This is a genomic window from Xaviernesmea oryzae (assembly GCF_900109605.1).
Lineage (GTDB): Bacteria > Pseudomonadota > Alphaproteobacteria > Rhizobiales > Rhizobiaceae > Xaviernesmea > Xaviernesmea oryzae.
On sequence record NZ_FOAM01000013.1, the window covers coordinates 1 to 57,671 of the forward strand.

Here is a 57,671-nt window from a genome sequence, read left to right on the forward strand (position 1 = left end):
GGCGCCAAGACCATGGTCGGCTCGTTCACCCGTACCGCATCGGGCGTCTCGATCGGCACGATCAGCTATGACACGTCGAACTCGGTTCTGATCGACACCAACAACGCCACTAGGGGTGCCCTGACCAAAAGCGTCAACGGGTATACCTACAATGCCAACGGTACGGCAGCCTCCACGGGTACCTACTTCCTGATCAATGCCAGCAGCACCACCTCCGCAACGGGCAGTGTTGTTGAACTGACCTCGGCCACCACAAACGAGCAGGTCGAACAGATGGTCAGCGCCGTCGACACGATGCTGAAGGGCCTGACCGACTCGGCCGCCAACCTTGGCGCCGCCGGCTCGCGCATCGACCTGCAGAATGACTTCGTCAAGGATCTGCGCGACACCATTACCAAGGGTGTCGGTCGCCTCGTCGATGCCGACATGAACGAAGAGTCCACACGCCTGAAGGCTCTGCAGACGCAGCAGCAGCTAGGCATCCAGGCCCTGTCGATCGCCAATTCGAGCTCCGACAGCGTTCTCTCGCTCTTCCGCTAAGCGGATCGGCTTCGACCTGCAAGGTCCCATTCCGCCGCGCTCCGAATCGGGGCGCGGCACCCCCTGGAACGCATCGTGCAGGCTGCGCAGAACCGCATAAGAGGGCCGTATCGAGGCTGAGTTTTGGCCAGGATTCAGGCGTCCTTTCTGATAGAGTTAACATCGCACCAAAGGATATGATCGACAAAGACTTAATGAATTTTTTAAATCATTGATTTTGATATAGAATTTTCTTAGACGCTCCCAGCGATGCTGACGGGGCGCGTTTGCGCTGTTAAAGATTTCCGTAAGCTTCAGCTGTCAACTTCATCGGGCAGGACGGATTTGGTTTCGTCTCCACCCGGAGATGTTGCTGACTGGCATGAGGCCGCCCGTCTTCACCGGTGAGTAATAGAGTCCGGTATGTCCCCCAACCCTGTATCTTGTATCTGAGGGACAATCTCTTATGACCAGCATTATCACGAACGCTTCTGCCATCTCCGCGCTGTCGACCCTGCGGTCGATCAGCTCCAGCATGGAAAGCACCCAGGCTCACATTTCTTCGGGCCTGAAGGTCGGTTCGGCCAAGGACAATGCCGCTTACTGGTCGATCGCCACGACCATGAAGTCCGACGACAAGGCGCTGTCGGCCGTTCAGGACGCGCTCGGCCTCGCTGCCGCCAAGACCGACACGGCCTATAACGGCCTCGATACCACCATCGACATCGTTTCCACGATCAAGGCCAAGCTGACGACGGCGCGCGAGCCGGGCGCTGACAAGGACAAGATCAACAAGGAAATCACCGAACTCAAGAACCAGATCATCTCGACGGCCCAGTCCTCGTCCTTCTCCGGCGAAAACTGGCTTTACAACACCTCGTCGACGGCTCCGACCACCAAGACAATGGTCGGCTCGTTCACTCGCTCGTCCACGGGTTCTGTTTCGGTCGGCACGATCAGCTACGACACGTCGAACTCGGTTCTGATCGACACCAACGATGCCACCAGGGGCGCGCTGACCAAGGCCGTCACCGGCTACGGCACCTACACCAACGGCACGGCCGGCTCGACGGGCACCTACTTCCTGATCAATGCCAGCAGCACGACCTCGGCCGCCGGCTCGGTCGTTTCGATCTCCTCGACCACCACAGACGCGCAGGTCGAGCAGATGCTGAGCGCTGTTGACACCATGCTGAAGGGCCTGACAGACGCAGCCTCCACGCTCGGTGCCGCCAACAACCGCATCGACACGCAGAACAGCTTCGTCAAGGATCTGCGCGACACGATCACCAAGGGTGTTGGCCGCCTTGTGGATGCCGACATGAACGAAGAGTCCACCAAGCTGAAGGCGCTGCAGACGCAGCAGCAGCTCGGCATCCAGGCCCTGTCGATCGCCAATTCCAGCGCCGACAGCGTCCTCTCGCTCTTCCGCTAAGCGCTCGTTAGAGCGCCATATCGGCCGAAGCAAAACAGACCGCGTCTCCCCACGGAGGCGCGGTTTTTTATGTTTTCGTTTTTTATCATGAGCTTTAGTATTCATTAACCATAATGGTGTTTTCTATAAGCATCGAAACGGCGGGTTAACCAACAATCCGAAGACGTTAGCAGGCATGACGCTGGCCGCCGCTTTCCCGGTAATATCCGGAATGTCCCTTTCCATTCTCTGTTCACAAGGGGCAGTTCTCCAATGACAAGCATCATCACCAACATCGCCGCTCTTAACGCTCTCTCGACGCTGCGGACACTCGCCGGAAACATGGAAACGGTGCAGAGTAATGTTTCCTCCGGCCTTCGCGTCCAGACGGCTGCCGACAATGCCGCTTACTGGTCGATCGCCACGACCATGAAGTCCGACAACAAGGCGCTGTCGGCCGTTGCCGACGCGCTGGGTCTGGGAGCAGCCAAGGCCGATGTTGCCTATACCGGCCTCGACAATGCCGTCGAGATCGTCAAGCAGATCAAGGCTAAGCTGGTGACCGCCCGCGAACCGGGCGTAGACAAGGGCAAGATCGATAAGGAACTGACGGAGCTGAAGAACCAGCTCGTCTCGACATCGCAATCTGCGTCGTTCTCCGGCGAAAACTGGCTCTACAACACCTCGTCGACGGCGCTCGGCACCAAGCAGATGGTCGGCTCCTTCACGCGGTCGCCGTCTGGTACGATTGCCATCAACACGGTCAACTTCGATGCCTCGACCTCGTGCCTGATCGATACCAATACCTACTCGAACGGCGCATTGACCAAGACCGTTACGGGCTATGGCTCTTACGTCAATGGCGTCGCCGGCTCGACGGGCACTTACTTCCTGATCAGCACCAGCAATGCTGCGCAAAACTCGGCCGGTTCCGCGATTTCGATCTCAACGCAGACCACCGATGCTCAGGTCGAGCAGATGCTGAGTTCTGTGGAAGTCATCCTGCAGAACCTGACAAATGCCGCCGCCACGCTCGGCGCCACAAAGAGCCGCCTCGATCTCCAAACAAGTTTCACATCCAGCCTGATGGACACGATCACCAAGGGTGTCGGCCGCTTGATCGATGCGGACATGAACGAGGCATCCACCCGCCTGAAGGCTCTGCAGACACAGCAACAGCTGGGCATCCAGGCTCTGTCGATCGCCAACTCCAGCGCCGACAGCATCCTGTCGCTGTTCCGCTCGTAAGGCCGTATTGTCGGTTGACCGACATGCAAATTCGAAAGGCAGTCGCGCCCTACAAAGGGCGCGGCTTACATATTTTGCGTCTGCCTCAACTATTTCAGCATTCATTAACCATAATGGTGTTTTCTAACGTCATCGAAACGGCGGGTTAACCAACAATCCGAAGACGTTAGCAGGCATGACGCTGGCCGCTGTTTCCCCGGTACCGTCCGGAATGTCCCTTTCCATTCTCTGTTCACAAGGGGCAGTTCTCCAATGACAAGCATCATCACCAACACCGCCGCACTTTCCGCTCTCTCCACGCTGCGCAGCATCGCCAGCAACATGGAAAACGTACAGAGCAACGTTTCCACGGGACTGCGCGTGCAGACTGCGGCAGACAACGCCGCTTACTGGTCGATCGCCACGACCATGAAGTCCGACAACAAGGCCCTGTCCGCCGTCTCCGACGCGCTGGGCCTGGCTGCCGCCAAGACGGACACGGCCTATACCGGTCTTAATAACGCCGTTGAAATCGTCACCCAGATCAAGGCCAAGCTGGTGGCTGCTCGCGAGCCGGGCGTCGACAAGAGCAAGATCGACAAGGAACTGACCGAGCTGAAGAACCAGCTGGTTTCCACGGCACAGTCCGCCTCGTTCTCCGGCGAAAACTGGCTCTACAACACCTCGTCGACCGCGACGGGCACCAAGCAGATGGTCGGCTCCTTCACCCGGTCGCCGTCCGGTGCAGTTTCCATCAACACCATCAACTTCGACGCATCCACCTCGGTCCTGGTCGACACCAACACCGCCAGCCGCGGGCTCCTGACCCAGGCCGTCACCGGTTACGGCAGCTACACCAACGGCACGGCCGGCTCCACCGGCACCTACTTCCTGATCAATGCCAGCAGCACGACCTCGGCCGCAGGCTCGGTCATCTCGATTTCCTCGGCGACCACGGATGCCCAGGTCGAACAGATGGTCAGCGCGGTGGAAGCGATCCTTCAGAACCTCACCAACGCCGCTGCCACGCTCGGCGCTACCAAGAGCCGCGTGGATCTGCAGGACAGCTTCATGTCCAACCTGATGGACACGATCACCAAGGGCGTCGGTCGCCTTGTCGATGCCGACATGAACGAAGAGTCCACCCGCTTGAAGGCGCTGCAGACGCAACAGCAGCTCGGTATCCAGGCGCTTTCGATCGCCAATTCGAGCTCCGATAGCATCCTGTCGCTGTTCCGCTCGTAAGTGCCCGGCGCCTTCGCGCGCAGGTCGATCGTTTCACCAAAGGCCGTCCTTCCCGAAAGGGGAGGGCGGTCTTTTTCGTTGTCCTCAATCTAGGACATCATGCTTGCCTGGCGCTGGCGAGGAGCAGGCGCCCTAGCTGTTTTACGCCCGCAAGCTTCGCACAGTGTCTGCCCCTTATTTCCCTTCTTTACGTCGTTGGGCGCCGTTTCAAAGACGGCTGCGCGGTCATGATGGCCGCGAAAACTTGGTATGAAAGATTGACGATTTCTTCATCTTTCTTACCGCGAAGGATCTCCTATTAAGGTTTTCTTAACCAACCGGCCATTAAGTTTTCATTAATCGCAGGAGGCTGCCGGCAACGGCAAGCGCATGAGGCTCTCCCCCTGCCACCGGAGCACGCCCCGGATGCTTCATCGGGCACGCCTTGCGACGTCATGTCGGGGCCGCCCGCTCGATTTTCCTTCCCGCCAGCCGGAATGACCGAAACCGCGACGGGACATTTTTAAAAACAGGGCACGAACAATGACCAGCATTCTGACCAATACCGCCGCGCTGGCCGCACTGCAGACGCTTCGCGGCATCAACAGGAACATGGACGAGGTGCAAAACCGCGTCTCCTCCGGCTATCGCGTGGAAACAGCGGCCGACAACGCTGCTTACTGGTCGATCGCCACGACGATGCGCTCCGACAATTCGGCGCTCTCAACCGTCGAAGATGCGCTGGGCCTCGGCGCGGCCAAGGTTGATACCTCCTATTCGGCGCTTAATTCGGTCGTCGACATCATGACCACCATCAAGCAAAAGCTGGTCGCCGCCCGCGAGCCGGGTGTCGACAAGAGCAAGATCGACAAGGAACTCTCCGAACTCAAGAAGCAGATCGAATCGGCAGCGCAGTCGGCCTCCTTCTCGGGTGAAAACTGGCTCTACAACACCAGCGCGAATCCCATCGGCACCAAGTCAATCGTCAGCTCCTTCACGCGCTCGGCTTCGGGTTCGGTTGCCGTCACGACGCTCGATTACGACACCACCAACTCTGTTCTGATCGACACCAAAAATGCCTCACGCGGCTTGCTGACTAACACCTATGGAGTCGAGCAGGGCAATTCTCCTGCGACAGGCACGGCCAACGCCACCTATTATCTCATTCAGCCTTCCGGTGGCACTGCATGGGGGGGCACCGCGTCCTCGATCACTCTCACCGCCACGACCACAAACGCGGACGTGGACGGCATGCTGTCCGCCGTGGAAAACATGTTGAAGACGCTGACCAACTCGGCCGCGACGCTCGGCGCGATCACCAAGCGCATCGACCTTCAGTCAAGTTTCGTCGCCAACCTGCGTTCGGTGATCGACAAGGGCGTAGGCCGTCTGGTCGATGCGGATATGAATGAGGAATCCACGCGCCTGAAGGCGCTGCAGACCCAGCAGCAGCTGGGCATCCAGGCGCTTTCCATCGCCAACACCAATTCCGAAAACATCCTGAAGCTGTTCCAGTCCTAACAGCAACCCGGCGTGTGCCGTTTCCGGCTGGACAATGCCAGCGGGAGAGGGCCTCGCCCACGATGCGGCTGGTCGATCGACCCTCTCGCCGCATCCGCACGAGTTTCGTCCCGCCGCGGTCATCGGCGTGGCGATCGCGTTGGATCGCGTTTTGCCCAGGCGCGGTCCAACCCTCTTCAGCTTGTCCCCGCCACCATCGGCCGGAACGCAGCACCTCCGCCCTAAGACGGAGCCTATGGGCCACCTTCGCGCAAGTTTGACCTTCTAGGACATGATCTACAGTCATGTGAGAAAGATCCGTTTGTCAGGCGCCGGGAAAGGCGTCGCGGCGCTTTCCGGCTGTCGGCTTGGCCTTGCCGCCCTGCCGCCGCTCGTGTCCGGCGCCGATCCGGCCAGGCCAATCGCCTTCGCATCATCGAAGGCGCGTGCCGGCTGGCGGAGCGTCGATGCGGATTGAAGATGTCGGTCGAGACGGCGCTCTGTGCTGTCCTGGCCCAAGGAGGCGTTCTCCCCGTGTCATCGCAGGTCGTATCTCCCGTGTCGAAAGAAGGCAGCCGCTCATGAGCGCCTCCTCGCTTTCGCGCTATCTCAAGGATTTCAGCGCGCCCGCCATCGACATTCAGATGGGCGGCTCGTCCAGCTTTTTTGGCGATCTGGATGTCGCGGATGCGCCGATCATGCCCGCCGTGCCGGCTCTCCCCAAGATCGACATCGATGCCGAGCGCCTTCAGGCCCGGCAGGATGGGCGCGCGGAAGCCGAGGCCGAGCTGAATGAGCGTCATGCAGCTGTGATCGCGGCACTGGAGGCGCGTCATCGGGAAGAGCTCGATGCGCAGCGTGCCGCACTCGGTGCCGAAGCCGCCGAGCGGATCGCCTCTCGTTTCAAGGAGCTGTCCACGGCGATCGTCGAGCATCTCGGCAACGAGGCCGCGCGCGCCTTGGCACCCGTGCTGCAGGATGCACTGGCCCGCAAGGCGGTCAGCGATCTCTCGCGCACGCTGAAGCGCAGCCTCGCCGAGGGGGAGGCTTGTCGCATCGTCGTCACGGGTCCCCTGATCCTGTTTGAGGCGCTTCGCGCCGAACTGGGCGATATCGCCGAAGCGAGTTTCCGCCATGTGGAGGCAGAGGACATCGATCTCTCGGTTGATCTTGGCGGGCCGATCCTGGTGACGCGCATGTCCGCCTTCGCCAAAGCCGTTGGAAAGGTCCTGGCATGAGCGACGACAATCATCACGGCAAGAACGAAATCATCATCATCAAGAAGCATGGCGGCGGACATGGCGGCGCGCATGGCGGCGCCTGGAAGATCGCCTATGCCGACTTCATGACCGCCATGATGGCCTTCTTCCTCGTGATGTGGCTGATCAATGCCTCCAACGAGAAGACGAAGAAGGCGATCGCTTCCTATTTCAATCCCGTGCAGCTGACCGAGTCGAAGCCTGCTGAGAAAGGCATCAAGCAGCCGGCCAAGGACGCCAAGGGCGAAGAGACGCAGAGCAAGTCTAAGGTCGACGGCGACCAGCCAAAAACCGGCGGCACGGCGCGCGATGGTACGGATCAGTCCGCGACATCGGGCGAGGAAACCCAATATTCGGATGCGGACTTCTTCGAGAACCCTTATGCCGTGCTGTCCGAGATCGCCCGCGAATCCGGAAAGGAAGCCAATATCAGCAGCAAGGGCGATGGCGGCGCGCAGACGGCGGGCCCGGCCACGGGCGCCAGCGGCGGCGAGGCCTATCGCGATCCCTTCGATCCCGACTTCTGGAGCAAGCAGGTCGCGATCCAGAATGCCGGCAATGCCAAGCAGGGCGCCGAGGTCACCAAGGACAGCAAGCAGCTGCCGCCCGGCACGGGCCTGGCCCAGGCCGCTGCCGTCGACATCGCCATGGCCCAGCCGACAGATGGCAAGGCGAAACCTGCCGCCACGGCTGAGGCGGGCAAGGATGCACAGGCGGCGCAGGCCGATGCCGCCAAGTCGCCCGAGCAGAAATCCGCCGATGCACTTAAAGGTGAGCTGCAGCAGGCGCTTTCGGGCGGCGCGGCAGGCAAGCTTGCCGAAGGGCTGATCGTTACGCCGACAGAGGGCGGGTTGCTCGTCTCGATCAGCGAGCAGAGCGATGTTCCCATGTTCCAGCTCGGTTCGGCCGTGCCGGAAAAGGTCATGGTCGAGGCCATGGAGAAGATCGGCAAGGTGCTCGGCGAGCGCAAGGGGGCGGTGGCCATTCGCGGCCATACCGATGCAAGACCCTTCAAGAAGGGCTACGACAACTGGCGCCTGTCTTCGGATCGCGCCCAGAGCGCCTTCTATATGCTGGTGCGCGGCGGGCTGGATGAAAAGCGCATCACCCAGGTGAGCGGCTTTGCGGCCACGCGTCCGCAGGTGCCCGACGATCCGATGGCGCCGGCCAATCGCCGCATCGAAATTCTCCTCCAGACCGATCAGGGCTGACCGTGATGGCGCGCATCCTGCCTTCTTTGCTTCGCACCGCCGCGCTGGCTGTCGCGCTGGCCGCCGGTCATGCCGGCGCAAGCGAGCCGGATGCCGCCTTGCCGCCCTATCAGATGCTGCGTTCCTTGCAGTTCATCCAGGATTCTGTTGTCCATGGCGATCATGCCGCCGGCGACATGCAGCGCTATCTTCTGGCCGATATCGACAAACGCTTACGCAGCGCCCCTCCCGAAACCTTCGACGATCCGCGCAATGTCGATGCGGCGCTGATCTACGCGATGAGCGGCGGCAACCCGCAGACGCTCCAGGCGCTGGCCGACCGCGACACGCGCGGGCGGTTCGACAACCGCATTGTCGATGCGCTGACACATTATCTGAACGGCAAGGGCGCGTTGATCGTCGATCTTCTGACCAAGACGCTGACGGAATATCACAACGCGCCGACCGAGCCCTATCTGGCGCTGGTGCTGGCCAATGCGCTGTCCAATCAGAAGCCGGCCGATGCGATCGCCTATTACGACCGCGCCCGGCTTTATGCGCCCGGCAGCAATATCGAAGAAGCTGCCCTGCGCCGCTCGCTTTTTCTATCCGTGCAGAAGAAGGATACGGAACGCGCCTATGCCTATGCGTTGCGTTATGCCCGGCGCTTCGTCACCTCGCCCTATGCCGGCCAGTTCGCCGATAGCTTCGTCGATCTCGCGATGGCGACCTACAAGGACGAGAACAAGGAAAAGGTCGAAGCCATTCTCAGCTTCATGGACCGGCCGCGTCAGCGCGAGGTCTATCTGCGCATCGCCCGGCGCGCGGCCATCGGCGGCATGACCGATCTCGCGCGTCTGGCATCCGAGCAGGCTCAGGCGCTTGCCGATCCCGGCGATAGCGCGCCGAAGGCCCTGGCTTCTCTTTATGCCGGTCTTGTCGACGTGCCCTCGAGCGGCATTGTCGATGCCTTGAAATCGCTCGAGGCGATCCCCGAGAACCAGCTGACCGATCGTGACCGCGCCTTGCGTGACGCCGCCCGCCACGTGGCCGACGAGGTCTTGCGCGCACCGAGCGAGCCGGAAAGCGGCCCGGTCGTCGAGCAGGTCGCAGAGGGCCACGCCGGATCGCCCTTGCCGGAGGAAACCGGCAGCGGCGCCAGCCCCTTTGCAGCGGCGCCCCCAACGCCGGATGCATCCGCTGAAGCCGCACAGGCCGAGGTGCAGAAGACCGAGCCGCCGGCAGGCGCTCCGGATCCTGCGCTCGATCCTGTCCTCACCTCCTTTGTCGAAGACGGAAAATCCAAATTGAAGTCGATCGACGACCTCTTGAAGTCGGAGAAGAACCCATGACCGACACTGCTCTTCCTCTCGCCAATGTTTTGTCCCCGCCAGCACGCCCCGCTCCGGGGCGCAAGGGCAGTGGGGACGGCGAGGCGGGCGACTTCGCCGGCACGGTGGCGGGCTTTGCGGACAAGGATGCCGCAAAGCAGAAGGCCGCATCGGGCGGCGATGCCGCCTCCGCAAAGACAGCGGCGGAGGCTGGCGGTAAAGCTTCCCAGCGCCCCACCTCCGGCGACGCGCAGGATGCGAGCGCAAATGCCACGGCGCAGCCCGCCCGGACCAAGGCGGAGATCGCCGCTGCCGGCATCAAGCGCCCCGCTGGCGGCAAGGCATCGGCTCAGACCTTCGTGCCGGATGAGGTGGCAACACCGACGGAAACCGTGACGAAGGACGCGACAGCGGCCGAGACTTTGGCCGAGCGCAAGGCAGCCGAGGCGACGCAAGGCAAGGCGACTGCGCGCAGCGCGGCGGCGACGCTGTCAGCCCAGGCCCTTCAAGCGCTCCAGGCCAAGGGGCTGAAAGCGAGCGGGAACGAGGACGCAGGTAAGACCGCCAAGGAGAGCGAGGCTGCCGCTGATGAGCCGCTACAGACCGGATCGGCACAGGCCGGCAATGCCCAGCCTGCCTCGGCGCAAGGCGGCGCGGTCACCCTGCTCGCGATGCTCGCCGGCGCGCAGGCGCAGGCCGGCAAGCAACAGACTGGGACGGGAAGCGACGACGAGGCCTTGCCCTCGAAGGGGCTTGCAAAGGCTGGCGCACCGAATGCCAAGGTCGGCAAGCAGGATGGGACCGAGGACAAGGCCGCAGATGCGCCCGCTGGCCTCGGCGACCAGACGTTCCGTTTTGCGCGGGCCGACGGAAAAGGCCCGGCCGTGACCGTGAAACTGTCCGAGGACGGGTCCGTCTCCGGCAAGACGGACCAGCCGGCGCCGGTCAAGCTGGAGCAGGTGACCGTTCTGGAAACGCGCCGCTATCTCGGCGTCGCCATGACGTCCGTTAACGCGCCGATCGTGGCCGAGGCGGTCTCCAAATCGGCACGCGCCGGCACATCGACCCTGGAGGCGGCCGCGCTGCTGCAGGGGACACCGGAGGCAAGCGGGGCGGGCAAGGTGCTTGATACGCTGAAGATCCAGATGCACCCCAACGATATCGGTCCTGTCACCGCCACGCTGAAGCTCAAGGAAGACCAGTTGCAAGTCGAGCTGCGCGTCAACACCGGCGAAGCCTATCGCCAGCTGCGCGGCGATCAGGATGCGATGGTCGCGGCTCTGAGAAGCCAGGGCTTCTCCGTCGATCAGGTCAACATCGTCTACAGCCCGTCTGCCAGCGATGGCAGCACGGGCCAGAACGGCTCGGACTCGCCCTATAGCGGCCAAGGAAACGCCAGCCAGGCCGGCACGGGCGGCGGTGGCCAGCAGGCGTCGGAAGGGCGTGGCCAGGCGGGCGAGGGCAGCCCGCAGAGACAGCCGTCGAGGGATTGGAATGGCAAGGACATCTCGGTTGAAGCTGCTTTCCGCGCCGATCCTGGCCAGTCTGGCGATCTGTACATCTGAGGCGTTCTGCGCGCGCCCAGCCATGGCCAATGTCTGCGAGCAGGAGATTTCCGCCGCAGCGGCCCGCTATGGCATTCCAGAGGGCATTCTCTATTCCGTTGGGCTGACGGAAACCGGGCGCAAGGGCTCGCTGCAGCCCTATGCGATGAACATCGAGGGCAAGGCGGTCTTTGCCGGCTCGGCTGACGAGGTCCTGAGGCTGTTCCGCTCGGCAAGGGCGCAGGGCGCAAGCCTGATCGATCTCGGCTGCATGCAGATCAACTATCGCTTCCATGGCGAGCAATTCGCGTCGGTCGAGGCCATGCTCGATCCACGTCTCAATGTCGACTATGCAGCGCGCTTCCTGGCGGCGCTGCACGCGCGTCATGACACGTGGACGATGGCGGTGGCGCGCTATCATGCAGGGCCGAATAATGACCCGGCACAGAAGAAATATGTGTGCCGCGTGATCGCCAATCTCGTCGCCACCGGCTACGGCCAATGGACCCCCAACGCGTCCGCCTTCTGCCGATAAGCCTTTTTCCTCCTTGTCATGACACAATCCACCTGCAAATTCGCCGGCGGAACGTCCCCGCTTGGCGCAGCCAAAACGGCCGCGCCAAGCCTTGAGGGATCTTGCGTCACTGCAACCTTATGTAGAATTGAGAGCGGGATATGCGCGATGTCTCAATTTGAGGCGCAAATTGGGCGTCGGGCGCTTGCAAGCGAAGTCTCAAGAAAGCGTTAACGTTTCCACAAATTTTTTAGTGGCTGAATGCGGATTGTGCCACTAAATCTAGTTCAAATCGCATTCTGACCCCTCTGCTAGTACAAATTCCTCCCAGTGAGTTCCTCTAGTTGTTCCAAAACGACCCTGTTCGTACCTCTAGATCACACAATTGATCCACTGATTCGGAGGCGGACGAATGATCGTAGTGGTTGATGAACGCGAGCTTGTAAAAGACGGCTACATGTCCCTGTTTGGGCGTGAAGGTATTCCGTCCACCGGTTTCGATCCGAAGGAATTCGGCGACTGGGTGATGACGGCGGCCGACAGCGATATCGAGGCTGTCGAGGCCTTCCTTCTCGGCCAGGGCGAGCGCGCCATGGCCTTGCCGCGCGCCATCCGCGAGCGGACCATGGCCCCGGTGATCGCCATCAGCGATGCACCCTCGCTGGAAAATACGCTGGCCCTGTTCGATTGCGGCGTCGATGACGTCGTGCGCAAGCCGGTCCATCCGCGCGAGATCCTGGCCCGCGCCGGCGCCATCCGCCGCCGCCTGAAGGCGCTGACCAATTTCACCGATATCGGCCCGATCCGCATTTTCGCCGATGGCCGCGATCCCGAAATCAGCGGCGACGTCTTCCCGCTGCCGCGCCGTGAGCGCCGCATCCTCGAATATTTGGTCTCCAACCGCGGCCGCCGCGTTTCCAAGACCCAGATCTTCAACGCGATCTATGGCATTTTCGACGAGGACGTCGAAGAGAACGTGGTCGAAAGCCATATCTCCAAGCTGCGCAAGAAGCTGCGCAAGAAGCTCGGCTTCGACCCGATCGATTCCAAGCGTTTCCTCGGTTATTGCATCGACTGGAACTGAGAAATTCTGCAGAGGCTGAGGCACCCATCTCCGTGGTGCCGGCATGTAGGATATCAAAGACTTAGAGCGCGTAAACAGATCCTGGCGATCATGACGCGCTTCAACTGCCCGCCGGTTTCCCGGCTCTTCCGCACCCGATGACAAAGCTCTCCGGTCCGGCCCGCAAGACAGGTTCACGCAAGGCAAAATTCCTAGTCTTGCGTTACCGAACAAAGCGAGGATCGGACATGAGTCTTTACGGAATGATGCGGACCGGCGCCTCTGGCATGGAAGCCCAGGTAAACCGCCTGAGCACGGTTGGCGAAAACATCGCCAACGCCAACACCACCGGCTACAAGAAGGCGTCGACCGAATTCTCGTCGCTGATCCTTCCGACCAGTGGTAGCTCCTATAATTCGGGTGCCGTCGACAGCAAAACCCGCTACGGAATCTCGCAACAGGGTTCTACCGTTACTTCGACGTCGAAGACCGACCTTGCGATCAATGGCAACGGCTTCTTCGTCGTCAGCGACAACAACGGTACGAACTTCCTGACCCGCGCCGGCGGCTTCGTTCAGAACAATGTCGGCGAGCTGGTCAACACTGCCGGCTTCAAGCTGATGGGTTACAAATATGTCGAGGGCGTCGATCCGGTTCAGACCGTGAACGGCTTTGGCGGCATGGAGCCCATCAATCTTGCTTCTACTGGTCTGTCTGCGAAGGCATCGACGAAGGGCACCATGGCAGCAAACCTGCCGTCGGGCGATGCCGTCGGCCAAGGCTACACCACGTCGCTCAGCATCTTCGACACACAGGGCAATGCCCGGCTGATGGACTTCAATTATAAGAAGACCGGAACCAACACCTGGACGCTGGAGGTCAAGGATCGCACTACGGGCAACGATATGTTGAGCCCTGCGACGAACACGATGACCTTCGACTCGGCGACGGGCAAGCTTCTCACCGGTGGATCGATCACCCTGGTCGGCAGTGTTCTCGGTACTCCGATCGCTGGAAGTGGTGCGCAGGTCGAGAACATCGTTGTCGATCTCTCCAAGACGACACAGCTCGGCTTCAAGTTCTCGCCCGATGGCGGCACCGTTGACGGCAATGCACCAAGCCGCATCAAGGACGTTACCATCAGCTCTGACGGCGTTGTTTCGGTTACCTACGAAAACAACAAGATCGAGCCCCGCTATCGCATCGGCATGGCAAACGTGCAGAGCCCGGACAACCTTACTCCGCAGGTCGGCAACGTCTACTCCCAGAGCATCGACTCGGGCGTTATCGTCACAGGCTTCGCCAATATCGGCAACTTCGGCGCGATCATGTCCGGCGCGCTCGAAGCATCGAACGTCGACCTCGCAGGCGAACTGACCGACATGATCTCGTCCCAGCGCAGCTACACCGCGAATTCCAAGGTGTTCCAGACCGGGTCGGATCTTCTCGACATCCTGGTCAACCTGAAGCGCTAAGTCGCGTCCGACCTCTGAAATCTAGGTATCACTATGTCCCTGTCATCCGCCATTAATACGGCCCAGCAGATCTTCAGCAATACCGCGCAGCAGACGTCGGTCTTGTCCAAGAACATGTCGAACGCCAACAATGCGGATTACAACAGGCGATCGGCGATCCTGTCTACCTCGGCCAATGGGGCCGAGGTGGTGACTATCCAGCGTGCGCAAAGCGACGCGCTTTTGAAGCAGAAGCTCGCAAGCAGCGCCAGTTCCAGCGGCCAGGACGCGCTGATGAACGGTCTCGACGAGATCCGTATGGCGCTTGGCGGCAATGAATACAGCACCGCGCCGGCGACCTATCTCAATAAGTTTCGCGACAGCCTGCAGACGCTGGCCTCGACGCCGAGCAGCCGCACAACTGCGGCGAATACCGTATCTGCAGCCACGGACCTGGCAAATTCACTTAATACCGTCTCAGACACTGTCCAGAAGATGCGCGCAAACGCTGACGCAGACATCTCTACAGCCGTCAACAAGCTCAATTCTCTGCTTACGGACTTTGACAAGGCCAACCGGGACGTCCAAAGCGCGACCGCGACTCATAGCGATCCCAACGACGCGCTCGATCAGCGGGATAAGTTGCTTGGCCAGATCTCGGAGATTGTCGGCATCTCGACTGTGACCCGCGGCAACAACGATATGGTGCTCTACACCTCCGATGGCACGGTTCTTTATGAGAACTCGCCGCGTCAGGTCACGTTCCAAGCATCGTCGGGTTATGACGCTCATGTCACCGGTAACGCGATCTACGTCGACGGAATCGCCATGAAGCCGGGCGCCGGCGCTGATACCAGCGCGCAGGGAAGCCTGCCGGCGCTCCTGCAGCTGCGTGACCAGGTTCTGCCGAAGCTGCAATCGCAGCTCGACGAGATCGCACGCGGTCTCGTCAACACCTTCAAGGAAGGCACGGCGCAGGGGCTCTTCACGGCCACGCCGCTGACGTCGGGTACCACGGTTGGCTTTGCCAATTCGATCAAGGTCAATTCGGCTGCCGTTTCCAACCCATTCCTTCTGCGCGACGGTGGCTTCAGCGGAAGTGCTGCAAATCAGAATCCGAGCAATAATTCCGGCTTCAGCACGCTGGTCGACAGCTTCGTTACAGCCTTGGGCGCTAAAGTCACTTTCGATCCGGCAACGGACCTGACATCGCAGACCTCGCTTCTCTCCTATGCCACCGAATCGGTCGGCTGGGTGGAATCGCTGCGGTCGACGGCTTCGACGGCCAACGACAATAAGAGTGCTCTGCTGACCCGCACGCAGGAGACGCTGAGCAATCTGACGGGGGTCAACATGAACGAGGAACTCTCGCTCATGCTTGACCTGGAACAATCCTACAAAGCTTCCGCGAAGCTCCTGACCACGGTGGACGAAATGATTAAGTCCCTTCTTGACGCAGTGAGGTAATCATGAAGACGACCTTCGTTTCGTCGCTCGCCATCCAGAACGCCATGCGGCTGACCATTCAGCAGTCGCAGACGGACATGGTGTCGACCCAATATGAGATGACCAACGGCACGCATTACGATATCGGCGTGTCGCTCGGCGGCAAGACGAGCCGCACGCTCGATCTGCAGCGCGAGCTCGACCGGATGGATTCGGTGAAAAGCACCAATTCCGTCGTCGATCTCCGGCTCTCAGCGTCGCAGACCGCGCTCGATTCGATGCAAAAGTCCGCGCAGACGGCCCGCAATGCGCTCAACGGTCTGTCCGGCAGCACGGATACGACGCTGATTGCCAATATCACGCTGTCGCTCAAGAACGCGATGCAGGACTTTACCGCTGCAGCCAACCAGAACAGCGGTGGCGAATATCTGTTTTCGGGCATCAATACCGATGTCAAGCCGATGATCGATTACACGACCAGCGAAGGCGCGGCGGCCAAGGCTGCTTACCAGGCCGCGCTGACCAGCTTCATGGGCGCTCAGACCCCACCGCTGACCTCGATCTCGGATTTCTCTGCGGCCCAGATGACAGATTTCGTCACCAACAAGCTGGAGCCGATGTTTCTGGGCACGGACTTCAACACCAACTGGTCCAAGGCATCGGACCAGAACATGACCAACCGCATTTCGGCCAATGAGGTGGTGACGACCTCGACCAATGCCAATGCGGTCGGCATGCGAAAGTTCATGCTGGCGAGCGTCATCGGGACGGAACTGCTTGGGGGAAATCTGAAGTCCGATACGCGTAACGCGCTGACAAAGCAGACCATCAGCTACTACACCGAGGCCGAAGGCGACATCATCTCGCAGAAGAGCGCGCTCGGCCTGTCGCAGCAGCGTGTGAAGGACGCTAATACCGCGATCGACACGCAGACCAAGCTGCTGAAAACGCACAAGACCGATCTCGACGGCGTCGATACCTACCAGGCGAGCCTGAACATGACGGCCCTTAAGACCCAGCTTGAAACGGCACTGACCCTGACGGGACGCCTGCAGCAGTTGAGCCTCGTCAACTACCTCTGATGCGAGAGGGCTCGAAGACAATCATGAAGGATGTCTGAATGTATCAGTTTTCCTACGCCGAGATCATGGAGGATGGCGTTGCCGACTCCAAAGATCGAGAACGGCAGGTGCTCGACCGATCGATCGCCCTGCTGACGGCCGCCAAGGAGCAGAAGGGCTATTCGCGCGAAGCGATCGAGGCGGTCTACTTTACCCGGCGTGTCTGGATCCGGTTTATCGAAGATCTGCGGACGCCCGACAATCAGCTTGATGAGGAATTGCGGGCCAACCTCATTTCCATCGCCATCTGGATCCTTGGGGAAACAGAAAAGATTCGCCGTCGCGACTCCGACAATTTCCAAGGCATCATCGACATAACCACCATCATCAGGGATGGACTCAAATGAAAAGCACATTGCGTATCTCGCTTAAGTCCGGCGAGCGGATTTTCGTGAACGGCGCGGTCCTGCGCGTCGATCGCAAGGTGGCCGTCGAGTTCCTGAACGACGTCACCTTCCTTCTCGAAAATCACGTCCTGCAGCCTGAAGATGCGACAACACCGTTGAAGCAGCTTTACTTCATCGCGCAGATGATCCTGATCAATCCGGAAGGGGCGGAGCAGTCGACCGCCATGTTCCGCAAGTCGGTGGTCATGCTCCTGTCCTGCTTCAAGCATGACGAAGTGCTGGCCGAGCTCAAGCGCATCGACGCGCTGGTGGTTCAGGGCCGCGCCTTCGATGCTCTCAAGGCCATCCGCGGGCTCTACACGATCGAGGACCAGATCCTCAACAGCCACGAGATCACGCCGGCGACGGTGGAACAGATCCGCAGGGAGATTGCACCATGGCGGTAGACGGCGTAACCGGAGTCACCAATACCAACACCACGAACACGACGACGACATCGCAGGCCAGCAAGGACGCCGGCGCGGCTTCGTTGAACTATGACAGCTTCTTGAAGCTGCTCGTGACCCAGCTGAAGAACCAGGACCCGACGCAGCCGATGGACTCGGCCCAGCAGATGGCCCAGCTTGCCACCTTCTCGCAGGTCGAGCAGACCATCAAGACCAACAAGAACCTTGAAACCATGATCCAGGGCAATGCGCTGAATCAGGCCGGCGCGGTGATCGGCCGCACGGTCACCAGCGCGGACGGGGCCACATCTGGCGTCGTCAGCTCGGTTAAGATAACCTCGACCGGAATCACCGCCATGCTGGCATCCGGCCAGGAACTCGCGATCAGCGCGGGCGTGGTCATCAAGTAGGGTGCAACGGCAATGAATGAAGCGGACGCGCTCGATATGGTCCAGGCGGCTGTCTGGACGGTTCTTGTGTCGTCCGGTCCTGCCGTTGCCGCCGCCATGGTGGTGGGTCTGGTCGTGGCGCTCGTCCAGGCCCTGACCCAGGTGCAGGAGGCCACCCTGACCTTCGCGCCCAAGATCGTCGCGGTGCTCGTCGTCGTGGCGATCTCCGCGCCCTTTGTCGGCTCGCAGATCTCGATCTTCACCGACATGGTGTTTTCGCGCATCCAGACCGGCTTCTAACGCATGGCCAGAGGAGGCGTCGCCTCCTCGTCGGACCATGCACGAGAACAAGCCTCAAACCGCAAGACGATCACCGTTTTGTGGCGCGATGCCCACGCGGTGGTTTCTCGACCGGTGCGTGAAGCTATACGATGACCCCCGCTTTGTCGTGACTGGACCAAGCGGCGACACGAAGCGCATGGCCCGGCGCTGATCTCCTCGCTGTCGCTGCAGCACTTCCCTTAAAGCTCTGTCATTCTGCCCTGACAGGTCATCCCTGACCCGGTCGTGACATCGGCGCGGCGCCATTAAGCGACCCTCGCGCAAGCTTCATCCATTATCGGCTTCAAGGGAATGGGCGGCGTGTCACGCCGCCTCCTTCTCATGAAGAGAACGGATGCTCGTCGATGGCACAACCGCCTGTTTCCCTGCCGATCCCGCAGATCGCGTCCCGCAGCCGCGAGATTGGATTCGCGCTCGGGATCGTGATGATCCTGTCGATCCTGTTTCTGCCGATCCCGCCCTTTCTGATCGACCTTGGGCTGGCCTTTTCCATCGCCTTCTCGGTTTTGATCCTGATGGTGGCGCTCTGGATCAAGCGGCCGCTGGAATTCTCCTCCTTCCCGGTCATTCTCCTGATTGCGACCATGACGCGTCTGGCGCTCAACATCGCCACGACCCGCGTCATCCTCTCGCATGGTCACGAGGGCCATGACGCCGCCGGCTCGGTGATCGCCGGCTTCGCCAGCCTGGTCATGTCCGGCGACTTCGTCATCGGTCTGATCGTCTTCCTCATCCTGATTACGGTGAACTTCATCGTCATCACCAAGGGTGCAACGCGTATCGCCGAAGTCGGCGCTCGCTTTACCCTGGATGCCATCCCCGGCAAGCAGATGTCGATCGACGCCGATCTCTCGGCCGGTATGATCGATGAAAACGAAGCACGCCGCCGCCGGCGCGAACTGGAAGAGGAAAGCTCCTTCTACGGCTCGATGGACGGTGCCTCGAAGTTCGTGCGCGGCGACGCCGTCGCCGGCCTGCTGATCACCGCCATCAACGTCTTCGGCGGCATCATCATCGGCTATTTCCGCCATGGCATGAATATCGGCGAAGCGGCCGACGTCTTCGTCAAGCTGTCGGTCGGCGACGGTCTGGTCTCGCAGATCCCGGCGCTGATCGTGTCGCTCGCCGCCGGCCTTCTGGTTTCGCGTGGCGGCACCTCCGGCTCCACCGACCAGGCGGTCGTCGGTCAGCTTTCCGGCTATCCGCGCGCTCTGATGGTCGCCTCGGGCCTGATCGTTCTCCTCTCGGTCATGCCCGGCCTGCCATTCCTGCCGTTCGCCATCCTCGGCGGCGGCATGGGCTTCCTGTCCTATATCATTCCCCGACAGCTGGCCGCAGCCGCCAAGCTGAAGCAGGAGGAAGAGTTCGCCGCCGCCCAGCAGGTGCGGGAATCGGAGAAGGACTCGGTCAAGGCCGTGCTGAAGATGCCCGAGATCGAGCTGCTGCTCGGCAAGCAGGTCTCCACCCGCCTGCTCGGCGCGCATCAGGAACTGGGCTTCCGCGTCGGCAAGATGCGCCGCAAATTCGCCACCCAGTACGGGCTGATCGTGCCCGAAATCAAGGTGACGGACGATATCGGCATTCCCGACAAGGCCTACCATATCCGCATTCACGGCACGACGATCGCGTCCAACACGGTGCGTGTCGGCGAGGTGATCGTGGTCACCGGCGGCGGACGGCGTCCGAGCGTGCCGGGCGACGAGATCCGCGAGCCCGCTTTCGGCATGCCCGCCGTTTCGATCCTGGAAACCTTCACCGAGGAACTGAAGCGCGAAGGCTTCCATCCGATCGACAACGTCTCTGTGGTGCTGACCCATCTCTCGGAAGTCATCCGCAACAACCTGCCGCAGCTTCTCTCCTACAAGGACGTCAAGATCCTGATCGAGCGGCTGGATCCGGAATATCGCAAGCTGGCGGACGAGATCTGCACCTCGCATATGTCCTATTCCGGCCTGCAGGCCGTGTTGAAGCTGCTATTGGCCGAGCGCGTCTCGATCCGCAACCTGCATCTCATCCTCGAAGCGGTGGCCGAACTCGCGCCCCATGTGCGCAAGACCGAGCAGATTGTCGAACATGTGCGCGTGCGCATGTCACAGCAGCTCTGCGGCGATCTCTCCGACAACGGCACGCTGCGCGTGCTGCGTCTGGGCAACAAGTGGGACATGGTGTTCCACCAGGCGCTCAAACGTGACGGCAAGGGCGAAATCGTCGAGTTCGACATCGATCCTCGGCATCTGGAGGAGTTTTCCGAACAGGCGACCAAGGTCATTCGCGAACATTTGGATCGCGGCATGCCTTTCGTGCTGGTGTCTTCGCCCGAATCCCGCTCTTATGTGCGCATGATCATCGAACGTCTCTTCGCTACGCTGCCGGTCCTCAGCCATGTCGAGCTTGCCAAGGGCCTGGAAATCAAGATCATCGGGGCCATCTCGTGATCACCGACCCGGAAGGCACGGTGCTGGCGCTGTTTGCAGCTTTCTGCCGGATCGGCGCCTGCGTCATGGTCATGCCGGGTTTTTCCAGCGCGCGCGTCGCCGCGCAGATCCGCCTGTTCACGGCGCTGGCCATTTCCATGGCCATGCTGCCCATGCTGTGGAACGACATCTATCCGCAGGTGTCCGGCAAGGGCGCGACCTATATCCAGCTCGCCGCCGTGGAAATGGTGGTCGGTGGGGTCATCGGCCTCGTCGCGCGCTTCTATGTTCTCGGCCTGCAATTCACCGGCACCGTCATTACCATGATGATCGGCTTCAACGCGCCGCCGGCCCAGGACGTGCTGGAAGACAGCGCGGAAAACCAGATGACCAATCTCATCTCCTTCGGCGGGCTGATGGTGCTGTTCATGCTGGACTTCCACCACATCATCTTCGACGCGATCTTCGATTCCTACCGCGTCATGCCGATCGGCCATGGCTTCGATCCGCAGGGCGTGCTGATCACGCTGACCAATTCGCTGGAAACGACCTTCATGATCATGCTGCGGCTGGCCAGCCCCTTCGTGATCTATGGGCTTTTGTTCAACATCGCGCTCGGCATGGTCAACAAGCTGGCGCCGCAGATCCCGCTCTACTTCATCTCCACCCCCTACATCATCATCGGGGGTATCTTCCTCTTCTATCTCTCGGCGGTCGCCATGTTGAAGCTGTTTGCGCAAGGCTTCGCCATGGTCATGCAGGCTGGGTGAGCCATGGCGCCGACGAACCGGTCCGACAAATTACAGCGCCTCGTCATGCTTCAGCGGCATCTGGAGCGCATGGCGGAGTTCGATCTCGCGGAAACGGCGCGTCAACGCCGTGAACTTGCCGATACGATCGATCGGGTGGCCGATGCCATGGGCTCGGCCAAGCCGCTACACGCCATGTTCTCGGGCCATTATGCCTCACAGCTGGGGCGTTTGGCCCAGAAAGACGGCATGCTTCTCGGCCTGCAGCAGGTGCATGAAAGCCGTGTCCTGAAGGAGCGGGCCAAGGGCGACCGGCTGGCCGAGCATGTCAAGGACGCCCGCGCCGACGAAGAGCGCGCCGCCGATGACGAGGCGGTCTTCGACATCATCGATCAGCGCCTGCTGCTGCCGGACAGCTTTTAGAGCCTCGTGCCGAAAATCAGGGCCGGTCCAATGCTCTCGCCATGGCTGTCTTGCTGCGCAAGCCAAAACCCTTCATCGCCTTCACCTTGTCGCTGCGCTGCGCCGGAACCGTCGGTGCGGCCTGCCATGCTTTTCTCGATCGCAGAGGTTGCGATACTCATCGATATTGCTCTTTTTGCTAGCATCTACGTCCGCCAGCTTCCGGTAAGGTTGGCCGCGCATAGTTTGCTCACAGACGACGGAGACGCGGTGCGTTGCGCCGAAAAGCTCCGTTTCAGGCACTCCAGGCCATGCACTGTCACGCAGGCCTGCGGCGCCGTGATGCATCAGCTTTTCCGCAGGCACTTCAAGGGGTCCAGGCCCTTTCAGGGCGCCTGACGGACTCATCCTTCAAGGGAACATGCCATGGCCATCTCGCCCCCGAGCGATCTCGTTCTGGATGTCGTGCGCGCTGCCGATCCGGCCCAGGTGCAGGAGGCGCAGACGCGTCTGCGCGCCAACCGTGCGGCCTTCCGCGCCACCAGCCTGGCCGAAGCCGGCAACGGCTTTTCCAGCAAGCTTGGCATGCTTGACAAGAGCAATGCCGCCAGCCTCGGCAACATCTCCAACCACGTCAAGGCGGAGAAGGTGCCAGCGCATTATCGCAAGTTCGAAGGCATGGTGCTGCAGAACTTCGTGCAGGACATGCTGCCCAAGGAAAGCTCCGAGGTGTTCGGTAAGGGCACGGCCGGCGATGTCTGGAAGAGCATGATGGCCGAGCAGATCGCCAACGTCATCGCCAAGGGCAATGGCGTCGGCATTGCCCGCAGCCTGATGATCAACCGCGAACCGGCAACGTCCGAGGATGCCCACCAGGCCTCGATCGACACCGACACCACCACGCGTGCCAGCGGCATGGTGCAGCAGGTGCAGCGCCAGACGCTCGCCCAACTGCTGGGCATGAAGGACGACGAGATGGCGACGACCAAATCGAGCCTGATCGACAAGGCGCAGACAGCGGCGCGTGGCTGATCCGGCATCGCCGCACAGCTCGTCGGCGACGGACAGACAAGCGGACGGCCGACAGACGGCATTGGAATGACGCGCTGAGCGCCAAAGCGGCATCGGCGCCCACAGGGAAAGGAAGACGACCATGGAAACTGCTGCCTCAAGCGATATGCGCATCCGCAATGTGCTCGGCCGCCTGGAGATGATTCTCGACAACGAGAACAGCCGTATCGGCGTCGATCCCAGCTTCGACCTGCGCAGCTCGAATGTGCGCAAGAGCCGTTGCCTCTATGAGCTGACCATTCTCCAGCGCGACCAGATTCCGGAGCCGCAGAGCGACATTTTCGTTTCGCAGAGCAAGCATATCCGCGCCAAGCTGGAGCTGAACTCCCGCAAGGTCGGCGCGCATATGGAAGCCTGCCGCTCGGTCGTGGAGCTCCTCAAGACGGCGGCGCAGGAAGCCGAGGCTGACGGCATCTACACCGAAGAGCAGTTCCGCTACGGCGAGGCGTGATGATCAAGCTTCTTCTCACCGGCATCTGGGCCTGCGCCATCACGCTTGGCGCCGTCTATTTCTCCGTTCAGCACGCCTCCGCGCCGAAAGTCTCGGAAGAGGAGGCGACCCGCGCTGCCGTGCAGGAATATGTGCCCGGCGAAATGATCACCATTCCCGTGATCGCCAAGGGCAGCGTTCAGGGCTATTTCCTGACACGGCTGTCCTTTGCCGCCGACAAGACGAAGACCAAGACCCTGCAGATGCCGCTGAAGGAGGGCACCACCAGCGCGCTTTATGACATTCTGCTCGGCCAGAAGCTGATCAATATCGCGGACACCTCGAATTTCGACATGGCCCAGTTCAAGCAGATCGTGCGCGATGGCCTGAACGAACGCTATGGCGACAAGGTGATCTTCGACGTCTATGTCGAGCAGCTGGACTATCTGAACAAGTCGGACCTCGCGCGCTTGTCACAGCCGCCGGACGAGGCGCACGAGCCAAAGCCCGTCGCCATCGTCGACAAGAACGGTGACGTCGCACACGACGTCCTGCCCGCCAAGGAAAGCTCCGGCGGCCATTGATGTCAGCCGATGACCTGCCATGGTCCAGCCCGCCCTCGCGCGGGCTTTTCCAATGCATGGTGCGGCTTTTCCCTTGGCCTCAAGGGCTGGTTGTCTAGTTCTTTTCCGGGTTGCGATATTGCTCGCCGACGATGCCGGCCTCGGCCATCAGCCGGCCGAGCGCGACCTGGAGGTGATAGGGTGCTGCGCTTGCCAAGCCGGTGCGGCGCCAGAGGCTTAGGCCGCGCCAGGGAGAGGCCAGAAGCAGCGCCAGCGATTTCAGCACTGTCTTCGTCCGCCCTATGGCATCCGGCCGGGCACGATGTTCGAGCATGGCCGAGATCGCGCCGTTGCGCAGGCTGCGGGTTCGGATCCAGTCGCGCTCCGTTCGCCTGAGCGGCACGGTCTCGATCACTTCGGCCTCAGCCGCCCAGGCAAAGCAGAAGCCTTGCGTCTTGCAACGGCGATAGAAATCGCTGTCGCCGCCGCCGATGAAATTGAACAGCGGATCGAGGAAGGGCCGCGGCATTGCGTCCAGCACGCTTCGCCGGATGAGGACATTGCCGGAAGAATAGAGGATCGGCACCGCCCCGGTCACGCGGTAGGCCGGGGAAAAGACCGGATGATGGATGAGCGCCGCTCCAGCACCGCTTTCGAACTTCGGCACCTGTGGCCCGCCGACGAGATCTGCTCCGGTATCGGCACTCACTTTCACCAGCCCTGTCAGCCAGCCCGGCGCAGCCAGCTCGTCATCGTCGATCACGGCAATGGCTTCCAGCGCCGGATAATGCGCGAGCGCCGCTGTCCAGCCGGCATTATAGGCATGGCAATTGCCGCGCTGATGCGCCACCACGACCAGCGCGGTCACGGACCGATCCTCAAGAAAGTGCTTGGCCGCCATAGCCCCCGCCAGGCTGTCTGCGTCATTCTCGATCACGACGATGGCAAGGGTCTTGTCCGTGTGCTGGGCCAAGAGGCTCTCCAGCGTGCGGATCAGGTGCTCCGGCCGGCGAAACGTCGGCAGCGTCACCGCCAGCTGGACGGTCTCACGCGGCACGGGCTCCCGGGTGAAAAACACAGTCACATCGGACGTTGGCTCGAACATCGGCGCAGCCTGAGCCCCGGTCGGATGCCCGAAGGGCCGGCCGAGCGAGCCATGGATTGGAGGGGATGTGGACTTTAACGACAAAGCCTAAAAAAACTTTCTTACCGAATTGTAAACGCCTATGTTGCCTTTTGATCGAACGGTTTAAATTGGCCTTGAGCCGGCTGCGCTAAGCTCCTCGACAACAACCCTCGTACCTTGCGTGTCGTTTTCATGCGTCTCGTCGTGCTCTCCTCTCTGGTTCCGGTTCGCAATCCTGCGACGGGCTTCGATGTGGCCAATCGCGCGCTGGTGGATGGCTTGAAGGCGCTAGGCCATGAGGTGGCGGTGATCGGCTATCTCGAGCCGGGGCAGGAGCCGGCGCCGGATCTTGACGTTACGCTTCTCGGCCGACTTGAAGTGACCAATGCCAAGGTTTCGCGTAGCCGGAAGATCACTTGGCTGGCGCGCGCGGTGGCCGGTCGCACAAGCGTCTCCTGCGCCAAGCTGCAGGAGGTCACGCCGGCCGCCTTTGCCGAGGCCTTGCGGCGGTTGATGCCGTTCGACGGCCTCGTTCTCAATTCGATCCAGCTGGCCGGCGCCTTCGAGACGGTGGTCGCAGCCTATCCAAGCATCTATGTGGCACATAATGTCGAGGCGGCCTCGGCGCGCGAAAATGCCCGTTACGCCCAAGGGATCGTCGAGCGCCTGCTGTTTCAGCGCGAGGCGAAGCATCTCGATCGGCTGGAACAGGGATTGGCGCGAAGGGCCGCGTATATCCTGGCGTTCGTGCCGCAGGATCTTTCAGCCTTTGGTGAGGAGGCTGCCCGTCGCAGCGGCGTCATGCCGCTCGTGCGCCACTGGACGCTGCCTCCGGCCATGCCCGAGCCGCCCGCCTATGACCTCGGCCTGATCGGCACATGGAGCTGGCGGCCCAATCGCCTCGGCCTGGATTGGTTTTTGGAGCAGGTGGTGCCGCTGCTTCCTGAGACCATGAGCATTGCCATTGCCGGCGGCATCGACCACCCGCCGGCAAGCCGTCATCCCGGACTTCGCTTCCTTGGACGCGTGCCGGATGCCACCGCCTTCGTGCGCCGGGCCCGCGTGGTGCCGTTGGTTGCGCGCGGCGGAACGGGCGTGCAGCTCAAGACGATCGAGACCTTCGAACTGGGCATGCCCTGCGTGGCGACCCCCGCCTCGTTGCGCGGCATGGCCAGCCTGCCGGAAAATTGCTCCATGGCGGAGACGCCGGATGACTTTGCCCATGCGCTCGTTCGCGCCGTGGCGGATGTACGCGCCGGGCGCTTAGGCGTGCTGTCGGGAGACGAATTTTACGAGACGCAACGCAGGGCTCTGCTGGCTGCGCTGGATACAGGCTTGGCGGCCCTGCCGAAGGCAAAGCCGAGCTTGCGCCAGGCGGCTGACAGGCATGGAGAGCCTGCACATGCCGCGCTTGTGGCGCGGCGTTTATCGTGATCGGGAGGGGAGGAGAGAGAGCATGAAGCTGTTTCCGAGAACGTCGGTTCATCCGCCTCGGCGGGCGATTTTCAACATTCCGATCTGCGATTTCGGCTGGAAGGAGGCGCTTGCCTTTGCCGACGAGGCCGCCTCGCTGCCGATGGGGCAGACGGTGATCTCCTTCATGAACGCCAACAATGCGAATGTCCTGCAGAGCGATGAAGACTATCGCAACATCTTGATGCGTCATACCGTGCTGCCGGATGGCCATGGCATGGACATCGCGTCGCGCGCCTTCCATGGATCGGCCTTTCCTGCCAATCTCAACGGCACCGATTTCGTCCCATCGCTGCTCACCTATATGACGCGGCCGCGCCGGGTCGTGCTGATCGGCGCGCGGCCGGATATTCTGGCGCGTGCGACGGAGGCGTTCAAGCGCCACACGCCCTGGCATGACTTCATTGCCGTGGCGGACGGCTTTATCGATCACCAGGCTTCGCGCGAGGCGATGGACCGTGTGAGCGAACTCGCGCCCGATATTCTGCTCGTCGCCATGGGCACGCCGCGCCAGGAAAAATGGGTGGATCGTTATGTCGGTCCGGGCCATGCGCGGCTGGTCCTGACGGTTGGCGCCCTCTTCGATTTCGTCGCCGGCGATGTGCCGCGCGCCCCCCAGGCGGTGCGGCGGATGCGGCTCGAATGGGTCTATCGTCTGGCGCTGGAGCCGAAGCGCCTCTGGCGCCGCTATCTCCTGGGCATCCCGCTGTTCTTTCTCCATATTCTCGGCAGCCTCTGGGCTGGGCCGAAGCCTGTGGAGGGCGGACGCGTGATCATCGAGCGTCGCAGCCCGCGCGCGCCCGCAGGACTGGACCAGCCATGAGCCCCTCATCCCCGACATCCGCTGCCGCCAGGCCGACGGCCCTGATGACGGCATCCTATGCACCGGATTTCGAGCGTTGCGCGCTGCTTTGCGAAAGCCTGGATCGCCATGTGCAGGGCGATTGGCATCATTACCTCTTGGTCGATACACCGGATGTTCAGCGTTTCCGCAGCCTGGAAGGACCGCGCCGAAGCGTCGTCGACCAGCGCGAGCTGCTGCCCTGGTGGCTGCGGGCCGTGCCAGATCCCACCCGGCCGCGCCGCAAGCTGTGGCTGCGCCCCTTCGGCAAGCCCCTGCGCGGCTGGCATGTGCAGCAGATCATGAAAATTGCCTTTGCGGCGATCGCGCGAGAACCGGGCGTCATCGCCATCGATAGCGACGTCATCCTCATGCGCGATTTCGATCCCGCGACGCTCTGGCATGGTGACGACTACCGGCTCTACCGGTTGCCGGACGAGATTCATGCCGATATCCGCTCCGACCATGTCGCCTGGCTTGCGCATTCCGATCGCTTGCTCGGCATCGGCCCTTACCGGCTCCCCGCCGCAGGCTTCATCGATTCCATGGTGTCCTGGCGCACGGACACGGTCAGGGCGATGATCGCCTATATCGAGAAGCGGCATGGCGTTAGCTGGCAGCGCGCGGTGACGCAGGACCGCGCTTTCGCCGAATATATCATCTATGGCCGCTTCGTCGGCGAGGTTCTGGGCGATGCCGGCCACTGGCCGACCGCGGAGCCCTTTTGCCAGGTCGCCTGGTTCAAGGACAGTTTCGAAAAGGGCATCGATGGGCTGCGTCGGCTGGTGGGCGAAATGGGGCCGAACCAGATCGGCATCGGCGTTCAGTCCTTCATCGGCTACGATATGAACGACATTCGCCGCGTGGTGGAGGAAATCCGCGTCGCGTCATGAGCCCTGAAGCAAGCGTCGCATGCTTCACATCCGCGTCTCAGCGCGCAGCCGCCCAGCGCTTCACCGCCGGATAGGTCAGGATCATCGAGGTGGCATAGACGGCGAAGAACACGAGGTTGAGCAGCGGCACCCAGCCGCCGGGCGCCGTGGTATAGGCAAGCAGCGCCGAGAGCAGCCCGATCTTCAGCGCGCCGAGACCGGCCAGATTGACCACCCGCCGCACCGTCTGCCCCGTCGCATAGAGCAACTCGGAGTGGTATTCGACCAGATTGCGGAAAGCGGGCACCAGAAGCACCATGGCCACATAAGGCGCGATCTGCGCGACATTGCCGCCCAGGCCGCGCGGAAAGAGCATGAGATAAAGGGCCATGCTGGCAATAGCCAGGAAGGAGACGCCGGCGATCATCGCCTCGATCATCGGCTTGGTGCGCCCACGCTTCAAGATCGCGGGCGAGCGCATGATCTGCTGCACCAGCAGCGTGTTGAACGAGCGCACAGGTAGCGCCGTCAAATCCGCAAGCCGCATGACGATGGCGTAGATGCCGGTGACCTCCGGCCCACCGGCCGCCAGCACCACCAGCTTGTCGAATTCCGACTGGACGTAGAACAGGATTTCCGCGCCGGCCACCGAGACGCTGTCCACCCAGCGCCTGACATAGAGCGCCGGGCGCCAGCGCAGGCGAACTTTGGGGTAGAAGATCGTGATCGCGATCGCCAGGCTCAAAACATTCGAGGCGAGATAGAAGCTGGACCAGGCGGCGAGCGTGTTGAAGGCTAGCGCATAGAAGAGAACGGCGCTCAAGGTACGCAGGGCCTGGCCGATGACGACCATCAGCGCACTGCGGGCGAATTGCCCGGTGCCGTTGAGCACGTTGGACACGACCTCCAGCCCGCGCCAGCAGATAATTTCCGCCAGCATGAAGCGGAGGAAGACGGAGGACGCCATGTCCTGCGCAAACAGCAGGAGATAGATCAGCGTGCAGAGCGCCATGACCAGCGGCAAGGACAGAAGTCCCCCGGCAAGGAAGCCGGCGGTATAGGTGCCGATCAGCCGGTGCTTGACGGTGGCGACGCGATAAAGAGGCGACATGAAGCCGAAAGCGAGCGCGCGCGAGACCATGACGCCGGTGGCGGAAGCCGAGGCGAACAGACCGAATTCGCTGATGGGCAGGACATTGGCGACGCAGACGAAATAGACGAGCGACAGCACAAGGCGGACGACCGAGCCGCCGACCATCGAGAGATAGGCGTGCACGACGCGATGGTGCCTGTCGTAAAGCGTTCTGGCGGATGTGATCACGGGAAAGGCTCTGCTGACGCTCACCTCTCTCTACGCGCCAATCCTTAAAAAGAAATGTGCCGCGCCGCCCGCAAGCGCGTGTGGCATTAACGCTTTATTCTTGTCGGTTGATTAACCATGGGACAAGAGACTTGGCGAAAGGTCTGCCCCAGCACGTTTGTCGACAGTGGCGTGCAGGCTGATGGGCCGGGCGCAAACGTGCAGACGACCGGCGTACGCGGCTGCATAGAGAGAGAGAGAGAGAAAGATGCAAGGTGTGAGAGCGATCCCGAACGATCGCGCCACACTTTTAAGGTGGCAGGCAAGATCAACGAAAACGTTCCACGATGGGCGGTCTGCGCCCAGGGTACGGTGTAGGGCTTCATGTTTCAATCCGACGAGACGAACCGGGCGAAACCGTTGCGTTCGCTGCTGGATCTGGCGGGAGACGGCACTGCGCGTGGCGATGTCACAGCCGCGCCCGCTGCCACTGTGCCCACGCCCATGCAACGCAATGATGGGCCTGCGCCGCTGATCGATGTCGTTACCGTCTTTCATGCGATCTGGGACTTTCGCAAGCTGATCATGGTCACCACGATTCTCGGTGGCCTGGCCGGAGCCGGTTTTGCCGTTCTGGCACCGTCGCATTATGTTTCCGAGAGCAAACTCTATATCGATCCGCGTGAGGTGCAGCTGACCGACAGCGACCTGTCCAAGCAGACGCTGGCGACGGAGGGCATCCTGGCGCTTGTCGACAGCCAGCTTGAAGTGCTCCGCTCGCGCACGGTCCTGGAGCGTGTCGCTCGCGAACTCGGCTTGGCGCGCGATCCGGAATTTGCCAAGGTCGATGCCGCGGCAGTGCCCGCAGGCGGTGGAGTGGCCGAAAACCAGACGGAGATCGATCCCCGCATCCTGGAAAAGCTGTCCGATGCGCTGACGGTCGGCCGCGACCCCAAGACCTTCATCGTCACCGTCCAGGTCAAGACGCGCGATGCCCGGAAGTCGGCGCTGATCACCAATGCGATCGTCAATGCCTTCCTCGATGAGGAGCGCCAGGCGCAATCGAGCTTTTTCAAGCGCACCACCAATCAGCTCGACAGCCGGCTGGAAGAGCTGCGCAAGGATCTCGACGTGGCGGAAAGCGCGGTCGAGGCCTATAAGGCCAAGCATGATATCGTCAACGTGTCCGGCCAGCTGATCTCGGACCAGCAGCTTCTCTCGCTGAACCAGCAGGTCGGCGAGGTCAGAAACCGCATCGCCGAGGCACGCGCCAAGGCCGGTCTCGCCAACCAGATCCGGCTGAACGACATCTTGAGCGGTGCTTTTCCCGAGGAGATCGCCTCGGCCACGCTGCAGGAGCTGCGCAAGCAATATGCCCAGGCGCGAAGCCAGCTGAGCGCGATGGAGGCCAGCCTCGGCCCGCGGCATCCGCAGAGGCTTGCGGCTGCCCAGGCGCTGGAATCGGCACGAACCGAAATCGGCAACGAGCTGCGCCGCATCGCCGCCTCCACCCAGACCGAACTGCAGCGCGCCTTGCGCACCGAACAGGATCTGTTGCAGCAGCTTGCCACGCGAAAAGCCCAGCAGGTCGACAATTCTTCCAGCTATATCGAACTGCGTGAGCTGGAGCGCAAAGCCAATGCCACGCGGGCGATCTATGAAACCTTCCTCAAACGCGCCGGAGAAACCGGCGAGGAAGAAAAGCTGACCTCCCGCAATATCCGCGTGATCGCCGAAGCCGAACCGGCGCTGAAGCCGACAGGCCTGTCGCGCAAGATCATTGCCCTTGCCGGCCTTCTCGGCGGCTTTGCGCTGGGCATGGGCGTTGCCGTCCTCGTGGGCCTTGCGCGCAGCACCCGGGCGCTGATGGCCCAGACTCGCATGGTGCAGGAGGTCAAGGCAGCAGAGCGAAGCGGGACTCCGGCGCCTGTTGCAAGCGATGCGCCTGTCAATCCAACCGCTCCCCCGCCGCCAGAACCCCTCCCGCCAGTTCCTCCGCTGCCGCCAGAGCCTCAGCCGCCGGCACCGACGCCGCCTGATCAGGTCAAAAGGCGGTTGGACGACAAGCAGCGCGATCTTGTAACCCGCATTGCCGAACAGGCGCCTCGGCCGATTGCCACGGTGCCGCTTGCCTCGGCGCGGACCGCCGAAGATCCGGCGGCCGCCGAATTTGCGCCGCTGCGGACGCCAGGGGCGAATGCATCCAAGGCTCCCTCGGCCGAAGTCAGGTCGCAGGTCTGGTCTGTCTCGAGCGATCATCGGCGGGCGACCTCTGCCGCGCGCGCGGCGGCCCGGCGCGACGATGGGGTTCTGCCGGCGGATTTCGACGGGCTGAGTCCGGAAGAGGCCAGGGCCATTGAGCCGGTGCTGAAGCTGCGGGCCGATCTGCGGCGTCTGCGTGCCCAAGTTGAAGATTATTACCGCCAGACAGGATCCTGAGACCTCGGGGTATAGGCATGCCCCTCATTTTCGCGCCGATGCCCTCGTGATCATAGACCTGGCTGAGAGGGCATGAGAGAATTGGCCGTGCGACGCGTGCCCAACGCTCAGCCCATGCGAGAAAATGCGGCTGCGATCCCAATCTCCCGCCTTTCTCTGAACGCGCCCTTGAAAACACCACGCCAGAACAGCATAGGACGGTTTCGGGCGAGACCCGATGTGGCCTCGGCTGCATTCTGCACATCCGCATCAAGGGCGAGCGCGGACATCTGGCGCTGGCTGATCCAGAACTTCAGGGTTTAAGGACGTAAGGGCATGGGCACAGTGATCGATGGCAAAAAGGTTGCCGTATCGGTGATCGACAAGGTCAAGGACGCGGCAGGCGCGCTCAAGGCTAAGGGCGGGCCGCGCACCGGCCTCGCCGTGGTCATCGTCGGCAACGATCCGGCCAGCCATGCCTATGTCTCCTCCAAGAGCCGCATGGCCAAGGAATGCGGCTTCGCTTCGGTGCAGCACACGCTGCCGGCCGAGACGACGCAGGCGGATCTCGCAGCCCTCGTGGCTACACTCAACGACGATCCGGCCATCCACGGCATCCTCGTGCAATTGCCGCTTCCCAGCCATCTCGATGCCGAGCCGATCATCCAGTCCATCCGCCCGGAAAAGGATGTCGATGGTCTGCATGTGGTCAATGCCGGCAAGCTGGCGACGGGCGATCTCAAGGGCGGGTTGATTTCCTGCACGCCGGCCGGCGCCATGGTGCTGCTGCGTGAGGTGCATGGTGCGGATCTGTCCGGCCTCAATGCCGTGGTGATCGGCCGCTCCAACCTGTTCGGCAAGCCGATGGGCCAGCTGCTTCTCGCTGCCAATGCCACGGTCACCATGGCGCATTCGCGCACGCGCGACCTGCCTGCCGTCTGCCGCCACGCCGACATTCTGGTCGCCGCCGTCGGCCGCCCGCAAATGGTGAAGGCGGATTGGGTCAAGCCGGGCGCGACCGTGATCGATGTCGGCATCAATCGCATCGATGCGCCGGAGCGTGGCGAGGGCAAGAGCCGGCTGGTCGGCGATGTCGATTTCCCGGCCTGCGAGCCGCTCGCTGCCGCCATTACGCCGGTGCCCGGCGGCGTCGGGCCGATGACCATCGCCATGTTGATGGCCAATACGGTGATCGCCGCCTATCGCGCCGCTGGCCTGGCCGCGCCGAGCTTCTGACCGAAGCTTCGGCCCTTTTGACGCGCGTGCTTAATGGCCGCGCGGCGCGGGCCCGGTCGAATCGCGCACGATCAGCTCCGTGCGCCATAGCTCCTGTTCGGCCGGGTCGCCGTTCTGCAGCACCCGGCTGATCATCCGCTCGGCGATGCGTGCGCCGGCGGCGCGCAGCGACGAGCGCGTGGTGGTCAGCGGCACGCTGAAATTTTCCGGCTTGAGCATCGGCAATTCGTCGTCATGCGCGATCAGCGACATATCGCGGCCGAGCTTGAGGCCGCGCCGGTCGAGCGCGCGCACGGCGCCGAGTGCCAGCACCGTGCTCGAACACAGGATCGCGGTCGGCGGGTTCGGCCCGTCGAGAAGACGCTCCATCACCTGGTGGCCGAAGCTGTCGGTCATCTGGCCATGATGGACGAGCGTTTCGTCGAAGGGCAACCCGTTTTCGACGAGCGCCTTTTTCATGCCCTTCTCGCGCCGGATGGCAAAGGCGAAGTGTGCCGGTCCGTTGATCAGGCCGATGCGCCGGTGTCCCAGCTGGATGAGCAGCCGCGTGGCATCATGGAAGGCGCCGGTGTTGTCGATATCCAGGAAGGGATAGTCGTGCACGCTCTGGTCCACGGCCCGGCCATGCACCATGAAGGGAATGTTGAGCGTGTGGAGAAGCGGGATGCGGGGATCGTCGCGTCTGACATAGGCGATATAGAGCGCATCGACATTGCCACTGGCCGCCAGCCGCCGCACCATGCCTGCCTCGTCTTCCGGCGCGCTCGGATTGATGACGAAATGGAAGTCGTGCTTGATCGCTTCCTCGCCGAGCCCGGCCAGAAACTCGCCGAAATGCACGTCGGAATCGACGCCTGCCGCGATCGGCATGACCAAGCCGAGCGAACCCGCGCGCCCTGTCGCGAGCCTCTGCGCCGCCCGGTTCGGTCGATAGCCCGTTTCGCGCACCGCTTTGAGCACCCTGGAGCGCGTCTGCGCGCTGACTTCCGGAAAGCCGTTCAGCGCACGGCTGATCGTCGTCTGTGACAGGCCGAGCATCTCCGACAGCTGCTTCAGATTGATGGTCACGATCGGCAATCCTCTCAAAGCGCTTTGGACGGCTCGTGGTTTCAAAAGCCGGCAAAAAGCGTGCAACCATTAGCATTGCATTTTTCAGGATCGGAAGAGCAATCCTCTGCTGTACTGCGAAAAATTTGCGCTGCAACGCAATGTCCACGGGCATCTTGGCTTCCGCTAACAAACCCACTTGACTCTTTAAGCACTCGTTGATTTTGTGTCGATCTCAAAGCGCTTTGAGAGAGGGCGCGTTGGAGCTTCGCGGCCGCCGCACGGTGGCCGTTCAACGGGAGGATGACCGCGTGAAGAAGACTTTCCTGATGGGCGTCGCCGCCCTGGCTTTGCTGGCCGGCTCGGCCCAGGCCGCCGAGCTGAAGTTCAAGCCGGGCGAGGATTCCAAGTTCAACTGGTCGAGCTATGACAGCTTCAAGTCCGGCCATGACCTGAAGGGCCAGACGCTGGCGATCTTCGGCCCCTGGCGCGGCGAAGACCAGGTGCTGTTCGAATCGATTCTCGACTATTTCCGCGCCGCCACCGGCGTCGACGTGAAGTATTCCTCCTCGGAAAATTACGAGCAGCAGATCGTCATCGACACGCAGGCCGGCAGCCCACCGGATGTCGCCATCCTGCCGCAGCCGGGCCTGATCGCCGATCTCGCTTCCAAGGGCTATCTGACGCCGCTGGCCGAAGGCACGGACAAGTGGCTGCTCGACAATTATTCCGCCGGCCAGTCCTGGGTCGATCTGTCGACCTATGCCGGCAAGGACGGCAAGAAGCAAGTCTACGCCTTCCCCTACAAGATCGATGTGAAGTCGCTCGTCTGGTACGTGCCGGAGAATTTCGAGGATGCGGGCTATCAGGTGCCCAAGACCATGGAAGAGCTCAAGGCGCTGACCGAGAAGATCGCGGCTGATGGCGGCAAGCCTTGGTGCATCGGTCTCGGTTCCGGCGGCGCCACCGGCTGGCCGGCGACCGACTGGGTCGAAGACCTGATGCTGCGCACGCAGACGCCGGAGACCTATGACAAGTGGGTCACCAATGCCATCCCCTTCAACGATCCAGCCGTTTTGGGCGCGATCGACGAATTCGGCTGGTTCGCCAAGAACGACAAGTTCGTCGATGGCGGTGTCGCTGCCGTTTCGGCAACCGACTTCCGCGATAGCCCAAAGGGTCTCTTCTCCTCGCCGCCGAAGTGCTACCTGCACAAGCAGGCTTCCTTCATCCCCTCTTTCTTCCCCGAGGGCACGAAGGTCGGCCAGGATGTCGACTTCTTCTTCATGCCGCCTTACGCGTCGAAGCCTGAGCTCGGCAATCCCGTGCTCGGCGCCGGTACGCTGGCCATGGTTACCAAGGATACCCCCGCTTCGCGCGCCTTCATCGACTTCCTGAAGACGCCGATCGCGCATGAAGTCTGGATGGCCCAGTCGAGCTTCCTGACGCCCTATAAGAGCGTCAACAAGGATGCCTATGCCAATGGAGCGATGAAGAAGCAGGGCGAAATCCTGCTGAACGCCACGACCTTCCGCTTCGACGGCTCGGACCTGATGCCCGGCAAGATCGGCGCTGGCGCCTTCTGGACCGGCATGATCGACTATGTCGGCGGCAAGTCTTCGGCCGATGTTGGCGCGCAGATCCAGAAGGCTTGGGACGCGATCAAGTAAGATCCCGATCTGCCTTTAAAGCCCGGATGTCAAACATCCGGGCCTTTGCGAAAATGCTGATGGCCGAGTGGCAGAGCCGGTATATGTCGCCGATATCGGCCTGTCCAAATCGCCCTCTTTTCTGACTGTTCGGTAAGACGGAAGACCTTGTGCGGGCCGGACAGGTATTGTGCATGCCGGTCTCCGACGCCGACGCCGACGCGATCGCCCAGCCGGCGTTACAGTCAGGAGACAGGACGGGGCAGGGCCGCGAAATACCAAAGGACCCGCGCGCAACGCGGGCATGCAGTGTCCTGCCTTCGAAGAGATGCGGATCGGGCGCTGCCATACAGTCAAATCTACCGTATCGTCCCGCTGCTGCGCCTGTTTGACGGACGATGCGGCGGTTCGGTCGGTGCCTCAGGAGGAGCGCGCATGCAGCAATTGTTCATGGCCATTGTCACCATGGCGGCCGGCGTCTTCGCCTGTGCTGCCTATTTCTTCCTGACGAACTGGCTGCTCGACCGGATCTTTCCTTCGCGTGGCGTATCCAGTGCCCGTGCCTCGCGCAACATGCGCATTGCCAACCAGATCCGCCCCTGGCTGTTTCTCGGTCCCGCGCTCCTGCTGCTGTCCGTCTATCTGATCTATCCCGTGATCGAATCCGTCTGGTTGTCGCTGCATGATCGCAGCGGTCAGGCCTTTGTCGGGCTCGCCAATTTCAACTGGATGATCCATGACGGCGAATTCCGCCAGTCGATTTTCAATAATTTCCTCTGGCTCCTGGTGGTGCCGGCGCTTGCCACCTTCTTCGGCCTGGTGATTGCCGCTCTCACCGACCGCATCTGGTGGGGCAATATCGCCAAGACGCTGATCTTCATGCCGATGGCGATCTCCTTTGTCGGCGCCTCGGTCATCTGGAAATTCATCTATGACTACCGCGCCGAAGGGCGCGACCAGATCGGCCTGCTGAACGCCATCGTCACCTCGCTCGGCGGCGCGCCGCAGGCTTGGATCACCCTGCCGTTCTGGAACAATTTCTTCCTGATGGTGATCCTCATCTGGATTCAGACCGGCTTTGCCATGGTCATCCTCTCGGCCGCGCTGCGCGGCATTCCCGAGGAAACGATCGAGGCGGCGGTGATCGATGGCGCCAATGGCTGGCAGATCTTCTTCAAAATCATGATCCCGCAGATTTGGGGCACGATCGCGGTCGTTTGGACCACCATCACCATCCTGGTGCTCAAGGTCTTCGATATCGTGCTGGCCATGACCAACGGTCAATGGCAGACCCAGGTTCTCGCCAATCTGATGTTCGACTGGATGTTCCGGGGCGGCGGGGATTTCGGCCGCGGCGCGGCCATTGCTGTCATCATCATGGCGCTGGTGGTGCCGATCATGATCTGGAACATCCGCAACGCGACCCGCGAGATGAAGGGCTAAGACATGCTGGCGACCAAGCGCTCTCCTCTCGTCTGGGCGGTGCATCTCTCCGTCCTGCTGATCGTCATCCTCTGGACCTTGCCGACGGCGGGCTTGCTGATCTCCTCGCTGCGCGACAAGGATCAGCTCGCCGTTTCCGGCTGGTGGACTGCGCTCTCCACCAGCTCGCAAAACCTCGTCTACCGCGCGCCCGGCGCCGAGGCGCAAGCCCAGAAGGACGGCAAGTTCGTCATTTCGGGCAATGTGCTCGACGGCGCCAATGCCAAGGTTTCGGCCTTCGGGTTTTCCTCGCGCGAACCCGCCGCCTTTCCCGCCGGGCAGACGGCGACGCTCAACGACGGCGCGCAGCTGACCGTGCGCGAGGACGGATCGTTCGACCTCGTCTCCGACAAGAGCTTCGAAGGCGATCGCGGCCAGCGCATCTTCATCACCGCCGGCGTGCCGCCCCGCTTCACCTTCGACAATTATCGCGAGGTGCTGCGCGCGGCCGGCATCGGCACGTCTTTCATCAATTCGCTCACCGTCGCCATTCCCGCGACCGTGATCCCCATCCTGATCGCGGCCTTCGCCGCTTATGCGCTGGCCTGGATGCAGTTTCCCGGCCGCGCCGTTCTGGTGGCGGTCGTGGTCGGCCTTCTGGTCGTGCCGCTGCAGATGTCGCTCATTCCGCTGCTGCGGCTCTATAACAGCATCGGCGGCATGCTCGGCGTGCCGGCCAAAACCTATGCCGGCATCTGGCTCGCCCATACCGGCTTCGGCCTGCCGCTCGCCATCTATCTCCTGCGCAATTACATGGCCGGCCTGCCCAAGGAGATCATGGAATCCGCCCGCGTCGATGGCGCCAGCGATTTCGAGATCTTCGTCAAGATCATCCTTCCCTTGTCCTTCCCGGCGCTGGCTTCTTTCGCCATCTTCCAGTTCCTGTGGACCTGGAACGACCTGCTCGTGGCGATGGTCTTCCTGGGGGCGGGCGATCAGGAGCTGGTTCTGACCGGACGCCTTGTGAACCTTCTCGGCTCACGCGGCGGCAATTGGGAGATCCTCACGGCCTCGGCCTTCATCACCATCATCGTGCCGCTGCTCGTCTTCTTCGCGCTGCAACGCTACCTCGTTCGCGGCCTGCTTGCAGGTTCGGTCAAGGGCGGCTGAAAATATCTCGATTTCCGGACGCGGAGGCTTGTCTGGCATCGCGTCTGGCTTTTTCATGCTTTTCGAATTTTCGGCGGCGCGAATTGGCAGCATGGGGCGGCCGCGCCCGCCGGATACAGGGATATCAAGTGCATCCATGACCAGCCAAAACGTCCATTCCATCCTCCCGGCGGTCGATCGCGACTGGTGGCGCGGGGCGGTGATCTATCAGATCTATCCGCGCTCCTATCAGGATTCCAACAGCGACGGCATCGGCGACCTCAAGGGCATCACTGCCCGTCTACCCTATATTGCCGGGCTCGGGGTTGACGCCATCTGGATCTCGCCCTTCTTCACCTCGCCGATGAAGGATTTCGGCTACGACGTTTCCAACTACAAGGGCGTCGATCCAATCTTCGGCCTGCTCGCCGATTTCGAGGAAATGATCGCCGAGGCGCATCGGCTGGGCCTGAAGGTCATGATCGACCTGGTGCTGTCTCACACGTCCGACCAGCACCCCTGGTTCGTGGAAAGCCGCTCCAGCCGCTTCAACGCGAAGGCCGATTGGTATGTCTGGGCTGACTCCAAGCCGGATGGCACCCCGCCCAACAACTGGCTGTCGATCTTCGGCGGCTCGGCCTGGGCCTGGGATCCGACCCGGCTGCAATATTACATGCACAACTTCCTGACGTCGCAGCCGGATCTGAACCTGCACAATGACGAGGTGCAGAACGCACTGCTCGACGTCGAGCGCTTCTGGCTCGAGCGCGGCGTCGACGGCTTCCGCCTCGATACGATCAACTTCTACTTCCACGACAAGGAGCTGCGCGACAATCCGGCCCTGGCGCCTGAGCGGCGCAATGCCAACACCGCGCCGGCTGTGAATCCCTATAACTACCAGGAGCATCTCTACGACAAGAACCGGCCGGAGAACCTCGCCTTCCTCAAGCGCTTCCGCGCTGTCATGGACGAGTTTCCGGCCATTGCCGCCGTGGGTGAAGTGGGCGACAGCCAGCGCGGGCTGGAGATTGCCGGGGAATATACGTCCGGCGGCGACAAGGTGCATATGTGCTATGCCTTCGAATTCCTGGCGCCCGATCCGCTGATGCCGGCCCGTGTGGCCGAAGTGTTGCATGATTTCGAGCGCGCCGCGCCGGAAGGCTGGGCCTGCTGGGCCTTCTCCAACCATGACGTCGTGCGCCACATCACGCGCTGGGGCGAGGGCATTCAGGATCACGACGCCCACGCCAAGCTGCTGTCGGCGTTGCTCATGTCGCTGCGCGGCTCTGTCTGCATCTATCAGGGAGAGGAACTGGGCCTGACCGAGGCCGATATTGCCTTCGAGGATCTGCAGGATCCCTATGGCATCCAGTTCTGGCCTGATTTCAAGGGGCGCGATGGCTGCCGCACGCCGATGATCTGGGATGCGGAGAAGCCCTCAGGCGGCTTTTCGGAGGGCAAGCCCTGGCTGCCGGTGCCGCCGGAGCATCTTCTGCGTGCCGTGTCGGTGCAGGAGCATGACATGCGCTCAGTGCTGCATCATTACCGACGCTTCCTTGCCTTCCGTAAGCAGCATGCCTGCCTGGCAAAGGGCGAGATCGCCTTCCATCCCTATCCGACCCCCGTGCTCGGCTTTACCCGGCGCCATGGCGAGGAGGAACTGCTCTGCCTTTTCAACATGAGTGGCGAACCAGTCACCGTGGATCGCCCGGCAGAACGGATCGAGGCGGCGCTCGGACACGGCTTCGACTCGCATCTGGGTGAGACGCGTATTACGCTGCCGGCCTGGGGTGCCTTCTTCGCGCGGGTGCTTTAACGAGGTTCAAAAAGGCAGCAGCGCGGCCGATGACGGCCGCGCTGCCACAGACAAGACCGGGAAACGACAAGACCTGGGAACGACAAGAGGGGTGGCTGCAACATGGCCGGTTTGGAACTCAAGAATATCCGTAAATCCTATGGCGCCGTCGACATCATCAAGGGCGTCGACCTGGCGATCGACAAAGGTGAATTCGTGGTCTTCGTCGGCCCATCCGGCTGCGGAAAGTCCACGCTTCTGCGCATGATCGCCGGTCTCGAGGAGATCACCGGTGGCGACATGTTCATCGAGGGCGAGCGCGTCAACGACGTGCCGCCGTCCAAGCGCGGCATCGCCATGGTGTTCCAGTCCTATGCGCTGTATCCGCATATGACGGTCTATGACAACATGGCCTTCGGCATGCGCATCGCGCATGAAAGCAAGGAAGAGATCGACCGGCGCGTGCGCGCCGCCGCCGACATCCTGCAGCTTACCAAATATCTCGACCGCCTGCCCAAGGCACTGTCCGGCGGCCAGCGCCAGCGCGTGGCCATCGGCCGCGCCATCTGCCGCAATCCCAAGGTCTTCCTGTTCGACGAGCCCTTGTCCAACCTCGACGCCGCGCTTCGCGTGGCCACCCGCATCGAAATCGCCAAGCTGCACGAAACATTGGCCGATACGACGATGGTCTATGTCACCCACGACCAGGTGGAGGCCATGACGCTGGCCGACCGGATCGTCGTGCTCTCCGCCGGCCATATCGAGCAGGTCGGGGCGCCGCTGGAGCTGTACGACCGCCCGGCCAATCTCTTCGTCGCCCGCTTCATCGGCTCGCCGGCCATGAACATTCTTCCGGCCAAGATCCTGGAAACGGGCGAGCGTACGACCGTCGAATTGCCCGGCGGTCTGCGCCAGACGCTGCCGATCCCGACGGCGGCCACCGAAAAGGGCAAGACCGCAAGCTTCGGCGTGCGCCCGGAAGATCTGACGATCGCCAGCGGCGGCAATGACGTCCTGGCTGGCAAGGTTTCGATCACGGAAGCGCTGGGCGAGGTAACACTGATCTATCTGGACAACCCCGCCGGCGGCGAGCCGCTGATCGCCAAGGCGCCCGGCCACGCACCTGTGGAGCGGGGCACCGCGCTCAGCTTCAGCGCCGATCCAGCCAAGATGCATCTCTTCGACCCGAACGGGATCAGCTACATCAGGTAACGGGTGACAACGAGGCGGCCCGTGGTCCTGCGCGGGGAGGGCCTTCGGACGTCGCGTCGTTCCGAAATGAGAAAGGCGCCGAACCAAGTCCGGCGCCTTCTCCATGTCTCGTCTTGAAACAATGGCCTAGCCGTAAATATCCAGCACGCGATTTCGATGGTTCGGGTGGGTGGAGTAGACAAAGATGCGGTTGATATCGCGGTCGGTGAGCATGCGCAGAAAGCGCGCCTCGACCTTGTTGTCTGCATGGACACGCTTGGTCAGGCAGCCGACCATCGGCACGCGGGCGCCGACGAATTCGAGATAGAAGTTCTGCGGCAGCTTGAACTGCGTGGGAATGCTCAGGATCGCGCCGCTTTTGGACACGCGGATGACCTGGCAGCGCCGGGAACTGAGATTGGAAATGCCTTTTTCCGTATATTCGATGCGCGCCTCGTTCATCGTATCTTCCATCGGGAAGTTGACTTCCCGATCATACATGAACGACTGTTCCCGGCTTAGGTAAGTCGGTTGGTCACTATTGCGCACCGGCATCGGTCCGCCTTCCTCATTTTGGGTTCACTCGATACATTGGGGCCGTAGATTGGCAATGCAGACCCCCGCGTCAAGTCTCCGATATTGCAAACGTCGCTGGCTCTGCTGGACGGATCGACGCGCAGCAAGGATCGAATTGATCAACAAAGAATTTAAAGGGCAAATTTTAAGGAGATATGAGTCGTGATGGCAGGGTCTTATGCAAGTTGCCGCTTTCGTTGTTCTTCGCTGTCATTCTGCCCATCTTGCGGGCTCAACATCTGAACATGGTTTATTTTGTAAGAATAAGTTGACGCTTTGGCGGCATGGCAGAAGGCAATGCCGCCAAAGTAAGTTCCGCCTTCTTAGTGGAAGAACACACTGGCGCCCTGGTCGGCCGGGCCGGTGGCGGCGCGGAAAGGCGCGAAGAGTTCGCGGCCCATCCCGAATTCATTGGCACTGAGATCGATGCTGACGGGCAGGCGGTCGGCGAAGTCGTCGGCCGTGTTAATGACGTCGATCGTGCCGGCGATGGCATCCAGACGGATCATGTCGCCTTCGCGGATCTTGGCAATCGGGCCACCATCGACGGCTTCCGGCGTCATGTGGATGGCCGAGGGCACCTTGCCGGAGGCGCCGGACATGCGCCCATCGGTGATCAAGGCCACCATCTGGCCGCGATCCTGCAGAATGCCGAGCACGGTGGTCAGCTTGTGCAATTCCGGCATGCCGTTGGCCTTGGGCCCCTGGAAGCGGACGACGGCAACGAAGTTGCCGGTCAGCGTGCCGTCCTTGAACGCAGCCTGAAGCTCGCTCTGATCGTGGAAGATCTTGGCGGGGGCCTCGATGATGTGGCGTTCCGGCTTGACCGCCGAAATCTTGATGACCGCTTTGCCCAGATTGCCCGACAGCATGCGCAGCCCGCCGCTTGCCTGGAAGGGCTGGTCGACGGTGGAGAGCACCTTGGGATCGCCGCTCGTCTCGGGCGCCGGCAGGCGTTCAACCGTGCCGTTTTCGCCAAGCCGGACATCGATGGCATAGGCGGACAGGCCGTGGCCGAAGACGGTGCGTACATCGTCATGCAGCAGCCCCTGCTTCAGAAGCTGGCTGATCAGGAAGCCCATGCCGCCGGCGGCATGGAAATGGTTCACATCGGCGAGCCCGTTCGGGTAGACGCGCGCGAGAAGCGGAATGATGTCTGACAGTTCGGCAATGTCGGCCCAGGTCAGCTGGATGCCGCCGGCCCGCGCCATGGCCACCAGATGCATGGTGTGGTTGGTCGAGCCGCCGGTGGCGTGCAGGCCGATCACGCCATTGACGATCGAGCGCTCGTCGATCATTTCGCCGGCCGGCGTAAATTCGTTACCGAGTGCGGTGATGGCCAGCGCCCGCTTGGTCGCCTCGCGCGTCAGTGCGTCGCGCAGCGGCGTGCCGGGATTGATGAAGGAGGCGCCGGGCAGATGAAAGCCCATGATCTCCATCAGCATCTGGTTGGAATTGGCCGTGCCGTAGAAGGTGCAGGTACCAGGGCCGTGGTAGGATTTGGATTCGGCCGCCAGAAGCTCGTCGCGGCCTACCTTGCCCTCGGCGAAAAGCTGGCGCACGCGGGCCTTCTCGTCGTTCGGCAGGCCCGTGGTCATCGGCCCGGCGGGGATGAAGACGGCCGGCAGATGGCCGAATGTCATGGCCGCAATCATCAGGCCGGGAACGATCTTGTCGCAGACGCCGAGATAGACCGTCGAGTCGAACATGTTGTGCGACAGGCCGACGCCTGCCGCCATGGCGATCAGGTCGCGCGAGAAAAGCGACAGCTCCATGCCCGGCTGACCCTGGGTAACGCCATCGCACATGGCCGGAACGCCGCCGGCCACCTGGGCCACGCCACCGGCTTCGCGCGCGGCCTCCCGGATCATCGCCGGGTAGGTTTCGAACGGCTGGTGGGCAGAGAGCATGTCGTTATAGGAGGTGATGATGCCGAGATTGGGCACGACGTCGCCGGCGAGCGCCTGCTTCTCGGCGGGGGAACAGACGGCAAAGCCATGGGCAAGATTGCCGCAGCCGAGCACCGAGCGATGTACGCTCTGGGCTGCTGCCTTGCGGACGCGCTCCAGATAGGCTTCACGCGTAGGTTTCGACCGCTCGATCAGCCTCTGGGTGATCGCGGCAATGCGGGAATCGACGGACATGGCACTCCCTTTCCGGAATCTCCTGGGAACGAGACTCCTGTAGGTCCTTTGAGAATTCTGCGGCTCCACGCACTCGATCGACGAGGCGGGTGCCGGATGATGACCCGTGGCCGCTTTGGCAGGCGCACATGGCGGGCCAGGCTGTCAGTGCGCGTGGGCCTGCGTCCCTTGATCAGACAGCACGCTGGCTCGCTGCGCTTGGACACGAACGGCCGCCAAAGCGGCGGATCGCTGTTCGTGCATCCAATCTTGGCCTACGGCCGAACGACACCGGGTCGCCTGACCTGTTCCTTCAATCACGTCACGCGCCTTGTGATGCGCACAGGCGTCAGGGCGCCCAGTAGATCTCGACCGGGCTTGCAGCGCGCCGCAGAACCGCCCGGATCGGCATGTCCGTTTCATCGCCTTCGGCCTGGGCCTTTTCCAGAACGGCTTTCTTGCTGTCCCCTTCGATGTGCAGCACCAGAAGGCGCGCATCGCTCAGCGCCGAGAAGGTGAAAGTCAGGCGCGGTTCGCCGGCGCCTTCCGCCGTCATGGTGATCACGCCGCGCGGCGTGTCGGGCGACAAGGCCTCGGACAAGCGTGAGCCGCCAGGGAAGAAGGAAGCCGTATGGCCATCGCCCCCCATGCCGAGAATGGCAACGTCGAAGGGCTGGCCAATGGCGGCCGTCTCGATGCTGGCTTCCGCCGCAGCAATCTCCACATCCTCCGCCGGATGATAGAGCGGCACGAAATGGGCGGCGGCGGCGTTGTTCTGCAGAAGGTTTTCGGCAACCAGCCGATGGTTGGAGCGGTCGCTGTCGGGTGAGACGAAACGCTCGTCAACCAGGGTCACCGTCACCTTCGGCCAGTCGATATCATGCTTGGACAAAGTGGCGAAAAAAGCCTTCGGCGTCGAGCCGCCCGAGACGGCAAGGCTTGCGCCGCCACGCGCCGTGATGCCCGCGCTCAGTGCCGCAGCCACACGCTCGGCAAGCGCTTCAGCAAGCTCCGCGCCCGATGCGAAAGCGTTGAAGGTCGTGGACATCGGCATCTGTCTCCGCTCGTAAAACCGGCGCGGCACTCAAGGTGCGGCAGGCCGTCTGAAATATGTCTTCGGGCGCGGGTTTCGCCGCATGCCCGCTCTGCCGCCTGAGCCCAACATGGCTCCAGGCCTCGGCCAGGGCAGATCCATGGATACTGGCCACGTCAAGATCCTGCGATCCGTCAGGCGCAGGATCTTGAAGCCTTGCGAACCTGCTGCATGATGTCCTTCCCAAACCGGTTCCCGATGTCAGGATGTCTGCAGCAGGCCCGTTTGTCTCGTCCGTCTCAGGCTTCGTGCCAGGTGCGGCCGTCCCGCTCGATCAGCGCGATGGCCTGGCTCGGGCCCCAGGTGCCGGCCGTGTAGCCCTGCGGCTTCTGACCGACGGAGTCCCAGGCCTTGAGGATCGGATCGACCCAGCGCCATGCCGCCTCGACCTCGTCGCGGCGCATGAACAGCGTCTGGTTGTTGCGCACGACGTCCAGAAGCAGCCGTTCGTAAGCATCGGCGCTGCGCACGTTGAAGGCTTCCGAGAAGGTCATGTCCAGCGAGACATTGCGCAGGCGCATGCCGCCCGGGCCCGGATCCTTGATCATCAGCGACTGCTTGACGCCTTCGTTCGGCTGCAGGCGGATGATCAGCTGGTTGGCCTCTATCCGCCCCGCGCTCTCGTCGAAGATCGAATGCGGGATCGGCTTGAAGGTGATGACGATTTCCGACATGCGGGCGGCCATGCGCTTGCCCGTGCGAATATAGAAGGGCACGCCGGCCCAGCGCCAATTGCCGATCTCCGCCTTGATGGCGACGAAGGTCTCGGTATCCGACTGGCCGCTTTCCAGCTCTTCCAGATAGCCCTTGACCGGGCCGCCGGCAGAGGCGCCCGCGCGATACTGGCCGCGCACGGTCAGCTTCTCGACATTGGCAGGCGTGATCGGCTTCAGGGCGTTCAGCACCTTCAGCTTCTCGTCGCGTACGGCGTCCGCGCTCATATTGGTCGGCACTTCCATGGCGACCAAGCAGAGGAGCTGCAGGATGTGGTTCTGCACCATGTCACGCAGCGCGCCGGCCGTGTCGTAATAACCGGCACGGCTTTCCAGGCCGACGGATTCCGCGACCGTGATCTGCACATGGTCGATATGGGACGCGTTCCACAGCGGCTCGTAAAGCGCGTTGGCAAAGCGCAGCGCCATCAGGTTCTGCACCGTTTCCTTGCCGAGATAGTGGTCGATGCGGAAGATCTGCTCTTCGCGGAAGACCTTGCCGATCGTATCGTTCAAGTCCATCGCCGAAGCCAGATCCTTGCCGATCGGCTTTTCCACGACGATGCGCGTCTGCTTGGTGATCAGCTTGTGGTCGCGGATCTTCTCCGAAATGGCGCCGAAGATCGCCGGCGCCACGGCCAGATAGAACGCCCGGATCTTGTCCTTGCCGCCATCGTCGAGAAGCTGCTTCAGCTTGTCCCAGCCATTGTCGGACTTGGCATCGACGGACACATAGAACAGGCTCTCGATAAAGCGCTTGACCTGGTCTTCCTGATATTCGTCGGCCTTCAGATGCTCCTTCAGCGCATTGGTCGCGAAGGTGCGATATTCCTCATGCGTCAGCGCGCTGCGCGAGGCGCCGATGATGCGGGTGGGCTTGCTCAGCTGTCCGTCCAGCTGGCGGTGATAGAGCGCCGGTAGGAGCTTTCGCTCGGCCAGGTCGCCCGTGCCGCCGAAGACGACATAGTCGAAAGGTTCAACTGGAATGATCTGACTGCTCATAACGTTCGGTCTCGCTTCCATGCTCAGCGTATAATCTAATCGATTTAAAGACGCTAGTATGACCCCGTCAAAAAAAGCGCCTTCGGCGAAAAATCGGTTCGGCTCAGAGCTTGTCGCGCATGGCATACCAGCTCAATGCGACGAACAAAAGCACGGAACGAAAGTGCCGTCCGCCTGGAAAAGGTGGTACAGGAAGGTTCTTTAAAAGATCGAGTTCATGCGAGCCGCCAAGCACGGATTGTGCATAAAGGCGACCACAATAATTCGCGAGCATGACGCCATGGCCGGAATATCCGCCGATCGAGGTGACGCCGGGCATGACCTCGCGCACGAAGGGCCGGCGCGGCAGGGTAATGCCGACGGAGCCGCCCCAGGCATGGGTGATCTCGACATTCTTCAGCTGCGGATAGACCTGCGTGATCTGGCCACGGATCGGCCCCGCCAGATCCTTCGGACTATCCGCCGTGTAGGCCTCCCGCCCGCCGAAGAGCAGCCGGCCATCCGGGCTCTTGCGAAAATAGCGCACGACGAAGCGGCTGTCGGCCACTGATTGGCCTTCCGGCAAGACCTCGGGGAAATCCGTCAGCGGCAGCGTGGCACCGATGAAGGAGCGGATCGGCATGACGTGATCGGCCGTCTTCGGCTCCAGCGTGCCGATGTGGCCATTGCAGGCGATCAGCGCGCGATCGGCGCGAATGGTTCCTTGGCTGGTCTCGATCTCGATCTTGCTGCCCTTTCGGACAATGCGGTTGGCCTTCGTCTGTTCATGCAGCGCCGCCCCGGCGGCGGCGGCCGCGTTGGCAAGGCCGATCACCAGCTTCATCGGATGGATATGGCCCGTGCCGCCGTCCTCGATGCCGAGCGCATAATGGCGTGAGCCGAGCTTGGCCTCGACGGCTTCACGATCGAGATAGGTCAGATGCGGATAGTCGTAGCGATTGGCGAGTGTTTCGACATAGTGCCGATAGTCGCGCTCGCACGCCTGCTTATGCGTGACGGAGAGATGGCCCGGTCGGTAGTCGATGTCGAGCGCTTCGCTGCGGGCAAAGTCGAGAAGCGCGCGCTTGGCATGTTCGGCCATGTCGAACAGCGCCTTGGCCCGTTCATAACCGAGCAGCTTTTCCAGCTCGTCCACTTCGTTGCGCTGGCCGGTGCCGAGCTGGCCGCCATTGCGCCCGGAGGCGCCGTCGCCGAAGCGGCAGCCGTCCACCAGAACGACATCGACACCGTGGCGGGCAAGATGCAGGGCGGCGTTGAGGCCGGTGAAGCCGCCGCCAATAATGGCGACATCGGCGCTGCGGCTGCCGCCGAGTGGCGGAAAGGCGGGTCTTGGCCCGGCCGTTTCTTCATAGAGAGAGATGCCCGGCGAGATCGGGCTCTGCCACGCCATCCGCGGCCTCACACGTTGAGGAGCAGGAACTCCCGCTCCCAGGGACTGATCACCTGCATGAAGGTCTCGAACTCGCCACGCTTGATGCCGCCATAGATGGCGATGAACTCGGCCGAGAAGACCTCCACGAGGTCTGGATCCGATTCCAGCGCGGAAATGGCCTCCAGCAGGCCGCGCGGCAGGTCGATGGTCTTGTCGTTGACCGTGTCATCCGACGGCGCGGTCGGCTCGAGCTGCTTGACCAGACCGAGATAGCCGCAGCCGAGCGAAGCGGCGAGCGCCAGATAAGGGTTTGCGTCCGAGCTCGGCAGCCGGTTTTCCACCCGTCTGGCCGAGGGTTCCGAAACCGGAACGCGGAAGGCCGTGGTGCGGTTGTCATAGCCCCAGGCATTGTTGACGGGCGCGGACATGTCGGGCGTCAGGCGGCGATAGGAGTTCACATAAGGTGCGATCATCGACAGCGCCTTGGGCATGTAATGCTGCATGCCGCCGATGAAATGGAAGAACTCCGGCGAGGGTGTGCCGTCGAGATTGGAGAACAGGTTGCGGCCCGTATTGATCTCGACCACCGACTGATGGATGTGCATGGCCGAGCCCGGCTGCCCCTGCATCGGCTTGGCCATGAAGGTGGCGAAGATGCCATGCTTCAGCGCTGCCTCGCGGATCGTCCGCTTGAACAGGAAAACCTGGTCGGCCAGCTCGATCGGATCGCCATGGCGAATATTGATCTCGAGCTGGGCCGGGCCTTCCTCGTGGATCAGCGTGTCGATCTCCAGACCCTGCTTTTCGGAGAAATGGTAGATGTCGTCGATCAATTCGTCGAATTCGTTGACGCCAGCAATGGAATAGGCCTGGCCGCCATTGATCGACCGTCCGGAGCGGCCTTTGGGCGGGCGCAGCGGATAGTCGGGATCGTCATTCTGGGCGACCAGGTAAAATTCGATTTCCGGGGCGACGACGGGTTTCCAGCCGCGTTGGCGATAGAGCGCCAGAACGTTCTTCAGCACATTGCGCGGCGTGTAGGGAACGTCCTCGCCCTTGGAGCCGGCGATATCGCAGATCACCTGCGCAGTCGGGTCGCTTTCCCAGGGGACGATGGAGAGCGTCGACAGGTCCGGTACGAGCTTGATGTCGCTGTCACGCGAATCATAGCGGAAATCGCCCGTTTCCTCAGGATATTCGCCCGAAATCGTATGGCGATAGAGTGCTGAGGGCAGGGCGAGCGAGGTGTTGGAGGTGAATTTCGAGGTCGGCATCATCTTGCCGCGCGGCACGCCGGCAATGTCGGGCGTGATGCATTCGATGTCCTCGACGCCGCGGATCTTCAGCCAGTCGGCCGCTTCCTTCCAGGTTCTGACTCCGCGGGCGGACTGCAGCGCGATAGGGATGTCTTCATCCTTGACCGGGTCCTTCGTTTCGTCATGAGCAGGGGTCAGCGGCATAAAGTCCTCAAAAGGCCGTTGCGGATGGCCTGATCATAGCCGGCGACACGCCTTTGGCTATGGGGCTGGTTGAAAAAGCCGCTGCTGAAGGACGGATTTGATCGCGGCTTGAACCTGCCGCGTCGCTTCGGCTCTTGCCCGCCGGGTGCCGATCTGCCAGAGCGGCCTTGGCAAGGTATGAAACGAAGCGGAAATCGAACGTGCGCGATCATTTCGATGTGGCGGTGATCGGAGCGGGGGCCGCCGGCATGATGGCGGCGATGACAGCCGGCCGGCGCGGCCGCCGTGTCGTCGTCATCGACCATGCAAAAGCCCCGGGCGAAAAGATCCGCATTTCCGGCGGCGGCCGCTGCAATTTCACCAATCTCAGAACGGCGCCTTCGGCCTTTCTCTCGGCCAATCCGCATTTCGCCAAGTCAGCGCTTGCCCGCTTCACGCCCCAGGATTTTCTCGCCATGGTCGAAGCCCGTGGCATTTCCTGGCATGAGAAGACGCTTGGCCAGCTCTTCTGCGATGGCAGCGCGCGCGAGATCGTGGCGCTCCTGACCGACGGCATGGCCGAGGCGGGCGTCGATCTCCGGCTCGGTCAGACGATCGAGAAGGTGGAGCGCCGCGCCGATGGTGCCTTTGGCGTCCAGCTCGCCGCTGGCCTTGTTACGGCGCAGCGTCTGATCGTGGCGAGCGGCGGCAAGTCGATTCCGAAGATGGGCGCAACGGGCTTTGCCTATCGCCTGGCCGAAAGCTTCGGCCTGCCTCTCGTCGAAACCCGGCCCGGCCTAGTGCCGCTAACGCTCGATCCGCAGCAGCTGGCCGATTATGCCGATCTCACCGGCATCGCCCTGCCGGTGTCCGTCCGGGCTGTGGGCGCGGACGCAGGGCAGGGGGGTGGACGCAAAGCGGACAAACGCCCGGCCTTTCGCGAGGCGATGCTGTTCACGCATCGCGGTCTCAGTGGCCCGGCGATCCTGCAGATTTCGTCCTATTGGCGCGAGGGCGAAACGATCGCGATCGACCTCATTCCAGAGATGGACTTGGCCGGCCATCTCAAGACGCTCCGCCGGCAGGCGGGCCGCCAGCAGCTGCGCGGCGTTCTGGCCGACTTCATGCCAAAGCGGCTGGTCCAGCTGCTTCTGCCTGAACTTGCGAAAGTGGCAGGCAAGGTGCCGGAGACGCCGCTGGCCGACTATTCGGATGCCGCAATCGGCGCGCTTGTCGGCGCTTTGAAAGATTTTACGCTCAAGCCCGCGGGCTCCGAGGGCTATCGGACGGCAGAGGTGACGCTCGGCGGCGTCGATACGAAAGCCCTGCATTCGCGCAGCATGGAAGCGCAGGCCGTTCCGGGCCTTCATTTCATCGGCGAATGCGTCGATGTCACAGGCTGGCTGGGGGGCTATAATTTCCAATGGGCCTGGGCATCGGGCTTCTCGGCCGGCCAGTCCGCGTGATGCGGGGTGCGACAAAAGCGACACCTCGCCTTAACGAAGGCGAAAAGATCAGGCGCGGCTTTGAAAATCTGTACACGCCTTCTTAAATTTCTTGCGTGACGCTTGAGAGACGTCCGAATTCTTGGCTCAGGCCACATCCTATGTGATCAAGTTGAGCGTCGGATTGTTCTTCGCGGATGCCACATGTTTGATCTGGCGAAGCAGCACGAACAGGTCTATCTTCAGGCTTTGAACGAAAGGATATGCCCCATGCACCCCAATCGCCGTCGTTCAACCGCCCGTGCCATCGCGATCGCCAAGACCGAGGATGCCGGACGCCAGACGCTGATCCTCGCCGTCTCCGTGACGATGGCCGCCGCAACGGGCCTCGCCTTCCTCGTGCATGCCTTTTCCCTGATCTGAGCCGATCGCTCCGGCGGCATTCTGCCTTCGCGAAACGCGTGCACAATGTCGATCACGTCAGGTATTCCGCGCGACCCATGCTTGAATCGCTTCAGACTTAAGCGATCATGCACCACGTCTTCTCCGCTCTTCCTGCCATAAGGCAGAGATTGCGTACGCTGTTCGTTTTTGCGTCGCCTGCTGCTTCGGCGATGGCGGCCCTTCGGCATCAACGGATGGAATGAGCCGTGTGCCTCGCCTATTCGTCTATCGAAGCTGGCTTCGGGATAGACTGATTTTGTGACGGCCGTAAAACAGCCTTGCCGTTTGCCCCATCCGCCTCCCACGTGATTGCTCGCCATGAGCGACAGGTGGGATCTTGCAGGCTCTCTCAAATGGGCTTGCACCAGGCCGTTTGGTCCGGGCACGCTTATGACTTGTCCCACGCCGGCTTCAGCCGCACTGCGTGTCTTCCTGCTCCAGTTGCAACGCCTGATTCCTTTTATGAAACCTTTAACGGACGCTCTGTTAGCGTTCGGAAGATTGGACGCTTTGCGGCCGTCGTCTACGTGGCTTCATGCTCTGGGACGAGACTGGTAACGGCGACCGAGAGGGAACGTGCCATAGACCGTTGCTGCATGCCGAGCGCGATGCGCTGGCCGGACGATCATGGGCTTTGTGGAGGCTGCTGCTCATGTTCATCGACCGGATTCTTGCACGCTTCAAGATCCAGACCAAGGTCATCCTCTTCGTCGCACCCTTCGTGGCGGGCATCACCATCGTCGGTGCCACCGGCCTTTACGCATCCGGCCTTCTGCAGGCGCGCATGGAAACATCGAATGGTATTCTGCAGTCGCTGACTGGCTTCAAGGATGTCTATGCCGGCATGAGCCGCTTTCTCCAAGCGCCGTCGATCCAGGCGCGCGATGAGCTGGCGTCGCGGCTTTCCGCCCAGCAGGACCTGCTGAAGCAGACTCTGGCGACGGTCGACGATGCGCAGAGCCGGGCGGGTCTACAAGGCGCAATCGATGACAGCGGCAAGATCGCCGGCCGGATCGGAGATCTCTGGACTCTTTACGAGGGTGAGACCAGCCTGCGCGCCTCCATGACCAGCTCACTCGGCAATTTGCTGGGCGTGCAGGTGAAGATCCTCGAAGAGGCCACCAAGATGGAGCGCGGCGTACGCCAGAGCGAGGAGGCTGCCAAGAGCCTTCTGCGCGAGGCCGATCGTCTGACCTCGGCCGCCGATCTCCTCAGCGGTATCATGAGCGCCTATGCGCGTGCCGCCACGCCGGACGACAAGATCAAACTCGCCAACCAGAACTACGGTGACCTGACCAAGGTCCAGCGCAAGATCGTTTCGGCTCTGCCGGAAAACCAGAAGGCCGTGGCCGAAACCTTCCGCTCGACGGTGAGCGATATCGGCGCGCTGCTCGAGAAAAAGGAAGTGAGCCCGGAGGCCGCCGATGCGCTGAGCCGGTTGATCGGTCGCTTCCGCAACAATGGTGCGCAGTTCCTCACAGCCGCCAATGTCAAGATGCGCGATGCCACCACCACCTTCGGCAAGCTCGATGCGCCGCTGGTCAAGGCCAGCACGGTGCTGAACCAGACGCGCAAGCTGGTCAATTCGGTCTATTCGATCCGCATCGCGGCGGCGAGTTTCCTGGAAAAGCCGGATCAGTCTGGCCGTGACCGGCTGCAGCGCGAGTTCAAGGCCGTCAATGACGATATCCAGACGCTCGCCAGCAGCGCCGGCGATCTGCCCTTCTTCCGCGACCTGTCCGGCTCGATCAAGCCGATCCTCGACAAGATGGATGCCGACAGCCGCTCGCTGGTCGAGATGAGCGAAAAGCGCCACAACCAGTTCGTCGCAGCAGGCCAGGAGATCGATATCATCTGGAGCCAGCTGTCCAGCTTCGCTGACGGTCAGAAGCTTGCCGCCGCTAACGAGCGCAGCCGCGCCAATCTGGTTTCGATCCTGGTGATCGCGTCCGGCGTGATCATCGCGCTTCTGGCCGGTGCCGCACTGGTGATGACGCTCAAAGGCCCGATCGGCCAGATCACCCGCGCCATGCGCCGTCTGTCGGAGGGCGATCTCGACGTCGCGCTGTCTGGCGAGGACCGCCGCGACGAGATCGGCGACATGGCGCGCGCGCTTGTCGTCTTCAAGGACAATGCGCTGGCCAAGGTGCGCGTCGAGGCGGAATCGGTCGCCCAGCGGGCCGAGGCGGAGGCCGAGCGCGCCCGTAACGATGCCGAAAAGCGCCTGGTCGATAGCCAGATCGAATTTGCCGTCGGCGCCTTGGCCGAAGGGCTGGGCCGTCTTGCCCAAGGCGATCTCAGCGAGACCATCACTACGCCGTTCCACGGCCGGCTGGAGCAGTTGCGCCAGGACTTCAATGGTTCGCTCCAGCGCCTGCAGGACACGCTGGCGCAGATCCGTGCTAACGCGCTCGCTATCCAGACCAGCGGCAATGAGATGCATGGATCGGCGGATGCGCTGTCGAAGCGCACCGAAGCCCAGGCTGCCTCGCTCGAACAGACGGCGGCCGCGGTGGACGAGATTACCGTCACCGTCCGCTCTTCCGCTGCCCGTGCGGCCGAAGCGCATGATGCTGTGGAGGAAACCCGCCGCAATGCCGACAATTCCGCGACGGTCGTCGCCAATGCGATTGCCGCCATGGGGCGGATCGAAACCGCCTCCGGGCAGATCCAGCAGATCATCGAGGTGATCGACGAGATCGCCTTCCAGACCAATCTGCTGGCGCTCAATGCCGGCATCGAGGCCGCGCGCGCGGGCGAGGCGGGCAAGGGTTTCGCCGTCGTCGCCCAGGAAGTGCGCGAACTTGCGCAGCGCTCGGCAGGCGCGGCCAAGGAAATCAAGGAGCTGATCGGCAAATCCACGGCCGAAGTCGGCATCGGCGCGCGGCTGGTGCAGGAAACCGGCGCGGTGCTCTCCGGCATCAGCCAGCAGATCGTCACCGTCAACCACCATGTGGAATCGATTGCTACGGCCAGCCGCGACCAGGCGGCCGCGCTGAACGAGGTCAATGGCTCCGTCAACCATATGGACCAGATGACCCAGCAGAATGCCAGCATGGTGGAACTGACCACGGCCGCCAGCCGCACCCTGGCCGAACAGGCCGATGCCCTGATGATGCTGGTCGATCGGTTCCGCCTCAATGCCGAGAGCCTACGCTCTGCCGGCCCATCGCGCCTTGCCGCGTGAACGTCAACGGCCTCGAGCAACCTGCCGCCCCGTTCAAGGGGCGGCACCCCGTATCGCCGGCTGCCGCTGATGGCTGCGCCGCTTGATCCTTGGTCCATGCTTTGCGGCCTGCAGAACGGCTCAGCCGCTCCTTCAGCCACAGCATGATGCGGCGCAACAGGCGCCGGTTTCGTCGCGCCTCAGCGACCTTTGCTTCGATCATCGCCATTTCGGACGGCCCGCGCCGCTCGATCTCGCGCAGGATCTTCGTCTCGGCATCGATAATTTGACTGATCAGAAACATGTCCATCATCGCGCATCTCCGCAGGTTTTGTGAAGGGACGAGCCGATGGTAATTTTCAGTGGAGGATTGACATAGGTGTGTTTCAGCATGTTGTCTTTCACCCATGAAAGACCTCGACTGGGATCACTACCGCTGCTTTCTCATGGTGGCGAAGAAGGGTGGCTTGAGCGGCGCTGCGGCCAAGCTGGGCATGAGCGCGCCCACTCTGGGCCGGCGGATGCTGGAGCTGGAAGAGCGGCTGGGTCGTGCCCTGTTCGAGCGCAGTCAGACCGGCTATCGCCTGACCCGCCACGGGCAGGAGTTGATGGAGGAGCTTCAGGCCATGGAGGCCGTCGCCCGCAAGGTCGAGGGCTGGAAGGCCGAGGGTGAGGGAAAGGCGGTGGTTCGCATCACGCTTGGCACCTGGATTGCCCGGCTTTTGAGCAACCATATCGGCGCGCTTGTCCTCCCAGGCGAAAATATTCGCGTCGAGATGACCGTCGGTGAGGTGCGCGCCAGCCTCAACTATCGCCAGAGCGATATCGGCATCCGGGCTGTCGAGCCGGACGAGGGCTATCTGATCGCGCGGCCGGCTGGCCGTGTCGCCTATGCGGTCTATCGTCGTCAGGATCTTGACCTTCGCGGTGCGCGCTGGATCGCAGTCGACATGCAGACGGCCAATTCGCCCTATCTGCGCTATCCGCATGAAATGGTTCCCGATGCGATCATGGCGACCGTCAACCGCCCGCATGCGCTGCTGGATCTCGTGCGCGCGGGGGCGGGTCAGGCCCTCTTGCCCTGCGTCGTCGGCGATGCCGAGGAAGGGCTGGAGCGGGTGGGCGATCTCGTTGCCGCGCTCGCCCATCAACAATGGATCGTCACCAACAGCGAGGATCGCCACCGCCGCGCGATCCGCCTCGTCGCGCAGCGCATGGGTGCCGTTCTCGACCGCCATCGCGACCATCTGGCCGGCCGCCACCCGCGTCTTGCGCCGGCTGCCGGTGGGTCTGGCTGATACGCTGAGGGCTGGCTATCCCTACAGGATGGCCAGCCCTGGCGGCGCGTCCGAAGGATTTGATGTTTGCCACGGCCATGCGTCCGACCGGGCGCAGGATATCGATGAAGCGTGGCTTGCTGCACGTCGGCAGAAAGCGTCTCTCAGCCCGCCCGTGTGACGACAACGGGGATCATCAGGTCACCCCATTGCCCATCGCCGCCGTGGTGGCGGGCGGAGCGGACAAGCTCGACCGAGACGCCGGCTTCGACCGCGCGCATGACGGAATGGTTCAGGCGGTGAAGGTCGTTGGCCAGCGCGCGGATAGCCGCCTGCTGGTCTCCGTTCATGGTGGTGGCCTGTTCCTCGGCCCGTTCCTTGACGCGGGTATGGACAGTCATGGCGTGTCTCCTCTTCTCTTGCTTTGAATTGTGCGGTTTCCTGCGGATGTCAGATGCCGTTGCGCTCTTCGCGGCTCACGCGCCAAGGCCCGACGAACAGGCCGGACCATGGCGCACCCCTTTGATTTTCCTTGGCGAAAGCCGGGGCAGGGCTCGGAGCTCTACTCCGCCGCCGGGCGGAACTGGTCGTGCTCGGTCGATTCATGCATGGCGGTGGTGGAGGACTGGCCGCCGGTGATCGCCATGGACACGGCGTCGAAATAGCCGGTGCCGACCTCGCGCTGGTGTTTGGTGGCGGTATAGCCGCGGACTTCCGCCGCGAATTCTGCCTCTTGGAGCTCAGAATAGGCGGCCATCTGCCGGTCCTTGTAGCCCCTCGCCAGTTCGAACATGCCGAAGTTCAATTGGTGAAAGCCGGCCAGCGTGATGAACTGGAACTTGTAGCCCATGGCGCCCAGCTCACGCTGGAACTTTGCTATCGTCGCATCGTCCAGATGCTTCTTCCAATTGAAGGAGGGCGAGCAATTATAGGCAAGCTTCTTGCCCGGATAGACCTTGTGCACCCCTTCCGCGAACTTGCGTGCCTGCTCCAGATCGGGCTTTGACGTCTCGCACCAGATCATGTCGCAATAGGGCGCATAGGCGACCGCGCGGGCGATGCAGGGCTCCATCCCGTTGCGGATGCGGTAGAAGCCTTCGACCGTGCGTCCCGCCTCGTAATCGACGAAGGGCTGGTCACGCTCGTCGATGTCGGAGGTGAGCAGCTTCGCGGCTTCCGCATCCGTGCGGGCTATGACCAGCGTGGGCACACCCATGACATCGGCGGCGAGCCGTGCGGCGGTGAGGTTGCGGATATGCGCGGCCGTTGGAATGAGAACCTTACCGCCGAGATGCCCGCATTTCTTCTCGGAGGCCAGTTGGTCTTCGAAATGCACGCCGGCCGCGCCGGCTTCGATAAAGGCCTTCATGATCTCGAAGGCGTTCAGCGGCCCGCCAAAGCCCGCTTCGGCATCGGCGACGATTGGCGCAAACCAGGTATCGACCGAAAGCCCCTTGCCCTCCTGCGTCTCGATCTGGTCGGCGCGCTGGAGCGTGCGGTTGATCCGCCGCGCCAGTTCCGGCGCGGCATTGGCCGGGTAGAG

50 protein-coding genes (1 of these 50 running past the window's edge) are annotated in these 57,671 nt (G+C 62.2%); 38 read left to right on the top strand and 12 right to left on the bottom strand.

What is annotated here, in order from left to right:
* The 24 genes from BMX61_RS16175 to BMX61_RS16295 all read left to right on the top strand — a co-directional run.
* On the top strand, window positions 1-540 hold a 540-nt coding region (locus BMX61_RS16175; RefSeq protein WP_268794182.1), incomplete at its 5' end, for a flagellin.
* A 445-nt stretch (window positions 541-985) separates the two neighbouring features.
* A complete protein-coding gene (locus BMX61_RS16180) occupies window positions 986-1,954 on the top strand; it encodes a flagellin N-terminal helical domain-containing protein (RefSeq protein WP_075629384.1) in 969 nt (322 codons plus the stop codon).
* Window positions 1,955-2,206: 252 nt separating this feature from the next.
* Window positions 2,207-3,181 carry a flagellin N-terminal helical domain-containing protein gene (locus BMX61_RS16185; RefSeq protein WP_075629383.1) on the top strand — a complete coding sequence of 325 codons (975 nt, stop codon included), beginning with the start codon at window positions 2,207-2,209 and terminating at the stop codon, window positions 3,179-3,181.
* A gap of 252 nt (window positions 3,182-3,433) precedes the next feature.
* Complete coding sequence (locus tag BMX61_RS16190; protein WP_075629382.1) at window positions 3,434-4,405, top strand: flagellin N-terminal helical domain-containing protein; 972 nt, start codon at window positions 3,434-3,436, stop codon at window positions 4,403-4,405.
* A gap of 522 nt (window positions 4,406-4,927) precedes the next feature.
* The gene (locus tag BMX61_RS16195; RefSeq protein WP_075629381.1) at window positions 4,928-5,905 is read left to right on the top strand and encodes a flagellin N-terminal helical domain-containing protein; all 978 of its coding nucleotides are present in this window, start codon (window positions 4,928-4,930) and stop codon (window positions 5,903-5,905) included.
* Between the two features lie 560 nt (window positions 5,906-6,465).
* Window positions 6,466-7,122, top strand: coding sequence for a hypothetical protein (locus tag BMX61_RS16200; RefSeq protein WP_075629380.1), 657 nt, complete (start codon window positions 6,466-6,468; stop codon window positions 7,120-7,122).
* Entirely contained in the window at window positions 7,119-8,354 is a 1,236-nt protein-coding gene (locus BMX61_RS16205; RefSeq protein WP_075629379.1) for a MotB family protein, read from the top strand. Before BMX61_RS16200 ends, BMX61_RS16205 begins: the two co-directional genes overlap by 4 nt.
* A 5-nt stretch (window positions 8,355-8,359) precedes the next feature.
* Window positions 8,360-9,685 carry a chemotaxis protein MotC gene (gene motC / locus BMX61_RS16210; RefSeq protein WP_075629378.1) on the top strand — a complete coding sequence of 442 codons (1,326 nt, stop codon included), beginning with the start codon at window positions 8,360-8,362 and terminating at the stop codon, window positions 9,683-9,685.
* On the top strand, window positions 9,682-11,229 hold the full coding sequence (locus tag BMX61_RS16215) for a flagellar hook-length control protein FliK (protein ID WP_075629377.1): 1,548 nt from the start codon (window positions 9,682-9,684) through the stop codon (window positions 11,227-11,229). Before motC ends, BMX61_RS16215 begins: the two co-directional genes overlap by 4 nt.
* The gene (locus BMX61_RS16220) at window positions 11,159-11,743 is read left to right on the top strand and encodes a transglycosylase SLT domain-containing protein (protein WP_075629376.1); all 585 of its coding nucleotides are present in this window, start codon (window positions 11,159-11,161) and stop codon (window positions 11,741-11,743) included. The genes BMX61_RS16215 and BMX61_RS16220 overlap by 71 nt, the downstream gene beginning before the upstream one ends.
* Before the next feature lie 391 nt (window positions 11,744-12,134).
* On the top strand, window positions 12,135-12,806 hold the full coding sequence (rem, locus tag BMX61_RS16225; protein ID WP_075629375.1) for a transcriptional activator Rem: 672 nt from the start codon (window positions 12,135-12,137) through the stop codon (window positions 12,804-12,806).
* A 227-nt stretch (window positions 12,807-13,033) separates the two neighbouring features.
* Window positions 13,034-14,260 (top strand): flagellar hook protein FlgE, encoded by a 1,227-nt coding sequence (locus BMX61_RS16230; protein WP_075629374.1) that lies wholly within the window; start codon window positions 13,034-13,036, stop codon window positions 14,258-14,260.
* Between the two features lie 33 nt (window positions 14,261-14,293).
* Window positions 14,294-15,706 carry a flagellar hook-associated protein FlgK gene (gene flgK, locus BMX61_RS16235; protein WP_075629373.1) on the top strand — a complete coding sequence of 471 codons (1,413 nt, stop codon included), beginning with the start codon at window positions 14,294-14,296 and terminating at the stop codon, window positions 15,704-15,706.
* Window positions 15,707-15,708: 2 nt separating this feature from the next.
* Window positions 15,709-16,767: a flagellar hook-associated family protein gene (locus tag BMX61_RS16240; RefSeq protein ID WP_075629372.1), complete on the top strand. Its 1,059-nt coding sequence runs from the start codon at window positions 15,709-15,711 to the stop codon at window positions 16,765-16,767.
* A gap of 38 nt (window positions 16,768-16,805) precedes the next feature.
* On the top strand, window positions 16,806-17,153 hold the full coding sequence (gene flaF, locus BMX61_RS16245; protein WP_075629371.1) for a flagellar biosynthesis regulator FlaF: 348 nt from the start codon (window positions 16,806-16,808) through the stop codon (window positions 17,151-17,153).
* On the top strand, window positions 17,150-17,599 hold the full coding sequence (flbT, locus tag BMX61_RS16250) for a flagellar biosynthesis repressor FlbT (RefSeq protein ID WP_075629370.1): 450 nt from the start codon (window positions 17,150-17,152) through the stop codon (window positions 17,597-17,599). Before flaF ends, flbT begins: the two co-directional genes overlap by 4 nt.
* On the top strand, window positions 17,590-18,009 hold the full coding sequence (gene flgD / locus BMX61_RS16255; RefSeq protein ID WP_075629369.1) for a flagellar hook assembly protein FlgD: 420 nt from the start codon (window positions 17,590-17,592) through the stop codon (window positions 18,007-18,009). The genes flbT and flgD overlap by 10 nt, the downstream gene beginning before the upstream one ends.
* A 12-nt stretch (window positions 18,010-18,021) precedes the next feature.
* On the top strand, window positions 18,022-18,288 hold the full coding sequence (fliQ, locus tag BMX61_RS16260; RefSeq protein ID WP_075629368.1) for a flagellar biosynthesis protein FliQ: 267 nt from the start codon (window positions 18,022-18,024) through the stop codon (window positions 18,286-18,288).
* A gap of 386 nt (window positions 18,289-18,674) precedes the next feature.
* The gene (gene flhA / locus BMX61_RS16265; RefSeq protein ID WP_075629367.1) at window positions 18,675-20,765 is read left to right on the top strand and encodes a flagellar biosynthesis protein FlhA; all 2,091 of its coding nucleotides are present in this window, start codon (window positions 18,675-18,677) and stop codon (window positions 20,763-20,765) included.
* The gene (gene fliR, locus BMX61_RS16270; protein ID WP_075629366.1) at window positions 20,762-21,514 is read left to right on the top strand and encodes a flagellar biosynthetic protein FliR; all 753 of its coding nucleotides are present in this window, start codon (window positions 20,762-20,764) and stop codon (window positions 21,512-21,514) included. Before flhA ends, fliR begins: the two co-directional genes overlap by 4 nt.
* Window positions 21,515-21,517: 3 nt before the next feature.
* Window positions 21,518-21,916, top strand: coding sequence for a hypothetical protein (locus BMX61_RS16275; RefSeq protein ID WP_075629365.1), 399 nt, complete (start codon window positions 21,518-21,520; stop codon window positions 21,914-21,916).
* Between the two features lie 405 nt (window positions 21,917-22,321).
* On the top strand, window positions 22,322-22,927 hold the full coding sequence (locus tag BMX61_RS16285) for a rod-binding protein (RefSeq protein WP_075629363.1): 606 nt from the start codon (window positions 22,322-22,324) through the stop codon (window positions 22,925-22,927).
* A gap of 121 nt (window positions 22,928-23,048) precedes the next feature.
* A complete protein-coding gene (locus tag BMX61_RS16290) occupies window positions 23,049-23,417 on the top strand; it encodes a hypothetical protein (RefSeq protein ID WP_075629362.1) in 369 nt (122 codons plus the stop codon).
* Complete coding sequence (locus tag BMX61_RS16295) at window positions 23,417-23,980, top strand: hypothetical protein (protein ID WP_075629361.1); 564 nt, start codon at window positions 23,417-23,419, stop codon at window positions 23,978-23,980. Before BMX61_RS16290 ends, BMX61_RS16295 begins: the two co-directional genes overlap by 1 nt.
* A gap of 94 nt (window positions 23,981-24,074) precedes the next feature.
* Here BMX61_RS16295 and BMX61_RS16300 read toward each other — a convergent pair whose 3' ends face one another.
* Window positions 24,075-25,064 (bottom strand): glycosyltransferase family 2 protein, encoded by a 990-nt coding sequence (locus tag BMX61_RS16300; RefSeq protein WP_075629360.1) that lies wholly within the window; start codon window positions 25,062-25,064, stop codon window positions 24,075-24,077.
* Window positions 25,065-25,262: 198 nt separating this feature from the next.
* On the opposite strand from BMX61_RS16300, the gene BMX61_RS16305 reads away from it, so the two are divergent.
* The 3 genes from BMX61_RS16305 to BMX61_RS16315 are packed head-to-tail and all read left to right on the top strand — an operon-like array spanning window position 25,263 to window position 28,292.
* Window positions 25,263-26,519, top strand: a complete 1,257-nt coding sequence (locus tag BMX61_RS16305) for a glycosyltransferase (protein ID WP_139198947.1) — start codon at window positions 25,263-25,265, stop codon at window positions 26,517-26,519.
* Window positions 26,520-26,541: 22 nt separating this feature from the next.
* Window positions 26,542-27,381: a WecB/TagA/CpsF family glycosyltransferase gene (locus BMX61_RS16310; RefSeq protein ID WP_075629358.1), complete on the top strand. Its 840-nt coding sequence runs from the start codon at window positions 26,542-26,544 to the stop codon at window positions 27,379-27,381.
* The gene (locus BMX61_RS16315; protein WP_075629357.1) at window positions 27,378-28,292 is read left to right on the top strand and encodes a DUF6492 family protein; all 915 of its coding nucleotides are present in this window, start codon (window positions 27,378-27,380) and stop codon (window positions 28,290-28,292) included. The genes BMX61_RS16310 and BMX61_RS16315 overlap by 4 nt, the downstream gene beginning before the upstream one ends.
* Before the next feature lie 37 nt (window positions 28,293-28,329).
* Here the strand turns inward: BMX61_RS16315 and BMX61_RS16320 are convergent, their stop codons facing one another.
* Window positions 28,330-29,592 carry a lipopolysaccharide biosynthesis protein gene (locus tag BMX61_RS16320; RefSeq protein WP_075629577.1) on the bottom strand — a complete coding sequence of 421 codons (1,263 nt, stop codon included), beginning with the start codon at window positions 29,590-29,592 and terminating at the stop codon, window positions 28,330-28,332.
* 363 nt (window positions 29,593-29,955) lie between these two features.
* Between BMX61_RS16320 and BMX61_RS16325 the strand changes: the two genes are divergently transcribed.
* Complete coding sequence (locus BMX61_RS16325) at window positions 29,956-32,010, top strand: GumC family protein (RefSeq protein ID WP_075629356.1); 2,055 nt, start codon at window positions 29,956-29,958, stop codon at window positions 32,008-32,010.
* 315 nt (window positions 32,011-32,325) lie between these two features.
* Window positions 32,326-33,225, top strand: a complete 900-nt coding sequence (gene folD, locus BMX61_RS16330; RefSeq protein WP_075629355.1) for a bifunctional methylenetetrahydrofolate dehydrogenase/methenyltetrahydrofolate cyclohydrolase FolD — start codon at window positions 32,326-32,328, stop codon at window positions 33,223-33,225.
* Between the two features lie 30 nt (window positions 33,226-33,255).
* Here the strand turns inward: folD and BMX61_RS16335 are convergent, their stop codons facing one another.
* Window positions 33,256-34,293 (bottom strand): LacI family DNA-binding transcriptional regulator, encoded by a 1,038-nt coding sequence (locus BMX61_RS16335; protein WP_170854962.1) that lies wholly within the window; start codon window positions 34,291-34,293, stop codon window positions 33,256-33,258.
* Window positions 34,294-34,601: 308 nt separating this feature from the next.
* Here BMX61_RS16335 and BMX61_RS16340 point away from each other — a divergent pair, with 308 nt between their 5' ends.
* From BMX61_RS16340 to BMX61_RS16360, 5 genes are all read left to right on the top strand, one after another.
* Window positions 34,602-35,942, top strand: coding sequence for an ABC transporter substrate-binding protein (locus tag BMX61_RS16340; RefSeq protein ID WP_407703785.1), 1,341 nt, complete (start codon window positions 34,602-34,604; stop codon window positions 35,940-35,942).
* Between the two features lie 414 nt (window positions 35,943-36,356).
* Window positions 36,357-37,364 carry a carbohydrate ABC transporter permease gene (locus tag BMX61_RS16345; protein ID WP_075629354.1) on the top strand — a complete coding sequence of 336 codons (1,008 nt, stop codon included), beginning with the start codon at window positions 36,357-36,359 and terminating at the stop codon, window positions 37,362-37,364.
* A gap of 3 nt (window positions 37,365-37,367) precedes the next feature.
* The gene (locus BMX61_RS16350) at window positions 37,368-38,513 is read left to right on the top strand and encodes a carbohydrate ABC transporter permease (protein ID WP_075629353.1); all 1,146 of its coding nucleotides are present in this window, start codon (window positions 37,368-37,370) and stop codon (window positions 38,511-38,513) included.
* 136 nt (window positions 38,514-38,649) lie between these two features.
* On the top strand, window positions 38,650-40,308 hold the full coding sequence (gene bglA, locus BMX61_RS16355) for a beta-galactosidase BglA (RefSeq protein ID WP_075629352.1): 1,659 nt from the start codon (window positions 38,650-38,652) through the stop codon (window positions 40,306-40,308).
* 102 nt (window positions 40,309-40,410) lie between these two features.
* Window positions 40,411-41,499 carry an ABC transporter ATP-binding protein gene (locus BMX61_RS16360; RefSeq protein ID WP_075629351.1) on the top strand — a complete coding sequence of 363 codons (1,089 nt, stop codon included), beginning with the start codon at window positions 40,411-40,413 and terminating at the stop codon, window positions 41,497-41,499.
* A 126-nt stretch (window positions 41,500-41,625) separates the two neighbouring features.
* Here the strand turns inward: BMX61_RS16360 and BMX61_RS16365 are convergent, their stop codons facing one another.
* From BMX61_RS16365 to BMX61_RS16390, 6 genes are all read right to left on the bottom strand, one after another.
* Entirely contained in the window at window positions 41,626-42,033 is a 408-nt protein-coding gene (locus tag BMX61_RS16365; protein ID WP_075629350.1) for a hypothetical protein, read from the bottom strand.
* Window positions 42,034-42,377: 344 nt separating this feature from the next.
* Window positions 42,378-44,198 carry a phosphogluconate dehydratase gene (edd, locus tag BMX61_RS16370; RefSeq protein ID WP_075629349.1) on the bottom strand — a complete coding sequence of 607 codons (1,821 nt, stop codon included), beginning with the start codon at window positions 44,196-44,198 and terminating at the stop codon, window positions 42,378-42,380.
* Between the two features lie 328 nt (window positions 44,199-44,526).
* Window positions 44,527-45,225, bottom strand: coding sequence for a 6-phosphogluconolactonase (pgl, locus tag BMX61_RS16375; RefSeq protein WP_075629574.1), 699 nt, complete (start codon window positions 45,223-45,225; stop codon window positions 44,527-44,529).
* Window positions 45,226-45,509: 284 nt separating this feature from the next.
* A complete protein-coding gene (zwf, locus tag BMX61_RS16380) occupies window positions 45,510-46,985 on the bottom strand; it encodes a glucose-6-phosphate dehydrogenase (protein WP_075629348.1) in 1,476 nt (491 codons plus the stop codon).
* A gap of 103 nt (window positions 46,986-47,088) precedes the next feature.
* On the bottom strand, window positions 47,089-48,375 hold the full coding sequence (locus BMX61_RS16385) for an NAD(P)/FAD-dependent oxidoreductase (RefSeq protein WP_075629347.1): 1,287 nt from the start codon (window positions 48,373-48,375) through the stop codon (window positions 47,089-47,091).
* Between the two features lie 8 nt (window positions 48,376-48,383).
* Entirely contained in the window at window positions 48,384-49,817 is a 1,434-nt protein-coding gene (locus tag BMX61_RS16390) for a glutamine synthetase family protein (protein ID WP_075629346.1), read from the bottom strand.
* Between the two features lie 200 nt (window positions 49,818-50,017).
* Here BMX61_RS16390 and BMX61_RS16395 point away from each other — a divergent pair, with 200 nt between their 5' ends.
* From BMX61_RS16395 to BMX61_RS16400, 3 genes are all read left to right on the top strand, one after another.
* Window positions 50,018-51,262 carry a BaiN/RdsA family NAD(P)/FAD-dependent oxidoreductase gene (locus BMX61_RS16395; protein WP_075629345.1) on the top strand — a complete coding sequence of 415 codons (1,245 nt, stop codon included), beginning with the start codon at window positions 50,018-50,020 and terminating at the stop codon, window positions 51,260-51,262.
* Between the two features lie 249 nt (window positions 51,263-51,511).
* On the top strand, window positions 51,512-51,664 hold the full coding sequence (locus BMX61_RS24750) for a hypothetical protein (RefSeq protein WP_170854963.1): 153 nt from the start codon (window positions 51,512-51,514) through the stop codon (window positions 51,662-51,664).
* A 673-nt stretch (window positions 51,665-52,337) separates the two neighbouring features.
* Entirely contained in the window at window positions 52,338-54,872 is a 2,535-nt protein-coding gene (locus BMX61_RS16400) for a methyl-accepting chemotaxis protein (protein ID WP_075629344.1), read from the top strand.
* On the opposite strand, the gene BMX61_RS24355 is transcribed toward BMX61_RS16400, so the two are convergent.
* The gene (locus BMX61_RS24355; RefSeq protein WP_075629343.1) at window positions 54,823-55,164 is read right to left on the bottom strand and encodes a hypothetical protein; all 342 of its coding nucleotides are present in this window, start codon (window positions 55,162-55,164) and stop codon (window positions 54,823-54,825) included. The two genes, BMX61_RS16400 and BMX61_RS24355, sit on opposite strands and share 50 nt — an antisense overlap.
* 94 nt (window positions 55,165-55,258) lie before the next feature.
* Here BMX61_RS24355 and BMX61_RS16410 point away from each other — a divergent pair, with 94 nt between their 5' ends.
* Entirely contained in the window at window positions 55,259-56,149 is an 891-nt protein-coding gene (locus BMX61_RS16410) for a LysR family transcriptional regulator (protein WP_075629342.1), read from the top strand.
* Between the two features lie 143 nt (window positions 56,150-56,292).
* Here BMX61_RS16410 and BMX61_RS16415 read toward each other — a convergent pair whose 3' ends face one another.
* Both BMX61_RS16415 and aceA read right to left on the bottom strand, forming a co-directional pair.
* On the bottom strand, window positions 56,293-56,529 hold the full coding sequence (locus BMX61_RS16415) for an SMc00767 family acetate metabolism repressor (protein WP_075629341.1): 237 nt from the start codon (window positions 56,527-56,529) through the stop codon (window positions 56,293-56,295).
* Window positions 56,530-56,690: 161 nt separating this feature from the next.
* On the bottom strand, window positions 56,691-57,671 hold the 3' portion of the coding sequence (gene aceA / locus BMX61_RS16420; protein WP_075629340.1) for an isocitrate lyase. The gene runs 309 nt beyond the window's last position; the window shows 981 of its 1,290 coding nt (coding positions 310-1,290); its start codon lies beyond the right edge, outside the window; its stop codon occupies window positions 56,691-56,693.

Coding starts and splice junctions, on each gene's coding strand:
- edd (WP_075629349.1), bottom strand. CDS start 44,198: ATGTCCGTCGATTCCCGCATTGCCGCGATCACCCAGAGGCTGATCGAG.
- BMX61_RS16220 (WP_075629376.1), top strand. CDS start 11,159: ATGGCAAGGACATCTCGGTTGAAGCTGCTTTCCGCGCCGATCCTGGCC.
- zwf (WP_075629348.1), bottom strand. CDS start 46,985: ATGAGCAGTCAGATCATTCCAGTTGAACCTTTCGACTATGTCGTCTTC.
- flgD (WP_075629369.1), top strand. CDS start 17,590: ATGGCGGTAGACGGCGTAACCGGAGTCACCAATACCAACACCACGAAC.
- BMX61_RS16200 (WP_075629380.1), top strand. CDS start 6,466: ATGAGCGCCTCCTCGCTTTCGCGCTATCTCAAGGATTTCAGCGCGCCC.
- BMX61_RS16205 (WP_075629379.1), top strand. CDS start 7,119: ATGAGCGACGACAATCATCACGGCAAGAACGAAATCATCATCATCAAG.
- BMX61_RS16290 (WP_075629362.1), top strand. CDS start 23,049: ATGGAAACTGCTGCCTCAAGCGATATGCGCATCCGCAATGTGCTCGGC.
- BMX61_RS16325 (WP_075629356.1), top strand. CDS start 29,956: ATGTTTCAATCCGACGAGACGAACCGGGCGAAACCGTTGCGTTCGCTG.
- flhA (WP_075629367.1), top strand. CDS start 18,675: ATGGCACAACCGCCTGTTTCCCTGCCGATCCCGCAGATCGCGTCCCGC.
- BMX61_RS16315 (WP_075629357.1), top strand. CDS start 27,378: ATGAGCCCCTCATCCCCGACATCCGCTGCCGCCAGGCCGACGGCCCTG.
- flgK (WP_075629373.1), top strand. CDS start 14,294: ATGTCCCTGTCATCCGCCATTAATACGGCCCAGCAGATCTTCAGCAAT.
- BMX61_RS16385 (WP_075629347.1), bottom strand. CDS start 48,375: ATGGCGTGGCAGAGCCCGATCTCGCCGGGCATCTCTCTCTATGAAGAA.
- BMX61_RS16360 (WP_075629351.1), top strand. CDS start 40,411: ATGGCCGGTTTGGAACTCAAGAATATCCGTAAATCCTATGGCGCCGTC.
- flbT (WP_075629370.1), top strand. CDS start 17,150: ATGAAAAGCACATTGCGTATCTCGCTTAAGTCCGGCGAGCGGATTTTC.
- BMX61_RS16240 (WP_075629372.1), top strand. CDS start 15,709: ATGAAGACGACCTTCGTTTCGTCGCTCGCCATCCAGAACGCCATGCGG.
- pgl (WP_075629574.1), bottom strand. CDS start 45,225: ATGTCCACGACCTTCAACGCTTTCGCATCGGGCGCGGAGCTTGCTGAA.
- BMX61_RS16350 (WP_075629353.1), top strand. CDS start 37,368: ATGCTGGCGACCAAGCGCTCTCCTCTCGTCTGGGCGGTGCATCTCTCC.
- motC (WP_075629378.1), top strand. CDS start 8,360: ATGGCGCGCATCCTGCCTTCTTTGCTTCGCACCGCCGCGCTGGCTGTC.
- BMX61_RS16415 (WP_075629341.1), bottom strand. CDS start 56,529: ATGACTGTCCATACCCGCGTCAAGGAACGGGCCGAGGAACAGGCCACC.
- BMX61_RS16285 (WP_075629363.1), top strand. CDS start 22,322: ATGGCCATCTCGCCCCCGAGCGATCTCGTTCTGGATGTCGTGCGCGCT.
- flaF (WP_075629371.1), top strand. CDS start 16,806: ATGTATCAGTTTTCCTACGCCGAGATCATGGAGGATGGCGTTGCCGAC.
- folD (WP_075629355.1), top strand. CDS start 32,326: ATGGGCACAGTGATCGATGGCAAAAAGGTTGCCGTATCGGTGATCGAC.
- BMX61_RS16185 (WP_075629383.1), top strand. CDS start 2,207: ATGACAAGCATCATCACCAACATCGCCGCTCTTAACGCTCTCTCGACG.
- BMX61_RS16340 (WP_407703785.1), top strand. CDS start 34,602: ATGGGCGTCGCCGCCCTGGCTTTGCTGGCCGGCTCGGCCCAGGCCGCC.
- BMX61_RS16390 (WP_075629346.1), bottom strand. CDS start 49,817: ATGCCGCTGACCCCTGCTCATGACGAAACGAAGGACCCGGTCAAGGAT.
- BMX61_RS16400 (WP_075629344.1), top strand. CDS start 52,338: ATGTTCATCGACCGGATTCTTGCACGCTTCAAGATCCAGACCAAGGTC.
- fliQ (WP_075629368.1), top strand. CDS start 18,022: ATGAATGAAGCGGACGCGCTCGATATGGTCCAGGCGGCTGTCTGGACG.
- BMX61_RS16275 (WP_075629365.1), top strand. CDS start 21,518: ATGGCGCCGACGAACCGGTCCGACAAATTACAGCGCCTCGTCATGCTT.
- BMX61_RS16190 (WP_075629382.1), top strand. CDS start 3,434: ATGACAAGCATCATCACCAACACCGCCGCACTTTCCGCTCTCTCCACG.
- BMX61_RS16195 (WP_075629381.1), top strand. CDS start 4,928: ATGACCAGCATTCTGACCAATACCGCCGCGCTGGCCGCACTGCAGACG.
- BMX61_RS16300 (WP_075629360.1), bottom strand. CDS start 25,064: ATGTTCGAGCCAACGTCCGATGTGACTGTGTTTTTCACCCGGGAGCCC.
- BMX61_RS16230 (WP_075629374.1), top strand. CDS start 13,034: ATGAGTCTTTACGGAATGATGCGGACCGGCGCCTCTGGCATGGAAGCC.
- BMX61_RS16345 (WP_075629354.1), top strand. CDS start 36,357: ATGCAGCAATTGTTCATGGCCATTGTCACCATGGCGGCCGGCGTCTTC.
- rem (WP_075629375.1), top strand. CDS start 12,135: ATGATCGTAGTGGTTGATGAACGCGAGCTTGTAAAAGACGGCTACATG.
- BMX61_RS16310 (WP_075629358.1), top strand. CDS start 26,542: ATGAAGCTGTTTCCGAGAACGTCGGTTCATCCGCCTCGGCGGGCGATT.
- BMX61_RS16180 (WP_075629384.1), top strand. CDS start 986: ATGACCAGCATTATCACGAACGCTTCTGCCATCTCCGCGCTGTCGACC.
- BMX61_RS24750 (WP_170854963.1), top strand. CDS start 51,512: ATGCACCCCAATCGCCGTCGTTCAACCGCCCGTGCCATCGCGATCGCC.
- BMX61_RS16215 (WP_075629377.1), top strand. CDS start 9,682: ATGACCGACACTGCTCTTCCTCTCGCCAATGTTTTGTCCCCGCCAGCA.
- BMX61_RS24355 (WP_075629343.1), bottom strand. CDS start 55,164: ATGATGGACATGTTTCTGATCAGTCAAATTATCGATGCCGAGACGAAG.
- BMX61_RS16365 (WP_075629350.1), bottom strand. CDS start 42,033: ATGCCGGTGCGCAATAGTGACCAACCGACTTACCTAAGCCGGGAACAG.
- bglA (WP_075629352.1), top strand. CDS start 38,650: ATGACCAGCCAAAACGTCCATTCCATCCTCCCGGCGGTCGATCGCGAC.
- BMX61_RS16410 (WP_075629342.1), top strand. CDS start 55,259: ATGAAAGACCTCGACTGGGATCACTACCGCTGCTTTCTCATGGTGGCG.
- BMX61_RS16295 (WP_075629361.1), top strand. CDS start 23,417: ATGATCAAGCTTCTTCTCACCGGCATCTGGGCCTGCGCCATCACGCTT.